We start from the raw sequence: 55177 nt of genomic DNA on the forward strand, positions 1-55177 counted from the left end.
CACGTGAATCACTGCGAGGCGCGGCATCGCGGCGCACGCCATCACAAATTCCAATTCGTTAAGAAGCTCTTAACGGCTGGCCACTCAGCTTCGCAGCTCCGACCTCGAGCCCGGACAGGCTGTGGATCGGTTGTGGATGGGATTGTCCCGGGCTATGTCCGGGGCCCCAAGAGTCAAAACAGAAGACTCTATAAAATTAAAGATTCTCTTAAGGCCGGTCGGTGGACCGCCAGCCGAGGGTAAGCGAGCACGATGACCGACTGCCTTTTCCTGCGCGCACTCTCTGGCGAAAAGACGACGATTCCACCGCTCTGGCTGATGCGCCAGGCCGGACGCTATCTGCCGGAATATCGCGAGGTCAGGAGCAAGGCCGGCGGTTTCCTCGAGCTCTGCTACAATCCTGCCTTCGCGACCGAAGTCACCTTGCAGCCGATCCGGCGCTTCGGCTTCGACGCGGCGATCCTGTTCTCGGACATCCTCGTCGTGCCGCATGCGCTCGGCCAGAAGGTCTGGTTCGCCGAAGGCGAGGGGCCGAAGCTGGAGGCGCTCGCCGACGCTGGCGATCTTGCGAAGCTTGACGAGGAGCTCAATCTGGAGCGGCTCGCGCCGGTGTTCGAGACGGTCGAGCGCGTCCGGGCGGCGCTGCCAGCAGAGACGGCGCTGATCGGCTTCTGCGGCGCGCCCTGGACCGTGGCGAGCTATATGCTCGCCGGCAAGGGTACGCCCGATCAGGCGCCGGCAAGGCTCGTCGCCTATAGCGACCCGGTCTTCCTCGACCGGCTGATCGAGCGGCTGATAGAGGCCTCGATCGTCTATCTCAACCGTCAGATCGATGCCGGCGCCCAGGTCGTGCAGGTCTTCGAGAGCTTCGCCAGCGCCCTGCCGCCGGGGCTGATCGAGAAGCTCTCCTTCACACCGCTGCGCCGGATCGTCGCCGGCGTGAAGGCGAAGCATCCGCAGGCCAAGGTGATCCTGTTCGCGCGCGGAGCCGGACCGCGGCTGGAAGGACTGGCGCAATCGAGCGGCGCCGACGGGATCGGGCTCGACTGGGGCGTCGATCCGCGCTGGGCCGCGGCGACGCTCAATCCGGAGGTGACGCTGCAAGGCAATCTCGACCCGCTGGCGCTGATCGCCGGTGGCGAGGCGCTGCGGCATGATGTTGCGGCGATCCGCGAGGCGATGTCGGAGCGGCCCTTTATCTTCAATCTCGGCCATGGCATCCAGCCGCAGACCCCGGTCGCTCATGTCGAGCAGCTGGTGAAGCTGGTTCGTTCGTAAGGGTTAGCCGCCGTGAGCTATGAGTGGATCAAAGCCTTCCATGTGATCGCGATCATCGCCTGGATGGCGGGCATGCTCTATCTGCCCCGCCTGATGGTCTACCATGCTGAGGCGCAGATCGGCTCGATCCAGTCAGAGACCTTCAAAATCATGGAAAGGCGGTTGCTGAAGGGCATCATCAACCCGTCGATGACGCTGGCCTGGATCCTCGGCCTCTACCTCGCCTGGAGCGGCTTCGCCTTCAAGGGCGGCTGGCTGCACGGCAAGATTCTGCTCGCTCTGGTGATGTCCGGCATCCATGGCTACCTGGTCGGCCGGGTCCGCGCCTTCGCGCAGGACCGCAACGACAAGTCGGCGCGCTTCTACCGGATCCTCAACGAGGTGCCGGCGGTGATCATGGCGGTGATCGTCATCCTGGTGATCGTCAAACCGTTCTGAGGCGGGATTTGCGGTTTCCCGCTTGAGCGACGCTGGGAAAGCAGCTATCAGAAGTTGCGCTTCCTGTTTGCGTCCTTCCTCTCGTCGACGGCTCGTGCCACGACTGCTCCCGCAGGCGACCACGACATCCCGACATGTGGGCCATCCGCCCCATCCCGTCGATCCCCTCCTCTGCCTCCGCCCGAGGCTCCCCGCCCGGGCCGTTAACACCCAGACCCAGGTGCCCCATGCGGGAAATCAAGCTTCACGAACTCAAGGTCAAAACGCCGACCGAATTGCTGGCCTTCGCCGAAGGCATGGAAGTCGAGAATGCGAGCACGATGCGCAAGCAGGAGCTCATGTTCGCGATCCTGAAGCAGCTGGCGGCGAAGGAGACCGAAATTCTCGGCGAAGGCGTCGTCGAGGTGCTGCAGGACGGCTTCGGCTTCCTGCGTTCTTCCGATTCGAACTACCTGCCCGGCCCGGACGACATCTATGTCTCGCCCTCGCAGATCCGGAAATTCGGCCTGCGCACCGGTGACACGGTCGAAGGCCCGATCCGGGGACCCAAGGATGGCGAGCGCTATTTCGCCCTGCTCAAGGTCAACACGATCAATTTCGAAGACCCCGAGAAGATCCGGCACAAGATCCATTTCGACAATCTGACGCCGCTCTATCCGGATGAGCGGCTCAAGCTCGAAGTGCAGGATCCGACCAAGAAGGATTTCTCGCCGCGCGTCATCGACATTGTCGCGCCGATCGGCAAGGGCCAGCGCGCCTTGATCGTGGCGCCGCCGCGCACCGGCAAGACCGTGCTGCTGCAGAACATCGCGCAGTCGATCACCACCAATCATCCCGAGTGCTATCTGATCGTCCTCCTGATCGACGAGCGGCCCGAGGAAGTCACCGACATGCAGCGCTCGGTGAAGGGCGAGGTGGTGTCCTCGACCTTCGACGAGCCGGCGACCCGTCACGTCCAGGTTGCCGAGATGGTGATCGAGAAGGCCAAGCGTCTGGTCGAGCATGGCCGCGACGTCGTCATCCTGCTCGATTCGATCACACGCCTCGGCCGCGCCTACAACACCGTCGTGCCGTCCTCCGGCAAGGTGCTGACCGGCGGTGTCGACGCCAATGCGCTGCAGCGCCCGAAGCGCTTCTTCGGCGCGGCCCGCAATATCGAGGAAGGGGGCTCGCTGACCATCGTCGCGACCGCGCTGATCGATACCGGCAGCCGCATGGACGAAGTCATCTTCGAGGAGTTCAAGGGCACCGGTAACTCGGAAATCGTGCTCGACCGCAAGGTGGCGGACAAGCGCATCTTCCCTGCGATCGACATCCTCAAATCGGGCACCCGCAAGGAAGAGCTCATCACGCCGCGCTCGGACCTGCAGAAGACCTATGTGCTGCGCCGCATCCTCAACCCGATGGGCCCGCAGGACGCGATCGAGTTCCTGATCGACAAGCTGCGCCAGACCAAGCAGAACTCCGAGTTCTTCGACTCGATGAACACCTGAGCGGCGATCATAGCCGCAGCGAAATGCAGAGGCCCCGGCTCGAAGCCGGGGCCTTTTTCGTGAGCGACGTCCGGTCGGAGATCAGTGCGCGCCTGCGACCGCCCCGGCCAATCGATTCGGCTCCGTGACGGGTGGCAGGCAGCTTCCATGCCGACAGATGAAGGCGGCGCCAGCGCCAGCCTGCCTGGCATAGGCCTGGGCGGGATGATCGGCCGGCAGGCCTTCTGGATCGGGGCAGTCGACGAGGATGCTCGTCAGATGCGGTAGTGCCAGGGCCGCCTCGCGGAAGGCTTCGCGATCCGGCCCGGCGAGCACGATCTCGACGCCATTGCGCGCGAGGTCACAGGCGTTCAGCGCCGAGCCATGAGCCATCGGGGCGCGGGCGGCCGCGGCGAGTATGGCCGCGAGAAACCGGTCGGCCTGCTCACGATCGGCTGGCAGACCGGTCTGCGCGGCGCTGCGCAACAGATTGGCGGCGTGCAGGCCATTGGCATTGGGCACGGCATCGTCGTGAGTCGGCCTCGGTATGACCGGTAGTTCCGCAGAGTCAGCCCGAGTCATGCGCAAGAGCCCCGGGCCCGGCTCGCGGTAGTACCGCTCCAGATGCAAGCTCCAGCGTCTGGCGAGAGCGAGGTAGTGCTGATCTCCCGTTGAGTCATGCAGCGCCAGAGCGGCCTCGGCCATCGCGGCATGGTCGAGCGCGAAGCCCGGCGCGATCAGCCGACCGCCCCGGTAGGAGTGGGCGAGGCCATCACCATCCGCCATGGATTCGGCAACGAAACGAAAGGCGCCAACGGCGAGCGGAATCCAGTCCTTCCGCCCGAGGAGTCCGGCGGCGCGGGCGAGGCCCGAAATCATCAGCCCGTTCCAGTCGGCCAGGATCTTGTCATCGCGACCGGGCGGAACACGCTTGCTGCGGGCGGTGAGCAGGCTGGCGCGCAGCTCGGTGAGAACCGCCGCGATGTCCGGGGACGGATCGGGCGTATCCAGCCGGTTCAGGATGGCGTGGCCTTCCCAATTGCCTTCGGCGGTCACGTCATAGTGCTGCGCGAACAGGGCCGCGTCGTCCGCCTCGAACAGCCGTGCGAGCTCCGTTGCCGTCCAGACATAGAACTTGCCCTCCTCGCCTTCCGAATCGGCGTCGAGGCTGGCGGCGAAGGCGCCTTCCGGCAGAAGCATGTCGCGCTCCAGCCAGGCGACGATGCCCTCCGCGGCCTCCAGCATGAGCGGATCGCTCGTTCGCGCCGCCTCGAGTGCATAGAGCGGCAGGAGCTGCGCGTTGTCGTAGAGCATCTTCTCGAAATGCGGCACGAGCCAGCGCTCGTCGACCGCATAGCGGGCAAAGCCGCCGCCGAGATGGTCATGGATGCCGCCGCGCGCCATCTGCTCGAGCGTCCGGCTCACCGCCTGGCGGGAATCATGATCGGCGCTGCGCTGCGCATGGCGCCAGAGCAATTCGATCAGGCCGGGATTGGGGAATTTCGGGGCGCCGGCGAGCCCGCCATGATCGCGGTCGAAGCGCCTGGCGATGCCGCGGGCGATGCCGTCGAGATCGGGCTCCGGCACGGCGTCGTCGAACCTGTCGGCCTCGCGCTGCTGCAGGGCATGCCGGATCGCCTCGGCATTGCGGCGGATGCGTTCGGGATCCTCGCGGTGGATGCCGGCGAGCTGGCGCAGCACGGAGACGAAGCTCGGCCTGCCATAGCGCGCCGTGGGCGGGAAATAGGTGCCGCCCCAGAACGGCGCACCGTCCGAATCGAGGAACATGGTCAGCGGCCAGCCACCCTGCTCGCCGAGACTGTGCAGCGCGTTCATGTAGACATGGTCGAGATCCGGCCGTTCCTCGCGATCGACCTTGATGTTCACGAAGAGCTCGTTCATCACCGCGGCTGTCGCGGGGTCCTCGAAGCTTTCATGCGCCATGACGTGGCACCAGTGACAGGCGGCATAGCCGATCGAGAGCAGGACCGGACGCCGGCTCGCCCTCGCTTCGGCAAAGGCCTCTTCGCTCCATTCCCACCAGTCGACGGGATTGTCGCGATGCTGCAGCAGATAGGGGCTGGCGGCGTGCTTGAGGCGGTTCATGGGCGGGCTTCCAAGACGGAGCCGGCCAGGCTTATGGGATAGGCCGGCGGAGGAGCACGGTATGACTGGAGCAGCCTATCCGACGATCGTGGCGCTGTCCTCTGCCGCCGGCCGGGCCGGCGTCGCCGTGGTGCGGGTCTCCGGCAGCCAGGTCCGATTCGTTCTCGAAACGATTCTGGGAACGGTGCCGAAGCCGCGCCTCGCCAGGCTTTCCGCTTTGCGCGATTGCGACGGCGAGGTGATCGACCAGGGCCTGGCGCTGTATTTTCCGGGCCCGGCGAGCTTCACCGGCGAGGATGTCGCGGAGTTCCAGGTCCATGGCTCGCGGGCAGTGCTGTCGCGGCTGCTGGCGACCCTCACCGCCCTGCCCGGTCTACGGCTCGCGGAGCCCGGCGAATTCACAAGGCGTGCCTTCGAGGCCGGAAAGCTCGATCTCGCCGCCGTCGAGGGCCTGGCCGACCTGATCGATTCGGAGACGGAATGGCAGCGCCGTCAGGCACTGCGCCAGATGGAAGGCGCGCTCGGCATCGCCGCGGCCGAATGGCGTGCCGCGCTGATCAAGGCGATGATGCTGCTCGAGGCGGAGATCGATTTTGCCGATGAGGGCGATGTTTCGGGGCCGCTGATCGCGGAGGCCGTCGGCATTGCGCGGACGGTACTACCGAGCCTTCAATCCGCGCTGGGCAGCTTCAGGGCCGGCGAGCGGGTGCGCGAGGGCTTCGTCGTCGTGCTGGCCGGGCCGCCCAATGCCGGAAAGTCGAGCCTGCTCAATGCGCTGGCGCGCCGCGACGTCGCCATCGTCTCGCCGATCGCCGGCACGACCCGCGATGCGATCGAGGTCCGGCTCGATCTCGACGGCATTCCCGTCCTGCTGGTCGATACGGCCGGCCTGCGTGAGAGCGCCGACGAGATCGAAGCGGAGGGCGTGCGGCGGGCGCTGCAGCGCGTTGCCGATGCCGATCTCACCCTGAACCTTCGGGCAATCGATTCGGACCCGGTATCATTGCCCGCGGGCGCATCGAGCCTGGCGATCGCCACCAAGATCGACCTGCCGGGGCGGCAGGTTCCGGGCGAGGTCGGCGTCTCCGCGCAGAGCGGTGCCGGGCTGGGCGAACTGATCGCCCTGATCGGCGCGCGCTTGCGTGAAATGGCCAGCCCGGAACCGGCACTGCTGACGCGCGAAAGGCAGCGGATCGCCGTCGGTGAAGCGGTTGCCGCGATCCTCCGCGCCGAGGCGCTCGATCAAGGTCAGCCCGAACTGATCGCCGAGGAATTGCGGCTGGCGGCACGAGCCCTGGAGCGGCTGGTCGGGCGGATCGATGTCGAGGACGTGCTCGACAGCCTGTTCTCCGGCTTCTGCATCGGCAAATAGATCGCGCACCATGCGCGATTTCAGATGGCGAGGCCGCGATCACCGGTGTTTTCATTGACCGCGCCGATCGGCTTGGCTAGCGAAGAAGCATGTCTGACAGCATCGGAACGACGCATTACGACGTGATCGTCGTCGGCGGTGGCCATGCCGGGGCGGAAGCCGCCGCCGCGGCCGCTCGGCTCGGCGCGCGCACGGCCCTGCTCACCCACAAGCTCGCCACCATCGGGGTGATGTCCTGCAATCCGGCGATCGGCGGGCTCGGCAAAGGCCATCTCGTCCGCGAGATCGACGCGCTCGACGGCATCATGGCGCGCTGTGCCGACCAGGGCGGCATCCAGTTCCGCATGCTCAACCGGCGCAAGGGCCCGGCGGTGCGCGGGCCGCGGGCCCAGGCCGACCGGAAGCTCTATCGCGAGGCGGTGCAGGCGGCGCTCGCCGGTTGTTCCGGACTCGATCTGATCGAGGGCGAAGCCTTCGATCTCGATGTCGCCGACGGTCAGGTTCGTGGGGTAGTGCTCAGCGACGGGCGTCGATTCGGTTGCGGAACGGTCGTACTGACCACTGGCACCTTCCTGCGCGGCCTTGTCCATATCGGCGAGAAGAAGATCGCAGCGGGGCGGGTCGACGAGGCGCCTTCGGTCGGGCTTTCGCTCACCCTGGAGCGGTACGGCTTCCCGCTCGGCCGCCTGAAGACCGGGACGCCGCCGCGGCTCGATGGCCGCACGATCGACTGGGCGGCGCTGGACATGCAGGCCGGCGATGACCCGCCGGAGCCGTTCTCGGCGCTGACGACGGCGATCACCACGCCGCAGATCGCCTGCGGTATCACCCGCACCACGCTCGCGACCCATGAGCTGATCCGCGCCAATCTGCATCGTGCGCCGATGTTCTCCGGGCAGATCGAAGGCCGCGGCCCGCGCTATTGCCCGTCGATTGAGGATAAGGTCGGCCGCTTCGGCGATCGCGACGGCCATCAGGTCTTCCTCGAGCCGGAGGGATTGGACGATCCGACGGTCTATCCGAACGGGATCTCGACCTCGCTGCCCGAGGACGTCCAGCTCGGACTGCTGAAGACGATCCCGGGGCTCGAGCGCACCAGGATGCTGCGGCCGGGCTATGCGATCGAATATGATTTCGTCGATCCGCGGGCCCTGACGGCCAGTCTCGAGACGCGGGCGATTCGCGGGCTTTTCCTCGCCGGTCAGATCAACGGCACGACAGGTTACGAAGAGGCTGCCGGCCAGGGCCTGGTGGCGGGCCTCAACGCTGCCCGGCGTGCCGGCGGCAGCGAACCGATCGTGCTCGACCGGTCCCAGTCCTATATCGGCGTGATGATCGACGATCTGGTAACGCGCGGCGTTACGGAGCCGTATCGGATGTTCACCTCGCGCGCCGAATTCCGGCTCTCGCTACGGGTCGACAATGCCGATGAACGCCTGACCGGGCTCGGGATCGCGCTCGGTCTGGTCGGTGCGACGCGGCGCGCCAAATTCGAGATGCGCCAGGAGCAGATCGCGGGGCTGACAGGGCAGTTGAAGCAGCGCGTGCTGACGCCGTCCGAGGCAACAGCGGCCGGCCTGCAGGTCAATCGCGATGGGGTCAAGCGCAGCCTTTTCGAGATCCTCTCCTATCCCGGGATCGAATTCGACGCCCTGACCAGGGCCTGGCCCGATCTCGCCGGCTATCCGGAGGATGTGACGATGCGCGTCAGCGCCGACGCGACCTATGCGGTCTATCTCGACCGGCAGTCGGCCGAGATCGATTCCTATCAGCGCGACCAGGCGCTGAGCCTGCCGCAGGATCTCGACCTCGCCGGGATCTCCGGACTTTCCAATGAGTTGCGTGCGAAGCTCGAAGCCGCGCAGCCCGCCAATCTGGCGCAGGCCGGCCGGATCGAAGGCATGACGCCGGCTGCGCTGACCTTGCTGGCGGCGCATGCGCGGCGACGAAAATCCGCAACCGTTACCGCAGCGGAACCATGACTGTGCGTACAGTTGATAACTCGGACCGTCTGCGCGGTTTGAGCTTGACTCCTGTTTCACGTGAAACAGAGGAGCGCCTCGCCATCCTCGTCGCCGAGCTCGAGCGCTGGCAGCGTGCCAAGAATCTGGTTTCGACTGCGACGCTCGACGAGGTCTGGACCCGGCACATCGCCGATTCGCTGCAGCTCTTCGACCATGCGCCCGAGGCCCGGCGCTGGCTCGATCTCGGTTCTGGCGGTGGCTTTCCCGGGCTGGTCCTTGGAATCCGACTGGCGGAAGTTGGCGGACATATCGATCTGGTCGAGAGTAACGCCCGCAAATGCGCCTTTCTGCGCCATGCGGCCAGGCTCACCGGCGCAGCGGTGACGGTTCATGCGGCCCGGATCGAGGATGCGATGCCGCAATTTCTCGGCAAGGTCGATGTGGTGACGGCGCGGGCGCTCGCATCTTTGCCGCTCCTGCTCGACTGGTGCAAAGAGCTGTTGAGAACCGGTGTGATCGGGGTCTTTCCGAAGGGACAACATCTAGATGCCGAATTGACCGAGGCTTCTAAATATTGGAAGATTCAGGCATCAACGTTTCCTTCCGTTACGGATTCGGCGGCGCGTATCCTGGTGATCCGCAACGCTCAGAAGCGGACCGACCCATGAACGACCTAGGCCCTCGGCCAAGCTCCGGCCGGCCTCGTGTCCTGGCCCTCGCCAATCAGAAGGGCGGCGTCGGCAAGACCACGACGGCAATCAATCTCGGCACCGCGCTGGCGGCGATCGGCGAGAAGGTGCTGATCATCGATCTCGACCCGCAGGGCAACGCCTCGACCGGGCTCGGCGTCGATCGCAAGAGCCGGCGCGCCTCGACCTATGACGTGCTGTGCGGCGATATCGGCCTCGGTGCCGCGATGCAGGCGACCGCCGTTCCCAATCTGTTCATTGCGCCCTCGACGCTCGACCTGCTCGGCGTCGAGCTGGAGATCGCCAGCGAGAAGGATCGGGTGCAGCGCCTGAAGAAGGCGGTCGACGAACTCGAGCACGACCAGCGCTGCAATGACCTGACCTATATCCTGATCGACTGCCCGCCCTCGCTCAGCCTGATCACGATCAACGCGATGACGGCGTCGGATGCCGTGCTGGTGCCGTTGCAATGCGAGTTCTTCGCCCTGGAAGGCCTCAGCCAGCTCCTGAAGACGGTCGAGCAGGTCCGTGCCGGCCTCAATCCGCGCCTGATCATCCAGGGCGTGGTGCTGACCATGTACGACCCGCGCAATAATCTCTCCGGCCAGGTCATGGCCGATGTCCGCGACTTCCTTGGCGACAAGGTCTACGAGACGGTGATCCCGCGCAATGTGCGGGTGTCCGAGGCGCCGTCCTATGGCAAGCCCGCGCTTCTCTATGATCTGCGCTGCGCCGGTTCGCAGGCTTATCTCAGGCTGGCCTCCGAAGTCATCAGGCGCGAGCGCAGTCTGCGCGCCGCCGCCTGAATCCGAAAAGACGTAGAAAGTTCAAGAGGTTGACGATGGCTGAGGAACAGGGACGCTCGCGTCTTGGCCGTGGTCTCGCCGCGCTTATCGGCGATGTCGGAGACGAGATCGGCGCAATGGAGCGGGCGCGGGGCCAGCGCAAGGTCCCGGTCGAGTTCCTGCGGCCGAGCGCACGCAATCCGCGTCGCCTCTTCGACGATGCCGAGCTCGACGACCTTACCGCATCGGTGCGGGAGCGCGGCATCCTGCAGCCGATCATCGTGCGGGCCTTCCCGGGCATGCTCGACGCTTACGAGATCATCGCCGGCGAACGGCGCTGGCGGGCGGCCCAGCGCGCCGGGCTTCACGAGGTTCCGGTCATCCAGGTCGAGGCCAATGACCGTGAGGCGCTGGAGATCGCGATCGTCGAGAATGTGCAGCGCGCCGATCTCAACGCGATCGAGGAGGCGGCGGGCTATGAGCGCCTGATCGCCGAATTCGACTATACCCAGAACGATCTCGCCAAGGTGATCGGCAAGAGCCGCAGCCATGTCGCCAATACGCTGCGGCTCAGCAAGCTGCCGGAGCCGGTGCGGCAAATGGTCAGCGAAGGCGCAGTTTCGGCGGGCCATGCCCGCGCCTTGCTCTCTGTTTCGGACCCGGAACAGGTCGCGAAGCGGATTGTCGAACAGGGACTGACGGTGCGCGATATCGAGCGGCTCGGTCAGGAGGAAGCGCGCGGTGAGACCAAGAGCGTCCCGCATGCTGCTGCAGCGCCAAGGCCGGAGAAGGATCCGGATACCCGAGCCGTCGAGAAGGCCCTGGAAGAGGCGCTGGGCCTGAGCGTCGCGATCAAGCACCGCGCCAATGGCGGCGGCGAGATGAAGATCTCCTACAAGACGCTGGAGCAGCTCGATGCGCTGTGTCGGCGGCTGAAGGCCTGATCGGAGCATTTTTACAGCTAAGCGGGCTCGCTTGGTGAGATGTCCTATCTTCTTGATTATGCAGCGGATCTTTCCAAAGAGCGGAATCCGCTTTTCAGCCGGATGCTCTAGCCGCGGCCGGAGGACGCCATGCGCGTCAGCGTCCAGAGCGCCCGCATGGCCACGGGCCGGCTCATCTCGCCATCGCGACGCACCGCGACCATCGCGGCGCCGAGAACAGCGACGGCATCCTTCAGCTTGACGGCGTTCCAGGCGCCGAGGGCCGCCTCGGCCTGTGCGAGGCGGGGATAAGGCAGCCGCATGGCCGCGACCGCGTCGCGGGCGCTGCGGCCGCTGTCGAGCGCGAAGCGGGCCTTCATCAGGGCGAGCGCATGGCGCAGCACCGCTCCGAGCAGCACGCCCATGTCGAGCCCCTCGCCGGTCAGCTTCCCGAGTGCCAGATCGAGCCCGGCAAAGCGGCCGGCGAAGACGGCATCGACAACGCTCGCCTGTTCCCGCTGCGCGGTATCGCCGACCACGGCCTCGACATGGGCGAGGCTGATGCCGGTGTCCTGGCCGGCATAGAGGATCAGCTTGTCGATCTCCTGCCGCGAGGTCTGGCGATCGCCGCCGAGCAGCCCGACCAGCGCCTCGCGCGTCGCCCGATCGATGGTCTTGCCGGCGCCACGCACCATCTCGTCGACGATGCCGCCGAGATCGCGCGCCGCATCGCCATAACAGGGCACGGCGAGGGCGCTCCGGGCTTTCTCGCAAGCGGTTCGTAGCGGGTTGGAACGCTGCAGGTCGCCGGCCTCGACGATGACCACCGCATCCCTGGAGGGTGTCGCCAGCAATGGCTCGACCGCCGCCAGCAGAGGCTTGGATGTCACGGAAACGCGGATGGCGCGCCGGCCGCCGAACAGGCCGATGGTGTTGGCCTCGTCGACCAGTTTGAGCGGATCTGCAGCGATGTCGTCACCGCTCATCCGCACCAGCTGGAAGGCATCCTGCGGATCGTCGACGCTGGTCCGCGCCAGCGCGGCCGCGCGCTCCGAGACGAGCCCGGCATCGGGACCGTAGAACAGGAAGAGCCGCCAGGCCGGATCCGGCCGCGCCAGCGTCCGGTCGGCTTCATGGGCCTTGATCGTCGCCATGGCGGCCGGGCCGCCTTCAGGCGGTCAGGTCGGCGGCGATACGGGCGCGGATCAGCTGGGCCAGATTCTTGGCTGCCCGGATCTGGGCGTCGCGCGCGGCCCGCAGGCTGGCGAAACGTTGGGTCGAGCGTTCATAGGGTGCGCGCACCACGCTCTGCCCGGAGGCGATGACCTCGTTGGAACCGTTGCGGAGCAATTGCCAGTCGGCCGTCGCAACCAGAATCGCCGAATCGGCGCGGCCGTTGGCGTAGTCGACGGTGATGACCTCGAGCGTCTCGCTGGTGGTGGCGACGAGGCGGAACTTCTTCTGCAGATCGGGCGCGCCGCCGCCATCGAGCTCGAAGACGAGTTCGTTGCGCAGATAGTGGCCGACCAGGCCCTTGATCTCGGGCACCTCGATGCTGAGCATGGCATTGCGGACATTGTCGCCGACCTTGCTCACCGTACCGTCGGCATAGAGCGGCCGGAAACAACCGCCGGCGAGTGCCGCCAGGGTGAGAGCGGCGGCCAGCGCGAGCGGCCGGCCGCGACGGCGGGTGGATCCGGCTTCAGACGACGACATTCACGATTCTCCCGGGAACCACGATGATCTTGCGGATCGTCCGGCCTTCCAGCGCCCTGACAACGGCCTCGGAGCCGCGCGCAGCCGCTTCGACCGCCTGCGGATCGGCGTCGGCCGCCACGGTCAGCTCCGCCCGCTTCTTGCCGTTGATCTGCACGGGAAGGATGATGCTGTCATCGCGTAACAAATCCGTTTCCGCTTCCGGCCAGGCTGCTTCGCCGGCGAGGCCCGGCAAGCCCAGCGCCTGCCAGCATTCCTCGGCGAGATGCGGCATCATCGGGGCGACAAGCTGCGTCGCGATCATGGCGGATTCATGCAGGGCGAAGCCGATATCGGCCGGAAGCTCGGCGCTTTCCGCAGCGGCATCGGCGGTCTTGGCGATGGCGTTGGTCAGCGAATAGACCTGCGCGACGCAACGGTTGAAGGCCAGCCGCTCGATATCGGCGCCGACCGCATGCAGGGCCCGGTGGCTCGCCTTGCGCAGCAAGGTGCCGGCATCGCCGAAGCCGGCAGGGCGGCTGACCTGGTTGCCGGTGCGCGCGGCGATCTCGCTGACCAGACGCCAGAGGCGCTGGACGAAGCGGGCGGCACCCTGGACGCCTTCGTCGCTCCAGATCACGTCGCGATCCGGCGGGGAATCGGAGAGCATGAACCAGCGGGCGGTATCGGCGCCGTAGGAGGCGATGATGTCGTCGGGATCGACGACGTTCTTCTTCGACTTCGACATCTTCTCGATCGAGCCGATCTCGATCGGGGCGCCGGTGTCGACATGGAAGCCACGCCGCTCGCTGCCATTGCTCTCGATGCGGACATCGCCCGGCTCTACCCAGGCGCCGTCCTGCGCCCGATAGGTCTCGTGCACGACCATGCCCTGGGTGAACATGCCGTCGAAAGGCTCGTCCACGCCGGCATGGCCGGTCGCCTTCATGGCGCGGGTGAAGAAGCGCGAATAGAGCAGGTGCAGGATCGCGTGCTCGACCCCGCCGATATACTGGTTGATCGGCAGGAAGCGGTCGACCGCGCTACGCTCGGTCGGGCTGGTTTCGAGCCAGGGATTGGTGAAGCGCGCGAAATACCAGGACGAATCGACGAAGGTGTCCATCGTGTCGGTTTCGCGGCGCGCCGGCTTGCCGCATTGCGGGCAGGCGACATGCTTCCAGCTCGGATGATGGTCGAGCGGATTGCCCGGCTTGTCGAAGGAGATGTCGTCCGGCAGCTTCACCGGCAGCTGCTCTTCCGGCACCGGCACCGTGCCGCAATCGGCACAGTGGATGATCGGGATCGGGCAGCCCCAGTAGCGCTGGCGCGAGATGCCCCAGTCGCGCAGGCGGAAATTGACCTTGCGCTGGCCGACCGGACGGTTGCCGCGGGTTTCCGCCTCGAGACGCCGCGCGACCTCCTCTTTCGCCTCCGGAATGGTCATACCGTCGAGGAAGCGCGAATTGATCATCCGGCCATCGTCGGTAAAGGCGGTGTCGGTGATCACGAAGCTCGCGGGGTCGATGCCCTCCGGGCAGACCACCGGGGTATTGCCGAGGTCGTATTTGTTGACGAAGTCGAGGTCGCGCTGGTCATGCGCCGGGCAGCCGAAGATCGCGCCGGTGCCGTATTCCATCAGGATGAAGTTCGCCACATAGATCGGCAAAGTCCAGTTGGAATCAAAGGGATGGATGGCGCGCAGGCCGGTGTCGAAGCCGAGCTTGCCGGCCTTGTCGATCGCCTCCTGGGCGGTGCCGGTGCGCTTGCACTCGGTTATGAAGGCCTGCAGCTCGGGGTTGTCGCGCGCTGCCGCCTTGGCGAGCGGATGGTCCGCTGCGACCGCCATGAACTTCGCGCCGAACAGCGTGTCCGGCCGGGTCGTGTAGATTTCCAGCTCGTCCTGGCCGAGCCCGTTCGATTCGAGCGCGAAACGAATCAGCAGCCCCTCGGAGCGGCCGATCCAGTTCTTCTGCATCAGACGGACCTTGTCCGGCCAGCGCTCCAGCCCGTCGAGCGCGTCATTGAGCTCCTGGGCATAATTGGTGATCTTGAAGAACCACTGGGTCAGCTCGCGCTGCTCGACGACGGCGCCCGAGCGCCAGCCGCGGCCGTCGATGACCTGCTCATTGGCGAGCACGGTCTCGTCGACCGGGTCCCAGTTGACCTTGGCGGTCTTGCGGTCGACCAGCCCGGCCTTGAGGAAATCGAGGAAGAGCTTCTGCTGGTGGCGGTAATAGCCGGGGTCGCAGGTGGCGAGCTCGCGGCTCCAGTCGAGCGACAGGCCCATCGACTGCAGCTGGGTGCGCATCGTCGCGATATTGGCATAGGTCCATTCGCGCGGATGTACCTTGTTGGCCTTGGCCGCGTTCTCCGCCGGCAGGCCGAAGGCGTCCCATCCCATCGGATGGAGCACGGCGAAACCCTTGGCGCGCTTGTAGCGTGCGACAACGTCGCCCATCGCGTAGTTCCGGACATGGCCCATATGAATGCGTCCCGAGGGATAGGGAAACATCTCGAGGACGTAATAGGCCGGGCGCGTATCGTCGTTGCGGGTCTCGAAGAGCTTGCGCTCATCCCAGACCTTGCGCCATTTCGGCTCGGCTTCCTTCGGATTGTAGCGTTCGGCGGCCATGCTGATCGTGTCGTTCTTGCGTGATCGGACTCGCCCGGACTAGGACACCATCGGACGCGCCGGGTCAATGTTTGGAACGGTTTGGCTGCGATGCGGGCAAGGGGCGAGACAATGCAGGATGCACTGACGGGATTGCAGGAGACCAGAGCCGCGATCGCGCGAGCCGCGGATGATTTCGGCCGCAAGCCCGAGGATGTAACGCTGATCGCCGTCTCCAAGACCAAGCCGGTGGACGCGATCTTGCCGGTTCTCCAAGCCGGGCAGATCGATTTCGGCGAGAACTATGTGCAGGAAGCCAAGGCGAAATGGCCGGAGCTGCGCGAGCGCTTCCCGCATGCGCGGCTGCACATGATCGGGCCGCTGCAGTCCAACAAGGCGAAGGAGGCGGTGGCGCTGTTCGATGCGATCCATTCGCTCGACCGCGAGAGCCTCGCCAAGGAATTGTCGCGCGAGATCGCCCGCAGCGGCCGCGCGCCGCGGCTGATCGTCCAGGTCAATACCGGGGCCGAACCGCAGAAGGGTGGCGTGCTGCCGGCCGATGTGGACGCCTTCCTGACGAGCTGCCGGGTGACCTACGGGCTGGAGATCGAGGGGCTGATGTGCATCCCGCCGGCCGACGAGCCGCCTTCGCCGCATTTCGCGCTGCTCGCCAAGATCGCGGCCCGCAACGGGCTCAAGACCCTCTCCATGGGTATGAGCGCCGATTACGAGGCGGCGATCCAGCTCGGCGCCACGCATGTGCGCGTCGGTAGCGCGATCTTCGGCGCGCGCGATTACGGCACTACCGGATAATCAGCTGATATCGCTGACGGTTTTGGGTAGTGCCTGGTAGTGCCGAGGGCTGACCTCAGATCGGCTGGCCGACATCGATGCGATTGCCGTCCGGATCCTCGAAGACGAAGGCGCGCAAGCCGTAATCCTTGTCGCGCAGGCCCTTGACGATGCGCAGGCCGTGCGAACGGCAGAGCTCGTGCAAGGCGTCGACGTCCGCGACCATCATGTGGGCGATGTTGAAGGGCGCGGCCTTGTGATCCTTCTGCAGGGTCAGATGGATCTCGGCCCCGTCCTTCTTCAGGATCATGAAGCCGACCGGCTGGCCGTTCTCGAAGGTTTTCGTGAAACCCAGCACGCCGACGTAGAAGGCGTGGGCGCGCGCCATGTCCCGGACGGGAAACATGGCGGCGACGCGGCCGAAGCCGATCGGGCGAGGAGAGCTGTCGTTCATGGCAAGGTCTCGCTGCGTGGATCAGCGTGCCTGCCTGGGCGGTGCCAAGTCGGGACGCTGCCGCGAATCTGTTCGTCGAGACGGTGCTCCCAGCCAGTATCGATGAGGTGGCGGGCTTTGCAAGCCTCGTAGAAGGCCGAGCTGCGTGGCTGCTAGCGGACCACCAAGGTGCAGGCCCGCGCCAGCCGTGGCAGGACCTTGGCGAAGACATGGCCCTCGACCGCGACGCAGCCGGCGGTCGGCGTGAAGCCGGGCCGGGCCAGGTGCCAGAAGATCGCGCTGCCCCGGCCGCGCCTGACAGGTGCGTCGTTCCAGCCGAGCTCGACGATGATGTCGTAGAGATGGTCGGCGCGGGCGAGCCGCTCCTCGGCCTCGCCCGGCGGGCGGTCGATCAACCGGTTGTAGCGCCGGTCGGCCATGTCGTCGCACCAGGCGTCGCGCGTGCCGATCCGGCGCGCCGGCAGGAGGCTCGCGGGGCGCGGCAGCCGGTCGCCGCGGAAGAACAGGCGGCGCAGCGGCAGTTTCGCCCTGGGGGTGCCGCCATCGCCTTCGCGCTTGTCGACTTTGATGCCGGAGCGGCCGAGCGCGCAGGGAAAGACCGCTGCGCCGGCCTTCAGGAAACCCTTGCGCGGATCGCGCACCGAGCGCACCACGATGATCCGCGTCAACCGGCTCGCGCCGGCACGGTTTTCAGCTTTGCTCACGGCGATCCTTGTCCTGGACGGCTTGCCGGCGCCTTTGTTGGGCCGGTTGCTGCAAGATTCGCGTCGGAGGGTTAGCGGCGGGTGAACGCGAAAGTTCGCTTGCGATCGGCTCTTGCGCGGGCCGGCGCCAGGCCGCGACTGCGCCAAGCGGGACAAATGAGAAAAACGTGATCGCCGGCATAGGCTTGGCGAATGGCCTGCGTGAAAAACCGGTTCCCACTTTTTCCTGCCATGCTCTAGTGTCGGCACGAACGCAATCGAGCTGAATCGGTCTCATGTCAGCCACGCATCATATCCTGCTCGTCGACGACGACCAGAGTCTGCGCGACGCGCTTGCCGAGCAGCTGGCGCTCTATGACGAGTTCCGGGTTTCCTCGACCGAGACGGCGACCGGCAGCGTCAGGATGGTCCAGGCCGAGCGCGTCGACCTCGTCGTGATGGATGTCGGCCTGCCCGACATGGACGGGCGCGAGGCGGTCAAGCTGATGCGCAAGAACGGCTTCAAGAGCCCGGTGATCATGCTGACCGGCCAGGGCTCGGACGCCGACACCGTGCTCGGGCTCGAGGCAGGCGCCAATGATTACGTCGTCAAGCCGTTCAAGTTCGCCGTCCTGCTCGCCCGGATCCGGGCCCATCTGCGGCAATACGAAGCCAGCGAGGACGCGGTCTTTCAGGTCGGGCCCTACACTTTCCATCCGGGCTCGAAGCTCCTAGTCAACGCCAAGGGCTCGAAGACCAAGCTGACCGAGAAGGAAACCGCGATCCTGCGCTTCCTCTACCGTGCCGGGCGCAAGCCGATCGCGCGCGAGGTGCTGCTGCAGGAGGTCTGGGGCTATAATTCGCAGGTCACGACCCATACGCTGGAGACGCATATCTACCGGCTCCGGCAGAAGATCGAGCCCGACCCCGCCAATGCCCGCCTCCTCGTGACCGATGCCGGTGGCTATCGGCTGAACCCCTGAGATCATGGCCCTCAACGACGACATCGCATTCCTGGCCCGGCAACCGCTGCTGAGCCTGATGGATCGCGACGCGCTGCGCCTCGTCGCCTTCGCGGCGGAAAGCCGCAGCTTGCGCGCCGGCGACGTGCTGTTCCGTCGTGGCGAGGGCTCGGACGGCGCTTTTCTCGTCGTCTCCGGCGCGGTCGCGCTCAGCCGCGAGGATGACGGGCGCCCGGCGGAGGAGATTGCCGGGCCGGGCGCGCTGATCGGCGAGCTCGCTCTGTTCGCGGCGCTGGAGCGGCCGGCGACGGCGATCGCGCGCGAGCCGACGCAGGTGATGAAGCTGTCGCGCAGCGTGATGCGGCGGGTGCTCGCCGAATCGCCGGATTCGGCGGCTGCCCTCGCGCATGCGATCGAGGAACGGCTGACGGAGTTCACCGGCGAACTCGCCTCGGTCGGCATGTCGCTCCGGGCGATCGACTGGCGCTGAGCGGCTGCGTCCTCGCGGTTCGCGGCGCCGGTCAGAGCTCCAGCGTCACCGTGACCGGGACGTGGTCGGAAGGGCGCTCCCAGCCGCGTGCCTCGCGCAGGAATTCGAGATCGCGCAGGGTCGGCTTCAGCCCGTCCGAGAGCCAGATATGGTCGAGCCGGCGGCCGCGATTCGAGGCCTGCCAGTCGGCGGCGCGATAGCTCCACCAGCTGTAGAGCTTTTCCGGTTCGGGTTTCAGCGTGCGGGCGGCGTCGGTCCAGCCGAGCTCGCTGCGCAGCTTCTCCAGGGTCTGCGTCTCGATCGGGGTATGGCTGACGACGTCGAGGAGCTGCTTGTGGCTCCAGACATCGTGCTCGTAGGGGGCGATGTTGAGGTCGCCGACCAGGATGCTCGGCCGTCCCGACGGGTTCCTGGCCACGCCCCAGGCGCCGAGCGCGTCGAGGAACTGCAGCTTGTGTGCGAATTTCGGGTTGGCCTCGGGATCGGCGATGTCGCCCCCGGCCGGGATGTAGAAGTTATGGATGGCGATGCCGGCGGCCGCTCCGGCGCCCTTGTCGAGCACGACGCTCATATGGCGGGCATCGTTGCGCTCGCACATCGCCATTGCTTCCGTCTCGGAGAAGGGCAGCTTCGAGACGATGGCGACGCCGTTATAGCCCTTGTTGCCGATGAAGGCCTGGTGGACATAGCCGGCTTCGGCGAAGGCCTTGGCCGGGAACTGCTCGTCCGGCGTCTTGGTCTCCTGCAGGCAGAGGATATCGGGACTGTGCTTCCCGAGAAATTCGGTGACCATGCCGATGCGCAGGCGCACCGAATTGATGTTCCAGGTGGTGACGTCGAGCTTCACGCGCAGGATCCGGACGGCGGGGAGCCGGAAACTGGGTCGCCGCGCGCGGAAATGCAAGCGCCATGGCAGCCGCAGCGTCATTCCGGCGCGGCCTGCCGGCCGGGCCCGAGGGTTGCGGCCGGAACGGCGTCAGATGTGGCTCAGAGCACGCGCTCGTAATTGATCACGAAATTCTTCTGATCGGGCCGGCGCTGGGTGTCGAGATTGTAGAGCGAGACCGAGGTCTCGTAGCCCTGCGGGTCGATCACCACCCATTGCCTGAGCTCGTTGGCGGTCAGGTCGAAATTCAGGGTGATCTTCGAGGTGCCGCCGAGCGTCGAGCGGTCCTCGATCTTGACCGAGAGGATGTCGCCCTTGGTGCTGACGCCGGTCACGGTCGAATCCCGCGCCAGGTCCATATGCTCCTTGAGCAGGAATTTCAGCGGCGTCTGGCCGATCGAATAGAGATCCTGCGTCGCCAGCTTCTTGTCGCGGATCGCGACCGAGGTGCCGTCGGCGATCACTTCCATCGTCACCGGCGGACGGTATTCGAAGCGCATCTTGCCGGGGCGCTGGACATAGATCTTGCCCTCGAAGCGGCGGCCATCGGCGGCGAACTGGATGAAGTCGCCCTGCAGGGTGGCGAAACCGTTGAAATAGGCGTTCAGGCGCTCGACTGCTTCCGGCTTCGACAGCGGGGCGGCTGGCCGCGAGGGCTTGGCGGCGGGCGTCGGGCGCGGCTCGTTGGTTGCGGCGACGACCGCGGCCGGCGCAGGCGCTGCGGCGGCGTCGACCCGCGGCATTCCAAGGCCGGGCGGCCGGGCGGGCGGCAGGGGGATGGCTCGCTGGCTCGTCTTCGGCGCCGGAGGCTGGGCTGCTGGCTTGATGTCGAGCGGCTGCGACATGACAGGCCCCGACGCCAGCGCGAGCGCCAGGGCGGCGGCTGCGAGAGCTGACATGGGGAGCGAGTGCTTCATGAGACGGTACGGTTCCGTTTGACTGCTTGCTAAGGATATCGTGGCGGCGCCGGCTGCCGGCAAGGGCTCAACGTCGCAGTCGCTGGCAAGGTTGCACAATGCTCATGGCATTTTCAGGACCGCTTTCGCGCGAACAAGGTCGGAACATGGCGGAAATGGCCGGTCATGCTCTGCCTTCGCCGCTGCGGGGCTAATCCTCGTCCTCGCGCGCACGCGAAGTCTCCACCAGGATCTCGCGTTTACCTGCGTGGTTTGCGGGGCCGACGATGCCCTCGTTCTCCATGCGCTCCATGATCGAGGCGGCGCGGTTGTAGCCGATCTGCAGGCGGCGCTGGATGTAGGAGGTCGAGGCCTTCTTGTCGCGCAGCACGACGGCGACCGCCTGGTCGTATGGATCCTCGCTCTCGGCCTGGCCCATGCCGGTCTTGTCGAAGACGGCGCCGTCCTCCTCCGCACCGGCACCCTCCTCCTCCTCGGCGAGGACGGCGTCGAGATAGTCCGGCCGGCCTTGCGTCTTCAGATGCGCCACCACCTTCTCGACCTCGGCATCCGAGACGAAGGGGCCGTGCACGCGGGTGATCCGCCCGCCGCCGGCCATGTAGAGCATGTCGCCCTGGCCGAGCAGCTGCTCGGCGCCCATCTCGCCCAAAATGGTGCGGCTATCGATCTTCGAGGTGACCTGGAAGGAGATCCTCGTCGGGAAGTTCGCCTTGATCGTGCCGGTGATGACGTCGACCGAGGGGCGCTGCGTCGCCAGCACGACATGGATGCCGGCCGCGCGCGCCATCTGGGCGAGGCGCTGGATCGTGCCCTCGATCTCCTTGCCGGCGACCATCATCAGATCGGCCATCTCGTCGACGATCACCACGATATAGGGCAAGGGCTCGAGCGCCATCGCCTCTTCCTCGTAGATCGCCTCGCCGGTATGGCGGTCGAAGCCGGTCTGCACCGTGCGGGTGATCACCTCTCCGGCCGCGGCTGCCTCCGCCACGCGGACATTGAAGCCGTCGATGTTGCGCACACCGAGCTTCGACATCTTCTTGTAGCGCTCCTCCATCTCGCGCACCGCCCATTTCAGGGCGACCACCGCCTTCTTCGGGTCGGTGACGACCGGGGTCAGCAGATGCGGGATGCCGTCATAGACCGAGAGCTCGAGCATCTTCGGATCGACCATGATCAGCCGGCACTCCTCCGGCTTCAGCCGGTAGAGGATCGAGAGGATCATGGTGTTGATCGCCACCGACTTGCCCGAGCCGGTGGTGCCGGCGACGAGCAGATGCGGCATGCGGGCAAGGTCGGCGATCACCGGCTCGCCGCCGATGGTCTTGCCGAGGCAGAGCGCCAGCTTGTGCTTGGTCGCCTCGAAGTCCTGGCTCGCCAGCAATTCGCGCAGGAAGACGGTCTCGCGCTTGGTGTTGGGCAGCTCGATGCCGATCGCGTTCTTGCCCTGCACCACCGCGACGCGCGCCGAGATCGCGCTCATCGAACGTGCGATGTCGTCCGCCAGCGAAATCACCCGCGACGACTTGGTCCCCGGTGCAGGCTCCAATTCGTAAAGCGTCACAACAGGGCCGGGGCGGACCTGTGAGATCTCGCCGCGCACGCCGAAATCCTCGAGCACGCCCTCGAGCAAGGTTGCGTTCTGCTCCAGCGCGTCGGTGGAGATGGCGTTGGCCGGGATCTTCTTCGGCTCGGCCAGATAGGTCAGGGGCGGCAGCTCGAAGCTGTCGCGGTCGAGCAGCGAGGGCTGCGCTTCGCGCGACAGGCGCTTGCCGGGCTTGGGCGCGGTCAAAGGCGGGGCGACGCGCGGCGCGTTGAGGTCGCGCAGATCCTGCGCCGCGCCATGGTCGTCATCCATGTCGGCGGCCGGGCCGGCGACACGCGAGCGGCCGGGGCCAGCAAAGGAATCACGTGCCACCACCGGCGGAGCATAGGGGGCTGCGCCCTCGGCGAATTGCGGTTCGCGGCGCACGCGACCGGCAGGAGCCGGGGGCGGGGCGGCGGAGGACGGAGCGCTCGGCGTCGCCGAGGCGCGGGCGAGCGAGGGCGGTTGCGGCAGGCGGCGCAGGATCGCGCCGCGCAGCGCCATGGCGCCATGGGCGAGCCAGCCGACCAGGATGACGCCGAAGCCGGGCTCGTCATCGCGGCGGTCGTCGGCATCGGACCAGGCGGCATCGTCTTCGGCATCGCTCTCGGGGTCTTCGTCGACGACGAAGCCGAAGCCGGCCGCGGCGGTGACGGCGAGGATGGCGATGCCGGCATAGACGAAGGCGACGAGCCCGCCGAGCGCCGTGCCGGAAATCCCGACGAGGTTGCGGGTGCCGTGCAGCAGGGCATCGCCGATGACGCCGCCCATGCCGGTCGGCAGCGGCCAGCGCGGCGTCGCCGGCAGGGCGCTGGCGACCGCGGCGGTGGCGACGATGCCGGCGACCCAGAGGGCGAGCTTGAGGGCGCTGCGGTCGAAGAGATGGACGCGGATCAGGCGCAGGGACCAGAGCAGCGGCGGCAGCAGCATGGCGATGACGCCGAGCCCGATCAGCTGCATGGCGAGGTCGGCAACCATCGCGCCCGGCCGGCCGAGCAGGTTCTGGACCGCGCCGCGGGTGGCATTGTTGAGGCTGGGATCGTCGACCGACCAGGTCGCCAGCGAGATCGCGACGGCGGCGGTCAGGGCGAGCAGCACGAGGCCGACGATCTCGGCCGCCCGGCGCGAGAGGAAGTCGCGTACGGGATCGGGCAAGCGGTCGATCAGCGAGGAGGAGCGTCGGATCGTGCGCATGCGGGCGGGCCGTGATTCCGGATGTCTGGAAAGGCGATGGCCGCCGGGGCCCGCCCTCGAAGCAGCAGGTTAGGAAGGCGAGGTTAAGACCCGCTTAACCTTGCGCGCCGGAACGGGGCGCAAGCTGCGCAGCCGGGGCCGAGGCCGGAAAAAAGCCCCGGCGGTGGCCCGCCGGGGCGATTGTTTCATGTGGAACGCCGGAGCGGCGGCTCACATGTTGTAGGCGCGCTCGCCATGCTCGGCGATGTCCAGGCCCTCGCGCTCCTGGTCGGAGGTGACGCGTAGACCGATGACGGTGTCGACGATCTTGAACAGGACGAAGGAGCCAATGCCGCACCAGATGACGGCGACGAGGACGGCAACCGTCTGCTTCCAGACCTGCGCGCCCATCGCGTAGTCGGCGACGCCGACGCCGCCGAGGGCCGGCGAGACGAAGATGCCGGTGCCGATCGAGCCGATGATGCCCGCGACACCATGGATGCCGAAGACGTCGAGCGAGTCGTCATAGCCGAGCGCGTTCTTGATCGTGGTGCAGAAGAAGAAGCAGACCACGCCGCAGATCGCGCCGAGCACGATGGCGCCCATCGGGCCGACCAGGCCGGCGGCCGGGGTGACAGCGACGAGGCCGGCGATGATGCCCGAGAGCATGCCGAGCAGCGAGGGCTTGCCCTTGATCAGCCACTCGATGAAGAGCCAGCCGAGCGCTGCGCCGGCGGTGGCGGTCAGGGTGTTGATCATGGCGAGCGCCGCGCCGGCCGTCGCCTCGAGATTCGAGCCGGCGTTGAAGCCGAACCAGCCGACCCAGAGCAGCGAGGTGCCGATGAAGGTCATGGTCAGCGAGTGCGGCGACATCAGTTCCTTGCCGTAGCCGATGCGCTTGCCGAGGACGAGCGCGCCGACCAGCGCGGCGATGCCGGCATTGATGTGGACGACGGTGCCGCCGGCGAAATCGAGCGCGCCGAGGGCGAACAGATAGCCCTCGCTGAACCAGACCATATGAGCCATGGGGAAGTAGACGAAGCCGCTCCAGAGCACGACGAAGAGCAGCAGCGCCGAGAACTTCATGCGCTCGACGAGGCCACCGACGATCAGGGCCGGGGTGATGATGGCGAAGGTCATCTGGAAGCAGATGAAGACATATTCGGGGATGACTACGCCCTTGGTGAAGGTATCGGTCGTCGTCTCGGTGCTGACCCCGGCGAGGAAGGCCTTCGAGAAGCCGCCGATGAAGCTGGTCAGCGAGCCGCCACCGGTGAAGGCGAGGCTGTAGCCATAGACCACCCAGATGATGATCATGATCGCGGCGGTGGCGGTGATGTGGCTCATCACCGAAAGCATGTTCTTGCTGCGCGCGAGGCCGCCATAGAACAGCGCCAGGCCCGGCAGGGTCATCATCAGCACGAGCAGGGAGGATACCAGCATCCATGCGGTGTCGCCCTTGTTGGCGACCGCGGCGGCCGGTGCCGCGGCGGGTGTCTGCGCCAGCGCCGCGACGGTGCCGGCCGCGAGCGCCGTCCCGACCATCCCGGCCCGGGTGAGGGTCTTGAAATTCATCGTCAAACTCCTGGGCGAAAGGTCTGGGATCAAAGGGCGTCGCCGTCGGTCTCGCCGGTGCGGATGCGCACGGCCTTCTCGATCGACGAGACGAAGATCTTGCCGTCGCCGATCTGGCCGGTGCGGGCTGCGGCGGTGATCGCCTCGATCACCTGGGGGACGAGCTCGTCGGTGACAGCGACCTCGATCTTGATCTTGGGCAGGAAGCTCACGGCATATTCGGCACCGCGATAGATCTCGGTATGGCCCTTCTGGCGGCCATAGCCCTTCACCTCGGTCACGGTCAGGCCGTGCACGCCGATGGCGGTGAGCCCGTCGCGCACCTCCTCCAGCTTGAACGGCTTGATGACGGCCATCACGATCTTCATGGCTGGGTTACCCCCGGTTGCGCTGCCGGAAGCAAAGCTCCGGCGAGCTCGTTAGCGCCGCGCGGGGCGGAAGAGCTCCGCGCACGTCGCTTTTCGCCAATCAAGCCGCGTGCCAACTGCCGGCCTGCCCTGAAGAGAGGCAATGCCGCGGTTCCGCCATGATTCTCCGGGTCGGATCAGGAGGGTTTGCCCATAGAATGGGCAGCTGCGAGAAAAGCGGGCGCGTCGCGGCCATGCATGGCCGATCGCTCGCCGACCGGGAAAGCCCGCGGGGCTCCCGGCTCGCCGAGTCCGGCCCGAGATGCGCGAAGAAGACGGGCCGAGGATCTAGCCGCGATCCGGCCGGGGCCGGATCAGGCCTTCCTGGGCCACCGAGGCGACGAGCCGGCGCTGTCGATCGAAGATCAGCCCGCGCGAAAAGCCGCGCGCCCCGGAGGTCGAGGGGCTGTCCTGCGCATAGAGCAACCAGTCATCGGCCCGGAACGGGCGATGGAACCAGAGCGCGTGGTCGAGGCTGGCGCCCTGGATGCGGTTGTCGAAGACGCTGGTGCCGTGGGCGACCAGGCTGGAATCGAGCAGCATCAGATCGGAGGCATAGGCGAGCACGCTTTGGTGGATCGCCGGCTCGTCCGGCAACGGCCTCATTGCGCGGATCCAGATGTTGAACCTGGGATCGCGCTTGCCGTCGGAACCGTAGCGGTCGAGCTCGACCGGGCGGACCTCGATCGGCCGCTCGCGCAGATAATAGGCGCGCACCGATTCGGGCATGTGCGGCAGGATGTCCCGCGCCATGCCGTCCCGATCCGGCAGATCCTCCGGCATCGGTACGTCCGGCATCGGCATCTGGTGCTCGTAGCCTTTCTCCTCGACCTGGAATGAGGCCGACATGGCGAAGATCGCCGCGCCGTTCTGCAGGGCGAGCACACGGCGGGTGGTGAAGGAGCGGCCGTCGCGCAGGCGGTCGACCTCGTAGACGATCGGCGTCTCGGGATCGCCCGGCAGCAGGAAATAGGCGTGCAGGGAATGCGGCTGACGGCCCTCGACGGTCTTGCAGGCGGCATAGAGGGCCTGGCCGATGACCTGGCCGCCGAAGACACGCTGCCAGCCGACGCGCGGGCTGCGACCCTGGAACCGGTTGTTTCCGAGATCCTCGAGGTCGAGGATCGAGGTCAGGCTGTCGGGGACGCTGTTCATCGGCGGCGGTTCTTGATCGGGCTGGCTTGCGGCAGGCTTTGCAGGGACGAGGCTTGCAGCCCGGCCGGGCGGCGGGCAAGACACAACGGGCAAGACGATAGCAGCATCAGCAACGAGCCGCCGGTTAGCGTCAAGCGCCGCGGCTCCGGCAGGCGGAGAGCGGGATGGACCGGAACCCGGAAGGCGCGCAGGCGCGTATCGTGATCGCCGGCGGCGGCATCGCCGGGATGACGCTGGCGCTGGCGGTGAAGCAGGCGCTGGGCGAGGCGTTCGACGTCATGCTGGTCGATCCCGCCGTGGCCGCGAGGCCGCGCATCGACAACCGCGCCTATGCCGTCGCCGCCGCAGCGCGCAACATGCTCGACGCGCTCGGCGTCTGGAAGCAGGTCGAGAGCGCCGCTGCGGCGATGACGGAAATGCAGATCACCGACAGCCGCACGCCAGATGTGGTGCGGCCGGTTTTCCTGACCTTCGAGGGCGAGGCCGAGCCCGGCCAGCCCTTCGCCCATATGGTCGAGAACGGCGCGCTGGTCGCGGCGCTGCTGCAGGCGGCGAAGGCGGCCGGGGTCACGCTGCGCGCCGAAGGGGTGCGCTCGGGCGATTGCGGCGATGGCGGGCCGATGCAGGTCGTGCTCACAGGGGGCGAGACGGTGCAGGCCGCGCTCCTGGTCGCGGCCGATGGGGCGCGCTCGAAGCTGCGTGAGAAGGCGGGGATCGGCTGGGTCGGCTGGTCCTATGCCCAGTCCGGCATCGTCGCGACGATCGGCCATGAGCGGCCGCATGGCGGGCTCGCTGTCGAGCATTTCCTGCCGTCCGGCCCCTTCGCCATGCTGCCCTTGCCGGATGGCGGCCGGCTCGGCCACCGTTCCTCGATCGTCTGGACGGAGCGCAGCGAGAATGTCGAGGCGCTGCTCTCGCTCGACGAGGCCGATCTGCTCGCCGAGATCGAGCGGCGCTTCGGCCTGCAGCTCGGCGAGATCGCGCTGGAGAGCCGGGTCAGCGCGCATCCTTTGTCCTTCGGCATGGCGCGCCGCTTCGTCGGCGAGCGGCTGGCGCTGCTCGGCGACGCCGCCCATGTCATCCACCCGATCGCCGGGCAGGGGCTCAATCTCGGCCTCAAGGATGTCGCCGCCCTGGCCGAGACGATCGTCGACGCGGCCCGGCTCGGGCTTGATCCCGGCGCCGAGGACGTGCTCGAGGCCTATGAGAAGGCGAGGCGCTTCGACACGGTGGCGATGGGCGTCGTCACCGACGGGCTGAACCGGCTGTTCTCGAACGATTCGACGCCGCTGCGTCTGGTGCGCGATCTCGGTCTCGGTGTGGTCGAGCGCCTGCCCGGGCTGAAGCGGATGTTCATCCGCGAGGCGGCGGGGCTCTCCGCCGAGGCGCCGCGCCTGCTGCGCGGCGAGATGCTGTAAGTCCGGGAAACGTCATGCCCGGGCTGATCCTGGCATTTCTTCGAGGAGATTCTCGGGTCTGTGCTTCGCTTCGCCCGAGAATGACGCAGGGCACTACCGGCACTACCCTTCGAGCTGGCGCGCCTCTTCCGGCAGCATGATCGGGATGCCGTTGCGGATCGGATAGGCGAGCTTCGCGGCGCGGCTGATCAGCTCCTGTCGGGCCGCATCGTATTCGAGCGTCGTCTTGCTGACCGGGCAGACCAGGATCTCCAGCAGCTTGGGGTCGATACGGGGCGCCGTCGCGGCGACCCCTGACTTGTTTTCGGTGCTCATCAGGATCTCCATCAGGCCGGCCGGCGCGGCAGATCGGCCAGCATGCCGGCGGCTACCATCAGCTTTGGCAAAGACAGGCCCGACATGGCAATGGCCGAAACGGTGGCGCGGGTGCGCTCGGCCTCGGTGCCGCGCAGTTCGAGCCAGGCCTGAAGCGCGTCCGCCCCGCTGGCGCTGGCGGCGATCTCCTGGGTCAGCCCGGCATGAGCATCGGCCAGAGTCTCGACGGCGCGCTGGCGGGCCATGCGCTCGTAATCATCGGTGGCGGGTACACTCGCGGCCGCTGTCGCGAGGCTCGACAGGCCGAAGACCGAATCGGCTGCGAAATGAATCCGCGCGACCTCGGTGACGTCGCCGCCGCTGCGGCTGGCGATGTCGACGATGTCGGTCGCCTGGGCGAGCCAGGGTAGGCTGGCGACGCTGGCGGCGAGCGCCTCGGACACCTGCTCGGCGACCAGGGCCGCGATCGCGGCGTTGCGGGCCTGTGCCGCCGCTTCCGGCAGCAGGCTCGGCAGGGCGGAGCCGAGCGCCGCGACGCCTTTCGCGTAATGCGCGACGATCTGCTCGATGGCGCCCGGCCTGGCGACGCCGCGGCGCAGGAACCAACGCATGCGGTCGACGACCAGGTCCTGGGTCGCTGCATAGAGGCCGAGCTGGGTCTTGCCGGGGATTTTCGCATCGAGGGCGTCGATACCGGCATTGAGGCCCATCACGTCGAAGGCGTCGCGGGCGATGGCGTAGGCCGCCGCGATCTCCGGCGCTTCGGCACGAGTCTGGTCGGCCAGCATGGTGACGATGGCCGGACCGCCGCGGTTGACGATGGCGTTGGCGAGCTGGGTCGCGACGATCTCGCGACGCAGCTTGTGGCTGGCGATTTCGGTCCCGTAATGATCGCGCAGCGGCTGCGGGAAGTAGCGGACGAGTTCGCCGGCGAGATAGGGATCATCCGGCACCGGCGATTCGAGCAGGTCGTCGTGCAGGGCGAGCTTGGCATAGGCGAGCAGCACGGCGAGCTCGGGCCGTGTCAGGCCCTCGCCGCGCTTCTCGCGCTCGATCAGGACGGCGTCCGGCGGCAGGTTCTCGACATTGCGGTCGAGCCGGCCCTCGCGCTCGAGCTGGACCATCAGCCGGCGCAGATGCGGCGTCGCGCCGATGCCCTGGATCTGCGTCAGCGACAGTGCCAGCGACTGCAGATAGTTGTTGCGCAGGACGAGCAGGCTGACCTCGTCGGTCATCTCGGCGAGGAGCTTGTTGCGGTCCGCGTCGGAGAGGCGGCCGCCCGCCACCGCGCCGGCGAGCGCGATCTTGATGTTGACCTCGAGGTCGGAGGTGTTCACCCCGGCGGAATTGTCGATCGCATCGGTATTCAGGCGCACGCCCTGGCGCGCCGCCTCGATGCGGCCGCGCTGGGTCATGCCGAGATTGGCGCCCTCGCCGATCACCCTGGCGCGGACTTCGGCGCCGGCGATGCGGATCGCGTCATTGGCGCGGTCGCCGACCTGGGCGTCGCTTTCCTCGCCGGCACGGACATAGGTGCCGATGCCGCCGAACCAGAGCAGGTCGACCGGCGCCTTCAGGATCGCCGTCATCAGCTCGGCCGGGGTCGCCTGCACCTTCTCGAAGCCGAGCACGGCGCGGATCTCGGGCGAGAGCGCGATGCTCTTGGCCTGGCGCGAGAACACGCCGCCGCCCTTGGAGATCAGGGTCTTGTCATAGTCCTGCCAGGAGGAACGCGGCAGGGCGAACAGCCGTCGGCGCTCGGCCAGGCTGGTGGTGGGGTCCGGATCGGGATCGAGGAAGATGTCGCGATGGTCGAAGGCGGCGACGAGCCTGGTCGCCGGCGAGAGCATCATGCCGTTGCCGAAGACGTCGCCCGACATGTCGCCGACGCCGGCCACCGTGAACGAAGTCGTCTGGATGTCGATGTCGATCTCGCGGAAATGGCGCTTCACCGCCTCCCAGGCGCCGCGCGCCGTGATGCCCATGCCCTTGTGGTCGTAGCCCTGGGAGCCGCCCGAGGCGAAGGCGTCGCCGAGCCAGTGATGTTTCTCGGCCGAGAGCGCGTTGGCGGTGTCGGAGAAGGTCGCGGTGCCCTTGTCGGCGGCGACGACGAGATAGGGATCGTCGCCATCATGCCTGACGGTGTCGGCCGGAGGCACGACCGTCTCGCCGTCGAGATTATCGGTCAGCTCGAGCAGGGTGCGCACGAAGATCCGGTAGCTCTCGGTGCCTTCGGCCAGCCAGGCCTGGCGGTCGGAGGCCGGCGGCAGCAGCTTCGGCACGAAGCCGCCCTTGGCGCCGACCGGGACGATGACGGCGTTCTTGACCTGCTGGGCCTTGACCAGGCCGAGCACCTCGGTGCGGAAATCCTGCGGCCGGTCGGACCAGCGCAGGCCGCCGCGCGCGACCTTGCCGAAGCGCATATGCACGCCTTCGACGCGCGGCGAATAGACGAAGATCTCGTAGAGCGGGCGCGGCAGCGGCATGCCCTCGACCTCAGCCGAGGCGAATTTGAAGGAGATCGTGCCGCGCGGATGGCCATCGGCGCCGACCTGGAAGAAATTGGTGCGCAGGATCGCGTCGATCAGGTTGACGAGACGGCGCAGGATGCGGTCCTCGTCGAGGCTGGTGACGTCGGAAAGGGCCGCCTCGATGCGTTGGCGCTCGGCGGTCATGCCGCTCTGACGGGCCGCTTCGCCGAGCCGTGGATCGAACTTGGCGGCGAAGAGCTTGACCAGCATCGCCGCGATGCCGGCGTGGCGGGCGAGCGCGTCGGCAATGTAGTCCTGCGCATAGGGCGCGCCGACCTGGCGCAGATAGCGCCCGAGTGCGCGCAGCAACGCCGCCTCGCGCCAGGCGAGGCCGGCGGCGAGCACGAGCTGGTCGAAGCGGTCGGATTCGCTGAAGCCGCGGAACTGGGCCATCAGCGCCGCCTCGATCGTCGGATCGAGGCGCTCGATGTCGATGGCGCTGCCATCGGCGCGCTCCAGCGTCATGTCGTGCAGCCAGACGCGGGCCTCGGCGCCGTTCTCGCCGGCCTGCGGCTTGATGTTGAAGGTGCGCTCGTTGACGACGCGGAAGCCCATATTTTCGAGCATCGGCACGCGCTCGGAGAGGGTGATCGCGGCGTCGCGGGAGAAGATCTTGAGATTGGCGCGGGTCGCGCCGTCGCCCTCGCGGCGGTAGAGATTGACCGCCCGCGGCCGCGCGGCCGAGAGCTTCTGCAGCATGTCGATGTCGATCAGCGCATCGGTGGGTTCGTAGCGCTCGCGATAGGCGGCGCCGAAGGCCTCGGCATAACGCTCGACCAGAGCGCGGGCCTTCGGGCCGGCCTTCCGGGCGTCGAGCGCGTCGCGCAGCCCGTCGGCCCAGGTGCGTACGATAGCGCTGATCCCGGCCTCGAGCGTGGCGCGGTCGATCTTCGGGGTTTTGCCCTCGTCGCGGCCGATGATGTAGTGGGTGCGGGCGAGCGGGCCCTCCGGATAGGCCGGATAGGCGGCCGAGATGCGGCCCTGATAGATCCGGGCGAGGAACTCGCCGACACGGCGGCGCACCGTGGTGTCGTAGCGGTCCTTCGGAATGAAGACGAGCACCGAGACGAAGCGGTCGAATTCGTCGGCGCGGGCGAGCGCACGGATACGCGGCCGCTCGGTCAGCTGCATGATGTCGAGGGCGAAGCGCTCCAGCGTCTCGACGTCGATCTGGAAGAGCTCGTCGCGCGGAAAGGCGTCGAGAACATTGTAGAGCGCGCGGCCGGAATAGCTCGACGGGTCGAAACCGGTGCTCTTGAGCACGCGCGCAACTTTGAGACGCAGATAGGGAATGGTCCGGGCACTGCCGGTATAGGCGTTGGAGGTGAGCAGCCCGACGATCCGCAATTCGCCGTCGAGACGGCCATCGGCCGTGAAGAGCTTCACCCCGACATAATCGAGATGGACGCGGCGATGGACGCGGCTCTTGACGTTGGCCTTGGTGATGATCAGTGCCTGCGGCTTGGACAGGAAGGCGCGGATCTCCGGCGTCATCACCACGAGCTCGCGGTTCTTGCGCAGCACCCGGACATCGGGATCGCGCAGGATGCCGAGGCCGGAGGAATCGATCGGGTCGGCGGCGGTGTCGCCGCCGGCGAAGCGGTAGGCGCGCACGCCAAGCAGGGTGAAGTTGTCGCTGGCGATCCATTCGAGGAAGTTCAGCGCCTCGGCGACCTCATCCTCCGGCAAGGGCGGCGGGTTGGCACGGTAGGACTGGATCACCTCGGTGATCCGGCCGCGCATCGCAGCCCAGTCATCGACGGCGAGGCCGACATCGACATAGACGCGGGCGAGCCCGACGCTGAGCCTCTCGCGGGCTTCCGGGCTGTCGATCCGGTCGAGATGCAAATGGATCAGGCTTTCGCGGCGCGTACCTTCCTGGGTGCGCGCCACCGCTTCGCCGGCGAGCGACTGGAAGCTGCCATCGGCCGAGCGCGCGACGGCGAGGATCGGATGGGCGACGAGGCGCGGCTCGTAGCCCTGCTCGGCGAGCTCGGCCAGGGTCGAATCGAGCAGGAACGGCTTGTTGTCGTTGACGACCTCCAGGGTCGTGATCTGGCGCTCGCGCCCGGCCTCGTCGACGGTTTCGTCACGGAAGCGCAGATTCGGCTCGCCGGGGCTGCGCCGGCCGTTCAGATGGGCGTAGGCGGCTTCGGCGGCGCGGGCGAGCAGCGCAGGCGAAAGGGCGGTGAGATCCTCGGCCACGGTGCGGCCGTAGAGCAGCTTGGGAAATTCCGGCGGCATCGCCGAGCCGAGCTCGCGGGCAGCGGCCTCGATTGCGCTGACGGCCGCAGCCGTGGCATTCGCTTCGCGCTTGGCCATAATCGCCTTCCCCCTGCTATTTTGCCGCAGCGATGACATAGCTGACCTGCCGCTGCAACTTTCGTCGCATGGCAGCAGCCAGATTGCACCAATGTGGCGCAGGAGCGGCAAATCGTGCCTGATCCGCGCGGAAATCAGCGCAAGGAGTGCAGAGATGACGAAGAAGCATGACAAGCCGATGGTGGGCGAGATTCCGGCGAAGCAGGATGCGCCGCCCGCCGTGATGGCGCTGGCGCTGCCACAGGCCGAGCTGTCGCAGGAGATGCAGGCCTTTTTCGCCAAATGCGAGGAGAAGCTCGGCTATGTCCCGAACGTGCTGCTCGCCTACGCCCATGACGACGCCAAGCTCGCGGCCTTCGCGACGCTCTACAACGATCTGATGCTGGCGCCGTCCGGCCTGTCGAAGCTGGAGCGCGAGATGATCGCGGTCGCCGTTTCGAGCGTGAATCGCTGCTATTACTGCCTGACGGCCCATGGCGCGGCCGTGCGCCAGCTTTCTGGCGATCCGGTGCTCGGCGAGATGCTGGTGATGAACTATCGCGCCGCCGCGCTCTCGCCGCGCCATCGCGTCATGCTGGATTTCGCCGAGAAGCTGACCGAAGTCCCGCATCTGGTCGAGGAGGAGGACCGGCAGTCGCTGCGGGATGCCGGCTTTACCGAGCGCGACATCTGGGACATCGGCGCCGTCGCGGCCTTCTTCAACATGTCGAACCGGATGGCCTCGGCCGTCGATATGCGCCCCAATGCCGAGTATCACGGGTCGGTGCGGTAGCAGGACGGTCTCTCGCAGCGCCGGCAGACAAGAAAAACGGCCGGCGTCACCGCCAGCCGTGAGTTGGCCTCGACTCGTTGGCCCAGCCTGCCGCAGCGCCGGAGGGGCTGGGGGGCTGACGTGTCCGGTACCGTACAGGCCGGGCCGCCGAGGCAACGAGGAGAGTTGAGACGCCCAACAGGGCAGCCGCTTGGCGCAAGCGCGGCAAAATCGTGGCGGCGGCGATGAAGATGATCACGGTCTCGAGCCGGCGTGCGATCGCGCTTGTCAGAGCCGGAAGGGCGGGCCATCATCCCCCTAGATCGAAGTCGATGGTTCGGCCATCGTCAGGCAGGAGTCGCGATGAGCGAGAGCGAAACTCCGCCAGCGCAGCGAGCGGGCGCGGTGGTCGCCTTCCCAGGGGCGGCCGCCCCGCCCTCCGTCACCTTCGACCGGCGCGAGCTCAACGAGCTGCTCAATCTCTACGGCCGCATGGTCGCGGCCGGGGAATGGCGCGACTACGCCATCGATTTCCTGCGCGACAAGGCCCAGTTCTCGGTGTTCCGGCGTTCGAGCGAGGTGCCGCTCTACCGCATCGTCAAGGATCCCTCGCTGGCGCGGCGCCAGGGCGCCTATTCCGTGGTCAGCGCGACGGGGCTGATCCTGAAGCGCGGCGCCGAACTCGGCCGCGTGCTGCGGGTGCTCGACAAGCGCCTGAGCGTGGTGAGCTGACCGGCTGTTCCAGCGGCTCTTCTGCATCAACATCCGGAGGGCGGCCGGGCTCCTGGCCGATCCCCGCGGCTATGGCTAGGCGCCGCGCGTCCGTTCGGACGCGGTTGCCGTGATCTATCTTTTTGTTATCGCATCGGACCGAAAAGTGGATTCCACTTTTCGGTCCGATGCTCTAGGCGCCGCGGATGACGAGAGCGGCGAGAAACATGGCGTCACCAGTGGTGCGCGCACCGGCAAAAGAAAAGCCCCGGCCTTGCAGCCGGGGCTCGATATCCGCGCGCCTGGGCGCTTGATGCTTACTCGCGGTTGCCGAGCAGCGAGAGCAGCATCTGGAACATGTTGATGAAGTTCAGGTAGAGCGACAGAGCGCCGTTCACCGAGAGCTTCGCAGCCGATTCCGAGTCCAGGTTCGAGTAGAGATACATCTCCTTCAGGCGCTGGGTATCCCAGGCGGTCAGGCCGGCGAAGACCAGCACGCCGATCACCGAGATGCCGAAGGACAGGGCGCTCGAAGCCAGGAACAGGTTCACGACCGAGGCGATCACCAGGCCGATCAGGCCCATGATCAGGAAGGAGCCCATGCCCGACAGCGACTTCTGCGTCGTGTAGCCGAACAGGCTGAGGCCGGCGAAGGCCGCCGCGGTGATGAAGAACACCTTGGCGATAGATTCACCCGTGAAGACCACGAAGATCGACGACATCGACACGCCCATCACCGCCGCGAAGGCGAAGAACATGGCGCGCGCGGTCGAGGAGCTCATGCTCTCGGCCTTGAACGAGAAGAACAGGATGAAGGCCAGCGGGGCCAGCATCACGACCCATTTCAGCGGGCTGAGATAGAGCGCCTGGCCGAGCGGCGTCAGCGCCGCGACCTTGCCCGTCGGCGTATAGCCGGCGATGGCGAGCATCGAGATGCCGATCGCGAACAGGCCGGTGATGGCCAGGCCGATCGTCATGTTGTTGTAGACGCCGAGCATGAACGAGCGCAGGCCCTGATCCATCTCGACGGCGCTGGTCTGCTGTGCGCGGCCCGCACCCCAGACCGGAGCATTGCGGTCGAAGTTGCTCATGCAGAAAGTTCCCCTGAAACCGTTGGCAAAGGCGGACATCGCCCTTGCGAAGGCCCACCATCGTCCACCTTCGTGGCGACAGTGCGGAATATGAGGGGGAATGCGCCGCCTTACAAGGGGCGGCCATGGTTAATCGGGCCGGCGCGATAGAACTGCGCCGGCGTTTCGATGCAACATTACCCTTTGTTCATGTTTACGACGCGCCGCGGACGTAACGAACTCATAAATTGCGTAGATGAGAAGCGGGCGCTTTCGAAAGTATCTGCAACGTCCCGATCAATCCGAACATGACGGTGACGGCGACCGCGGCAGTCGCAGCAAGAACAGCGCCGGTCGGGTCTGGAACAAACTCGATCTTCATCACTTGCGTGACGACCCCCCAGCCGGCCGCCGCGCCGGCGACGAGCCCGAAAAGGGCGGAAACGACGCCGATCCCTGCGTATTCGAGGGCGTACGACGAAAGTATGAAGCGGCGGGTGGCGCCCAATGTCTTCAGGATCATTGCGTCGTAGAGCCGCGCCCGCTGCCCGGCCGCCAGCGCCCCGGCCAGAACCAGCAGGCTCGCCACGATGGCGAGGCTGGAGGCACCGCGAATCGCGTTGGCAAGCTGGGCGACGATGACGTTTACCGCTTCCAGCGCGTCCTTGACCCGCACCGCCGTCACCGCCGGGAAGGCGATGGCGAGCTGGCGCATCAGCGCGGCGTCGCCGGACGGCGAAGCTGCGTCGGTCAAGGTGACGGTGGCGAGGTTGGTGTGCGGGGCGCCGGCGAAGGTGTTGGGCGAGAACACCATGACGAAATTGATGCCGAGCGAGCGCCACTCGATGTTGCGGAAATTGCTGACCCGCGCCGTGATGTTGCGGCCGAGCACATTGACGGTGAGCGTGTCGCCGAGCTTGAGGCCGAGACCCTCGATCGCGCGGGCGTCGAAGGAGACCAGCGGCTCACCCTTGTAGTCGGCCGGCCACCATTCGCCGGAGGCGAGGCGCGAGCCTTCCGGCATGCTGGCCGCATAGGTGATGCCGCGATCGCCCTCCAGTACCCAGGCCATCTGCTCGCTCGCCTTGACCTGCTCGGCCGGCACGCCGTTCAGGCTGGTGATGCGGCCGCGCATCATCGGTACGCGCTCGACCGCGGCGCCGGGGCGCTGCTTGGCGAGGAATTCGTCGAAGGCACCGGCCTGGGCGTTGGGGATGTCGAGGAAGAAGAAGCTCGGCGCCGTCTTCGGCAGCGACTGGGTGAGCTGGCGCGAAAGGCTGACATCGATGAAGGCGAGCGCCGAGAGCAGGGCGACGCCGAGGCCGAGCGAGAGCACCAGCGAGGGCGTCAGCGCGCCCGGCCGATAGATATTGGCGAGCGCCATGCGCAAAGACGGGCGGCGCGGCCGCGGCGTGCGCCGTGCCAGCGCCATCAGCCCCCAGGCGATCAGGCGCAGCAGCAGGAAGACCGCGCCGGCGACGCCGATATAGATCAGGGCGATGCGCCGCTCATAGGCGAAGGCGAGCGCGACGCCGACAAGGCCGGCGAGCGCGGCGCCGAAAATGGCGAGGTAGATCCAGCGCGGGCGGCGCCGGTCGGGCTCGATCTGGTCGCGGAACAGCGCCGAGACCGGGACGTCATGGGCGCGGCCGAGCGGGATGATGGCGAAGACGAGCGCGGTCAGGAGCCCGTAGAGCGCGGCGATGGCGAGCTCGCCCGGCGCCAGCGTCGCCTCGAAGGGCAGCGGCAGGCTGTCGGCGAGCGCATAGGCCAGGGCGAAGGGCGCGGCGGCGCCGAGCGCGAGGCCGATGGCGATGCCGAAGGCGGCGACCAGCATGACCTCGGCGAGATGGATGGTGACGACCCGGCCGCCGGTGGCGCCGAGCGCCTTCAGCGTGGCGAAGTCGAGCTTCTTGGCCTCGACGAAGCGGCGCACCGCATTGGCGACGCCGACGCCGCCGACGAGCAGGGCGGTCAGGCCGACCAGCGTCAGGAACTGGGTGAAGCGCTCGATATTGCGCTGGAAGTTCGGGGCGGCGTTGGAGCGCGAGCGGATCTCCCAGCCGGCCTGGGGCTGCTCGCGGGCAGCGTCGGCCAGCAGCCGGTCGAGGGCGGCATCGGAGGAGGCGTTCTCGGGGAGCGTCACCCGGGCGGTCCAGCGCACCAGGCTGCCGGGCTGCAGCAGGCCGGAGGCGCGTAGGGCGTCCTGCGAGAGCAAAAGCCGCGGGCCGAAGCCGACGCCGGCGGCGATCTTGTCCGGCTCAGAGACGAGGCTGGCGCGCAACTGCACGCGGGCCGAGCCGATCTGGACGATGTCGCCGGGCTTGAGGTCGAGCCGGCCGAAGAGGACGGGATCGGCGATGCCGCCGAAGACGCCGTCGCGGGCCGCGAGCAATTCCGTGGCCGAGCCGGCCGGGTCGCTGCGCAACTCGCCGATGGTCGGATAGCTGCCGTCGACCGCCTTGATCTCGACCAGCGCCGCGCCCTTCTCGCCGGCATTGGCCATGCCGCGCAGGGTCGCGATGGTCGAGACCGTGCCCCGACCTTCGAGGAAGGCACGCTCCTCCGGTGTCGGCTCGCGATGGATCAGGCTGAAGGCGGCGTCGCCGCCGAGGATCCGCCTGCCCTCGCGGCCGAGCCCCTCGCTGAGGCCGCGCGAGGCCGAGGAGACGGCGGCGATCGCCATGACGCCGAGCGCGAGGCAGGCGATGAAGACGCCGAAGCCGCGCAGGCCGCCGCGCAGATCGCGCCAGGCGAGGCGCAAAGCGAGCTTCAGTCCGGTGCCGCGCGGCGTCGGGACGGGGTCGGTTGCGGCCGGCTTGACGGGAGCATGCATGGTCAGGCCACCGGCGCAGTCTGCGGGGCCTCGGCCGGGGTCTCGATCCGGCCGGCGCGCAGCCTGACGGTGCGGTCGCAGGCGGCGGCGAGCGAAAGGTCGTGGGTGACGAGCACCAATGTGCCGCCGCGCTCGCGCCGCAGCCCGAAGATCAGATCGACGATCGAGCGGCCGGTCGCCTCGTCGAGATTGCCGGTCGGCTCGTCGGCGACGAGGATCGCCGGATCGGTCGCGACGGCGCGGGCGATGGCGACGCGCTGCTGCTCGCCGCCCGAGAGCTGGGCCGGGTAATGGTCCATGCGGTCGCCGAGGCCGACATTGCGCAGCTCGGCGGCGGCGCGCTCGAAGGCGTCGGCCGCACCGGCGAGCTCCAGCGGGAGGGCGACGTTCTCGCGCGCCGTCATGGTCGGCACCAGATGGAAGGACTGGAAGACGATGCCGATGCGGCGGCCGCGGAACAGGGCGAGCTCGTCCTCGCCGAGGGCGCCGAGATCCTGGCCGGCCACCCTGACGAGGCCGGAATCGGGCCGTTCCAGCCCGGCCATGGTCATCAGAAGTGTCGACTTGCCGGAGCCGGACGGGCCGGTGAGGCCGGTGGCCTGCCCCTCGGCGATGGCCAGCGAGACGCCCTTCAGGATATGGACGCGGGCGGCGCCTCGCCCCAGACTGAGTTCGACGTCCCGCAATTCGATCGCCGAGGGGCCCTGCTCGCTCACCGCCATGTTTCCGCTCTCATCCCGTCCGATGCCGCTCCTACGCGCCGCTTCCGGAGCCGAAGGAGAAAGACCCGCCATGACCGCTGCCTGCAAGGCCGGCGCCGCCAACCGATATGGGCGCTCCGGCGCCCGAATCCAGCCATTGCGCGGATTTTGGGCCGCGACCCTGCTGATTGCCTTCGTTTTGGGTTTCCATGCCATGACCACGCCGCTCCAGGCCCAGACGCCGCCGCTCAAGCTCGTCGCGCTCGGCGACAGCCTGACCGCCGGCTACAATCTGCCCGGCAGCGCCGCCTTCCCGGCCGTGCTGGAGAAGCTGCTGCGCGAGAAGGGAATTCCCGCCGAGATCGCCAATGCCGGCGTCTCCGGCGACACCTCGCAGGGCGGGCTCGAGCGGCTCGACTGGTCGGTGCCGGACGGGACGGACGGGGTCATCCTCGAACTCGGCGCCAATGACGCCTTGCGCGGGATCGATCCCGGGCTGACCGAGAAGGCGCTTGACGCGATCGTGACCAGGCTCAAGGCGCGCGGCATCCCGGTGCTGCTCGCCGGCATGTATGCACCGCGCAATCTCGGCGCCGATTATGCGGCGCGCTTCGACGGCCTCTATCCCCGCCTCGCCGAAAAGCATGGGCTCATCCTCTATCCGTTCTTCCTGGACGGCATCGCCGGTGACCGGGTATTGAACCAGCCCGATCTGCTGCATCCGACGGCGGAAGGGGTGCGCGTCATCGCGACGCGCATCCTGCCGACGGTGGAGCGCTTTCTCGCCACCCTGCGCCCGCGCTCCTGAGCGCTGGCCTTTCCCACTTCCTTTCAACCTGTCCGCGGCGCGCCCGGTGCGCCCGCCTCCGGAGCCTTGCGTCATGGAATACCGTCAACTCGGCCGCACCGATCTCGAGGTCTCGGCGATCTGCCTGGGCACCATGACCTGGGGCCAGCAGAACACCGAGGCCGAAGGCCATGAGCAGATGGATTATGCGCTCGACCAGGGCGTGAACTTCTTCGACACGGCCGAACTCTACTCGATTCCGCCGAAGCCGGAGACGCAAGGCTCGACCGAGCGGATCATCGGCAACTGGTTCAAGGCGCGCGGCAACCGCGACAAGGTGATCCTCGCTTCCAAGGTGATCGGCCGCTCGGCCAATGACTGGTTCCGCGACGACAAGGGGCCGACCCGGGTCGACCGCCGGCAGATCGGGGAAGCCGTCGACAAGAGCCTGAAGCGGCTGCAGACCGACTATATCGACCTCTACCAGATCCATTTCCCCGATCGGCCGATGGCCTGGGGTTCGAACCCGACCCGCTTCGGCAAGGCCGCCTTCGAGCCGGCGGCGGACGAGACGCCGATCGCCGAGCAGCTCGACGCCTTCGCCGATCTCGTCAAGGCCGGGAAGATCCGCCATATCGGCCTCTCCAATGAGAGCGGCTGGGGCACGATGCGCTTCCTCGCCGAGGCTCAGACGGGCGGGCGCCCGCGGGTGCAGTCGATCCAGAACGCCTACAATCTCCTGAACCGCACCTTCGAGACGGCGCTGGCCGAGATCGCGCTGCGCGAGCAGGTCGGCCTGCTCGCCTATTCGCCGCTGGCACAGGGCTATCTCACCGGGAAATACCTCGACGGCGCCCGCCCTGCCGGGGCGCGCACCACCCTGTTCGCCCGAGGCCAGCGCTACGAGACTGCCGGCGCCGAGGAGGCGATCCGGGCCTATGTCGGTCTGGCGCGCGAAGCCGGGCTCGATCCGGCGCAGATGGCGCTCGCCTTCGTCACCTCGCGCTGCTTCGTCACTTCGAACATCATCGGCGCGACCAGCATGGCGCAGCTGAAGATCGCGATCGGCTCGGCCGCTGTGACGATTCCGGCTGAGCTCGAAGCCAAGATCGACGCGATCCACCAGCGCTTCGGCAATCCCTGCCCGTAAGGGCGTCAAAGCCCATCGTCATCCCGGCCGGCCGGGATGGCGATGTCGTGAGGGAGGGCAAGAGGGGCCTGTTCGGAGCCGGCTTGCCGTGTCGGGCTGGCAATGCGAGGCTTCGTCTCGCCAGAGTCACAAACGCTTGGCACTGATAGAGCTATGCCGCGGCTGTTCACTGCCCTGGAGATTCCCGCCGAGGTCGCCTCGGCCCTGACGCTGCATCGCGGTGGGCTGATCGGTGCGCGCTGGATCGAGCCAGCCGATTACCACATCACCCTGCGCTTCCTCGGCGATATCGACCGGCGCATGGCCCATGACGTCGACAGCTTCCTGCACGATGTCCGGGCGCCGCCGCTGACGATCACGCTCGACCAGCTCGGCAGCTTCGGCGGCGACCGGCCACGGGCCGTGTTCGCGCGGGTCCAGCCGACACCGCAGCTCAGCGAGCTCCAGGCAGATATCGAGCGACTTATGCGCCGTCTCGGGCTGCCGGCCGAAGGCCGCAAGTTCATGCCGCATGTCACTTTGGCGCGCCTGCGCGACGCCTCGCCGCTCGAGGTGGCGCATTATCTCGCGACCCATCCGATCGTACGACCGATCAGCTTCACGGCGCGTCGCGTCGCGCTGTTCTCCTCGCGCGAATCGATCGGCGGCGGTCCCTATGTGCTGGAGGCGGCCTATCCGCTTGGCCCGGCCTATCCGAACCGGCCGAGCCGCATGGCTTCCGAGCGGAGATGAGAGGATGAACGATCGGCCCAAGCGCCTCAGCCCCGAGGCGAGGCAGGAAGCGCTGGCGGTCCTGGCCGGCTGGAAACTGGTCGAAGGCCGCGAGGCGATCACCAGGCGTTTCGTCTTCCGCGACTTCAGCGAGGCCTTCGGCTGGATGAGCCGGGTGGCGCTGCTCGCCGAGAAGATGGACCACCATCCGGAATGGTCGAATGTCTACAAGAGCGTCGAGGTGACGCTGGCCACCCACGACGCGGGCGGGCTGACCGAGCTCGACATCAGGATGGCGCGCGCCATGGATGCGATGGCGAGCTGAGGCCGCCGCGGCCTGATCGTGGCCGGCTGGTCAACCGGATCGCCGGGTGACTTTGAGCCAGCGGCGGACCCAGGCTGCAGGCAGGCGCTTCGCCATGGTCTTCAGGGTCGGGCGCAAGCGCGGCAGCGCCAAGGCGCAGACGAGGCGGCCGCGCCGGCTCAGCGGTATGGCGAGATCGTAGACCGCGACCGAGCCGTCGGCGTGCTCGCGCTTGTAGGGATCGGCCGGCGCGAGCAGGTCGAAGACGGCGCTGCCGCGCGCCCTGGCTTCGGCGAAGGCGCGATGGATCAGAATCCGGCCGATGCCCTCGCGCTCGAAATCGGGGTCGCTGGCGATGACATGGCCGAAGCTGCGGCCAAGGCAGTCGAACGAGATGTCGATGCCGATCGGCCGGCCGGCACAGGTGACGAGCGACAGGCGCAGGCCGGCCTCGTCGGCCGCGTCGCCGGCGAGTGCGGCGAAGAGCTTCTGGAAGCGGGGATCGGCGACCGTCGGCGCGAGGATGCCGTGCCGGGCGAGGGCGCGGCGCTTCATCGTCACGGCTGTCGCTGCAAGTTCGCGCGCCTCGGCGCCTGGCGTCAGCGCGCCGAAGCCGAGCTCGCCGCGCTCGGCCAGGCGACGCAGGCGGCGGCGATAGTTCGAGCGCTCGCGGGCCGGATAGGCCAGGCTCGGGCCTTCAGCCGAAACACGACGCTCCAGCTCGGCAAAGGGGGCGTCCTGCCGCTGCACTAGCAGCGCCGCCTCCGGGCGGGAAAGGGCCGCGTCGGCGCGCAGCTGGCGGATCTCGAAGAGATCGGCACCGAGCCGGTCGAGTGCCTTCCAGCCTGCATCGAGCCAGGCCTGCCGGTGCGGGCCGGGCTCGACCAGGACGTCGCCGAACTGGGCGACCGGTGCTCCCATGAACTGCAGGATGTCGAGGCCGAGGCTGCGCCGGCGCAGCAATGGCCAGAGCATCACAAGCCTGCCGGAGCTGCGTCCGCCGAGGATGCAGATGCGGCTCCCTGCATCAAGGTAATGGTCGCACCAGTGCCGCAGGAAGGCATGGCGCAGGAAGAGCTGCTGCGGCATGCCGGCGCGGACGAAGAGGCCGTCCCATTCCGGCTTCAGCGCCTCGAAGGCGGCACGGTCGGTCAGGAGGTCGAGCGCGAGCGGCGCCATCGCGGCGTCGTCGCTGGGAGGCCGGCTTCCCGCCTCCGCCATCGCAGCCCGCGCGGGCACGGCTCAGGCCTGGCCGCGCAGATGCTGGATCAGGCGCCTGGCTCCGGTCAGTCTGAAATGGGCGAGATAGGGCAGCAGCAGCAGCGGGTGGCGCACCGCGAAGGGCGCGTCGTGCTCGACGAGATGGCGGATGGCGAGCACCGGCAAGGGCGAGCGGAGGGGCCTGAAATCGGGGTTCCACAGGCCGGGCGCATCCGATTCCGCATGCATCAGGCCGATCATCCTGCGGCGGCTGAGCGAATGGAACTTGTTCCGCTTCTGCACCCGCTGGAGCATGGCGAGGCCGGCCGCGCCGCCGCAGCGCGGAAAGCCGATGATGATCGTCCGGAAATGCTCCATGCCGGGCTTGCAGGAGATCGCGTCGAGCGCGGCGAAGCTGCCGCGGACCAGGGTGAAGGCGCGCTCCTCCTCCTCCGGTCCGGCCTCGCAGATCGCGAGCCGCGCCGTGTCGATGCGGGCCGCCTGGCGGGTGAAGGGGCAGACCGCGCCGGTGCGGCCGAGCTGCGGATGCTCGCGCATCAGATAGCTCTCGACCCAGTCGGCGAGCGTCGCCAGCGCGGCATTGGCTTCCGGCCGGGCCGTGATCTCGGCGCGTGCCTGCGCGAAGCTCAGAAGCGCGCTGCGCGTCTCGGCCGTCCTCGCCACCTGCTCCAGCATGATTCCGCGCTCCGCGCCTTCTGCAACCAGCGATAGCAGCCGCGGCTTAGGGAATGGTTGACCGAACCATCGGGCAAGGCCGGTTCGCCGTTAGGGTTTAGGAAAGGTTTCGCCCGGTGCCCAGCCGCAGGCGGAGAGCGCGGCATGCAGATGCGGCGGCGGCGGCGCCTCGACCCGGATCGGAGCGCGCTTCGGATAGAGCGGCAAGGTCAGGTCGTGGGCATGCAGATGCAGGCCGGGGCCGCCGCTGCGCGGTGCGGTGCCGTAGATCTCGTCGCCGCGGATCGGCCAGCCGCTGGCGGCGCAATGCACCCGCAGCTGGTGGGTACGGCCGGTCAGCGGCTCCAGCGCCAGCCAGGCGAGCGGCGCCCCGTCGAGCCGGCCACGGCCGAGCACGCGATAGCGCGTCTGCGAGGGCAGGCCGGCCGGGTCGGGCTTCATCCACCAGCCGCGATCTGGCGAGAGCTTTGCCAGGGCAAGGTCGATCAAGCCTTCTTCCGCGGTCGGCTCGCCTTCGACCACGGCCCAATAGGTCTTGCCGATGCGGCCATCGCGGAACATCTGGTTGAGCTGCGCCATGGCGCGCGGATGGCGGCCGAGGACGAGGCAGCCGGAGGTGTCCTTGTCGAGCCGGTGCGCGGCTTCCGGGCGACGCGGCAGGCCGAAGCGCAGCGCGTCGAGATGGTCGGTCAGCACCGGGATGACACGGCCCTTCGCCTGCGGGCCGCGATGCACCGGCAGACCGGCCGGCTTGTCGATGACGAGCATCATCGCGTCGCGGTAGAGCAGGGGAACGGGCGGCTCGGAGGGCTGCTCCCCTGGCGCGGCTTCTGGCGAAAAGACTGGTCGGTCCGGCTGGCTCATGGCATTGCGCTAACGAAGGCCGCAGGGCCATGCAACCGGAAGTGTCGCCGCATGTGGCGTCAGGACGAGTGATGAGCGAGACCGAACCGAAAAAGCGCGGCTTCTTCTCGAAGCTGTTCGGGCTGGACGAGAAGCAAAGGCCGCAGGAGCCGGCGGCTCCGGTGGTCGAGACCGCGCCGGCCCCGGAGCCGGTCGTCGAACCCGTGGCGGAGCCGGAATCGGAACGCCCGGTCGATGTCGTCCCGGAGCTTCCAGCCGAGCCGGAGCCCCAGCCCGAAGCCGAGGCGCTGCTCGCCCCGGAGGTGCTTTTCGGCGAGGAGGCGCCGCTGCCGATCGTCGCAGCCGAGCCGGTGCAGCCGAAGCGAAGCTGGTGGCGGCGGCTGGCCGATGGCCTGTCGCGGACCTCCTCGGCGCTGACCACCGGCATCGCCGACCTCTTCACCAAGCGCAAGCTCGACGCCGCGACGCTCGAGGACCTCGAAGACATCCTGATCCAGGCCGATCTCGGCCTCGCCACCGCCGCGCGTGTCGCCAAGGCGGTCGGCGAGGGGCGCTATGACAAGCAGATCGAGCCGGACGAGGTGAAGGCGATCCTGGCGCGCGAGGTCGAGGCCATCTTGACCCCTGTCGCCAGGCCGCTGGTGATCGACGCCACGAAAAAGCCGTTCGTGATCCTGATGGTCGGGGTCAACGGCTCGGGCAAGACGACGACGATCGGCAAGCTCGCGGCAAAATTCCGGGCCGAGGGCAAGTCGGTGATGCTGGCGGCGGGCGACACCTTCCGCGCCGCGGCGATCGAGCAGCTCAAGGTCTGGGGCGCCCGGACGGGAACCGAGGTGGTCGCCGGCAACCAGGGCGCCGATGCCGCGGGGCTCGCCTTCGAGGCGCTGCAGAAGGCGAAAGCTGCGGGAACCGACGTGCTCTTGATCGACACCGCCGGCCGGCTGCAGAACAAGACCGGGCTGATGGCCGAGCTCGCCAAGGTGGTGCGCGTGATCCAGAAGCTCGATGCGCAGGCGCCGCATGCGGCGCTGCTCGTGCTCGACGCCACGGTCGGCCAGAATGCGGTCAGCCAGGTCGAGGCCTTCCGCGAGACGGCCGGGGTCACCGGGCTGGTGATGACCAAGCTCGACGGCACGGCGCGCGGCGGCATCCTGGTCGCCCTGGCGGCGCAGTTCGGGCTGCCCGTGCATTTCATCGGGGTCGGCGAGAGCGTCGACGATCTGGAGCCGTTCCAGGCGCGCGATTTCGCGCGGGCCGTGGCGGGATTGGGAGAACTGGCATGAGCGAAACGGCGGCGAGCGCGACGGAGGCGGGCAAGGCGAAGCCGATCAACCCGCTGCTCAAGCTGGCGCTCGAATTCGGCCCGCTCGCCGTGTTCTTCTTCGCCAATTCCTATGGCGACCGGCTGTTCGGGATCGAGTCGGACCGGCGCATCTTCGTCGCCACCGGCATCTTCATCGCCGCCTCGCTCCTGGCGCTGGCGCTGTCGAAGATCCTGATGAACCATCTGCCGCGCATGGCGATCGTCAACGCGGTGGTGGTCACGGTGTTCGGCGGCCTGACCATCGCGCTCGACGATGCCTTCTTCATCAAGGTCAAGCCGACGATCGTGAACACGCTGTTCGGCTGCGTGCTGCTCGGCGGGCTCTGGTTCGGCCGCTCGCTGCTGGCGCTGGTGCTCGACAGCGTGCTGCAGCTCGACGATGCCGGCTGGCGCAAGCTGACGCTGCGCTGGGGCCTGTTCTTCTTCGTGCTGGCGGCGCTGAACGAACTGGTCTGGCGGACCCAGAGCCAGGATTTCTGGGTCGCCTTCAAGGTCTGGGGCGTGATGCCGCTGACCATGATCTTCGCCCTGGCGCAGACGCCGCTGATCCTGAAGCACGAGATCAAGCGCGAGGGTGCGGCGGAGTAAAGCTTCTGCACAGTCATTCCGGGGCCTCGCAAAGCGAGGAGCCCGGAATGACAAGCGGGGAGTGGCCTACTTCGGCGCGAGGCGGATCGCGCCGTCGAGGCGGATCGCGGTGCCGTTCAGCATGTCGTTCTCGACGATGCTCTTGACCAGCGCAGCATATTCGGCCGGCCGGCCGAGGCGCGAGGGATGCGGCACCGAGACGGCGAGCGAGGCGCGGGCATCGTCGGGCAGGCCGGCGAACATCGGCGTCTCGAACAGGCCGGGCATGATCGTGACGATGCGGATGCCGACCCCGGCGAGGTCGCGGGCGACCGGCAGGGTCAGGCCGACGACGCCGGCCTTGGAAGCGGCATAGGCGGCCTGGCCGATCTGGCCGTCCTCGGCGGCGACCGAGGCGGTGCAGACGAAGACGCCGCGGCCGCCATCCGGGGTGACCGGTTCGAGCGCCGCCAGCGCCACCGCCGATTTGGCGATCAGGCGGAAGGTGCCGGTCAGATTGATCGCGACCGCCTTCTCGAACGTGGCGAGGTCATGGGCGATCAATTCGCCGGTCTCGCGCTTCTTCGAGACGACGCGGCGGCCGGGCGCGATGCCGGCGCAGTTGACGACGATGCGGGCGACGCCATGGGCGGCGCGGGATTTTTGCAAGGCGGCGTCGACGGACGCCTCGTCGGTGACGTCGCAGGTGACGAACAGCCCGCCGATCTCCTTGGCGATCGCTTCGCCGCGCTCGGCATTGAGATCGAACAGCGCGACCTTGACGCCATGGCTGGCGAGCATGCGCGCGGTGCCTTCGCCGAGACCGGAGGCGCCGCCGGTGACGATGGCGGCAAGGGACGAATCGAGCTGCATGGCGCGTTCCTCAAGCTTTTGACATTGCTGCAAGGGGTTTAGAGGCGCGATGCTCCGGCTCCAAGAGGGTTCGACGTGCGATTCTGAGTCGATCCCTTGTGCAGCCCTTCATGCGGGGCCACATTTTCGCGTCGACGGCGGGCTAGTGTTGGCGCGCCAAGGGAGAGAGGAATGAGCGACAGCTTCAGCCAGCGCTTTACCGCCGAGGAGATGGCGGCGATCCGCCGGAGCCTGCGCGACGAGGAACGCTTCGGCTCGGAGTTCATGGCTCTGCTCCGGCGCGTGGCCAAGCGCATCCCCTTCGCCGAGGACGGGCTCGCCGCCTGGTTCTGCGCCCGCGATCCGGCGACGCCGCGGCGCGTGCGCTACACGCTGCTCGGCGCGCTCGGCTATTTCGTGCTGCCGGTCGACGCGCTGCCCGACATCATGCCCTTCCTCGGCTTCACCGACGATGCGGCCGTGCTGGCGGCGGCGATCGCGGCCGTGGCGGGCTCGATCACGGTCGAGCACCGCGCCAGGGCGAAGAAGGTCCTCGCCGAGCTCTAGAGCCGGATCCGATCGGATTGGATGAATCTGATCGGTAAAACGGGCTCCAGTGCCTCAGGGCGTCAGCACCACCTTGCCCCGGGCCTTGCGCTCCGCGATCAGCGCGAGGGCCTCGGCGGCGTGCTCGAGCGGGAAGGCGGCGTGGACATGGGCGCGGATCCTGCCCTCCGCCGCCCAGCCGAGCAGGCGCTCCATATTGGCGCGGTGGGCGGCGGGCTCGCGCCGGACGAAATCGCCCCAGAACACGCCGCGCAGATCGCAGCCCTTGAGCAGCAGGAGGTTGAGCGGCGGCCTCGGAATGGCGCCGCCGGCGAAGCCGACGACGAGATAGCGCCCGCCCCAGCCCATCGCGCGCAAGGCCGGCTCGGCGAGATCGCCGCCGACCGTGTCGTAGAGCACGTCGACCCCGTCCGGGGCGAGACGGCGCAGTCCGGCCCGCAGATCGTCCGCCGCATAGTCGAGCCCCTCCTGCGCGCCATGCTCGCGCGCCAAGGCGAGCTTTTCCGGCGAGGAGGCGCAGGCGATGACGCGCGCGCCGAGAAGGGCGCCGATCTCGACAGCCGCGAGCCCCGCCCCGCCGGCGGCGCCAAGCACCGCCAGCGTCTCGCCGGCTTTCAGTTCGCCGCGCTGGATCAGCCCATGCATGGCGGTGCCATAGGTGACGAACAGCCCGGCGGCCTGCCGATCGCTCAGCTTCTCGGGAATCCGGATCGCCGCTTCGGTCGGAACCACGACGATCTCGCGGGCCGCGCCATGGCCGAGCCAGGCGGCGACCCGCTCGCCGAGGCGCCATTGGGTCACCCCCTCGCCGAGCGCGCTGACGATGCCGGCGCATTCGGCCGAGGGCGAGAAGGGAAGTGCCGGCTTGACCTGATAGCGCCCCTGGATGACCAGCGTGTCGAAGAAATTCAGCGCCGCGGCGCTGACCCTGATCGCGATCTCGCCCGGCCCCGGCTCCGGTTCGGGCAGATCGCGGATGACGAGGGTTTCGGCCGGGCCATGAGCCTCGCAGAGCAGCGCCTTCATCTTGTGTCGGTTCCTTCTGGGGCTTCGTTCGGTCGGCAGCCTCGCTCAGCGTCAAGCTGGCACGGCGCGGCCGCGGGGGAAACCGCGCGGGAAGCCCGGCGTATTATTCGCATTTTCGCCAGGATCGTGACATTCTATGCGTCGTGGCGCGCTGTCCGGATCGCCGATCTCGCATGGCCTCCATCTGGCGTTAAGATTTCTGATGATTAGTGGCGATCCATGATTCGCAAGCCGGCTCCCTTCTCCGCCCGCCGCCCGCTCACGGCGGCTGCCCTTCTCAGCCTGACCGCGCTGGCGCTGCTGTCGCCCGGCGCGGCCCAGGCGCAGCGCGCCTCCAGCGGCCAGGGCCAGGCGCTCCTGCTCGAGACCGCCGGCAAATGGCAGGCCTTCTCCTCGCAGCAGGGCCGCTCGAAGATCTGCTATGCGCTCTCCAAGGCCGAGAGCCGCTCGCCCGCCAATCTCAAGGACGTCGATGGGCTGCTGTTCATCTCGACCCGTCCGACCGAGGGCGTGCGCAACGAGATCAGCCTGGTGATGAATTTCGACCTCAAGGAAGATGTCGAGCATCAGGCGATCATCGGCAATGAGCGCTTCGTGCTCGTCGCCAAGGGCCAGAACATCTGGCTGAAGAACCCGGCCGAGGAAGGCCGCATGCTCGACGCGCTGCGCAAGGGCTCGGCGCTCGAGATCAAGGGCACCTCGAAGCGCGGCAACCCGACCAGCGACAAATATTCGCTCGCCGGCATCTCGCAGATCGTCAAGCGGGCCGAGGACGCCTGCAAGTAGCGCCTGCTCTGCTCGGAGAGGCTGCCACTTCCATAGAAATGGCCGCCTCGTCGCGGCCTTTCCGCTTCCTGCCGATCGCCTCCGTGCCCGAGGGTCGGACGCATATGCATGCCCGGCCGCTCGCTCGTGATTTCACGATACCGGGTTTTCATGCTATGAGCCGCGGAAATTCAGGGCCCGGTGGCCCATTTCCAACCGAGTTCCGATGACCGTTACCGCCCCTTCTTCCACCGCTCCGGCGGTCGAACCTGCTTTGCGGCGCCCTTCGCTGGTCGGCCGCACGCGCGCCGGCATGGCCGAGGCGCTGGCCGAGATCGGCGTTCCCGAGAAGGAGCGGCGCATGCGCGTCGGCCAGCTCTGGAACTGGGTCTATCATTACGGCGTCCGTGATTTTTCGGCGATGACGACGATCGGCAAGGGCCTGCGCAGCGCGCTCGCCGAGCGCTTCACGCTCGATTTGCCGGAGGTGACCGCCGAGCAGGTCTCGAGCGATGGCACCCGCAAATGGCTGCTGCGGATGGCGCCGACCGGCCCGCGCGACCGCGGCGCCGAGATCGAATGCGTCTATATCCCCGAGGTCGACCGCGGCACGCTCTGCGTTTCCAGCCAGGTCGGCTGCACGCTGACCTGCACCTTCTGCCATACCGGCACGCAGCGCCTGGTGCGCAACCTCACCACCGAGGAGATCGTCGCCCAGCTGATGGTGGCGCGCGAGCGCCTCGGCGATTTCCCGAACCGCAGCGCGCCGGACGGCGCCTTCGTGCCAAATGATGGTGGGCGCTTCGTCTCCAACATCGTCTTCATGGGCATGGGCGAGCCGCTCTACAATTTCGACGGCGTGCGCGACGCGATCGACGTGATCGCCGACAATGAGGGGCTCTCGCTCGGTCGCCGCCGCATCACCGTCTCGACCTCCGGCGTCGTGCCGCAGATCGGCCCGCTCGGCGACGATATGGGCACGATGCTGGCGATCTCGCTGCATGCGGTGCGCGACGAGCTGCGCAACGAGCTGGTGCCGCTCAACAAGAAGTACCCGATTAGGGAGTTGCTCGAGGCTTGCCGCAACTATCCCGGCCTGTCGAACGCCAAGCGCATCACCTTCGAATATGTGATGCTGAAGGGCGTGAACGACAGCGACGCGGATGCGCGCGAGCTGGTCCGGCTGCTCAAGGGTATTCCGGCCAAGATCAACCTGATCCCGTTCAATCCCTGGCCCGGCACGAAATATGAATGTTCGGATTGGGAGCGGATCGAGCGCTTTTCCGAGATCGTCTTCCGCGCCGGCTATGCCTCGCCGGTGCGGACCCCGCGCGGGCGCGACATTCTCGCCGCCTGCGGCCAGCTCAAGAGCGAGACCGAGAAGCTCTCGGCGAGGGCGAGGCTGATGCTGGAGCAAGGCGAGGCCGAGCAGCCGGCGGCGCTCGCGGGCTGACATCATGCTGCGCTGGCTGTTGTTGATCCCGTTCGCGCTGCTCTTTGCGGTCGGGGCCGGGATGTTCGCTTTGCTGATCGCGGGCGTCGTCTCGCCGGATCTCGGCCTTTTGATCGGCGGTGGCTTCGAGCGGCTGATCGCGGCCCTTTTCGACATGGCGGCGCAAGGCTTCGATCCCGGCCCCGCGGCGGATGCGGCGTTCTCGCTGCTCGGCCGACTCGGCTTCGCGATCCTGGTGGCGCCGGTCCTGCTCGTCGCCATCGGCTCCGAGCTCTTCCGCCTGCGCAGCGGGCTGATCCAGAGCGGGCTGACCGGCGTGCTCGCCGCGCTGTTGCCGCTCGCCATGCTCGGACTCGCGCGCGCGCCGAGTGCCGCTGAACTGCAGATCATCTCCGCCCTGTTCCTGGTGGGGGCGGCGACGGGCTTCGTCTACTGGCTGATCGCCGGGCGCGGCGCCGGCGGCGAGCGGGCGGATCCAGCCTGATTCTGAAAAGGGCTCGGGCTGCGCCCGTCGGCTCTGCGCATCGTCATCCGGGCAAGCGGCCTAGCCGCGTCGCTCCGGCGCTCTATCGCTGCGCACTGGCGCCGCCTGATGGCTTCCGGCGTTCCGCGACCTTTATCCCTGTGCCGGCTAAAGGCCGGGCCTGAGGGCCCCAGACGGAATGGCGCTGAACGCAAACCGCAAGCTACTCCACAGTGCGGCTTCGTCTCTTGTTCGCTGATCTCCAGATGTCCTGATCATTACAGAACATTAATGGAACGGTTCAGATTTGGTTCATTCCTGACGGCTAAATTCTACCTATCGAATAACGGAGTTTAGTCATGTTCAAGCGCACTATTATTCTCGCTTCTAGCTTTGTCGTTATTACTTCTTCTGTTGCCGTTGCTCAGCCGCGCTACCATGGGCCGAGCTCAAATTCCTATTACGTCGAGAAAAGAGTGATTCATGCTCCGGCTCGCGGTCATGTCCGCCAGAAGGAAATCCGCCACCATCGCTGGGCGAAGGGTCAGCGCATGAACGACTGGCGCCGGCACGGCCAGGTGCGGGACTACCACCGCCATGGCCTGCGCACGCCGGGCCGCGGCCAGACCTGGGTCAAGGTCGACAATAACTACCTGTTGCTGAGCATGGCGACGGGCCTGGTCGCGGCGGTGACCGCGGCGCGTTGAAGCCGGTGAACAGGCGATCGGGGATCAGTCCCCGATCGCCACGCCCTCGCGCCTGCCGTCGGCGCCGCCGAGATAGCCCGCCGGCGTCTTGACGATGGCCTGGATGCCCGAGGTCATGTCGAGCAGGCGGACCTCGTGGCCCCTGGCTTCCAGCGCCGCCTTCCAGGCTTCGGCCTCGGTGCCTTTTTCAAGCTCGGTCGGACCGTTGCGGCTGCCGAAATTGCCGAGATCCACCGCCTGTTGCGGGTCCATTTTCCAGTCGAGCAGGGCGATCAGGGTTTTTGCGACATAGCCGATGATCTGGCTGCCGCCGGGCGAGCCGGTGACGGCATAGAGCCGGCCGAAAGCGTCGAAGACGATGGTCGGCGCCATCGAGGAGCGCGGCCGTTTGCCGGGCTCGACGCGGTTGGCGACCGGCTTGCCGTCCTCGATCGGCGCGAAGCTGAAATCGGTCAGCTCATTGTTGAGCAGGAAGCCGCCCTTGGTCATCAGCCGGGCGCCGAAACCGTCCTCGATCGTCGTGGTCATCGAGACGGCGTTGCCGGCGGCGTCGATCACCGAGATATGGCTGGTGCCGTTCTCGATCCCGTCGGAGGGGGCGAGCAATTGCGCGCGCTTGTGCGGGGGATCGCCGGCGGTCGCCTTGCCCATCGATTTGTCGGGCTTCACCAGCCCGGCGCGGCCGCGCAGATAGCCCTCGTCGATCAGGCCGGAAGTGGGGACGCTGAGGAAAGCCGGGTCGGCGAGATAGAGCGCTCGGTCGGCGAAGGCTAGGCGGCCGGCCTCGGCGAACCAGTGGGCGGCCTCCGGGCCGGGGCCGAGCCGGGCCATGTCCGCGCGCTCGACGATGCCGAGGATCTGCTGCACGGCGATGGCGCCGGAGCTCGGCGGGCCCATGCCGCAGAGCGTGTAGACGCGATAGCGGCCGCAGACAGGAGCGCGTTCCTCGACCGTGTAGCCAGAAAGATCCTCGAGCGTGATGTCGCCCGGATTGTTCTTGTGGCCGGTGACGGCGGCGACGATGTCCTGGGCGATTTCGCCCTCATAGAAGGCGTCGGCGCCGCGGCCGGCGATGGCGCGCAGCGTCGCGGCGAAGGCCGGATTCTTGAGGATGGTTCCAGCCGGCTTGGGCCGGCCATCGGCCTCGTAGAAATAGGCGGCGGCGCGCGGATCCTTGACCAGGTTCTTTTCCAGCGCCAGCAGGCCGGCGAGGCGGGGCGAGATCGCAAAGCCCTGCTCGGCCAGCTTGATCGCCGGCGCGAACAGCTCGGACCAGGGCAGCTTGCCCCAGCGCTCATGCGCCTCCTCGAGCAGCCTGACCGTTCCGGGCACGCCGACGGAGCGGCCACCGACCACGGCATCGGTGAACTTCATCGGCTTGCCATCGGGGTCGAGGAAGCGCTCGGGTCTTGCCGCCTTCGGCGCAGTCTCGCGCCCGTCCAGCGTGGTCAGGCGCTTTCCCGCCTCGTCCCAGTGGACGAAGAAGGCGCCGCCGCCGATGCCGGAGCTCTGCGGCTCGACCAGGTTGAGCACCAGCTGGATCGCGATCGCCGCGTCGGTGGCGCTGCCGCCGGCGCGCAGGATCTCGCGTCCTGCCGCAGCGGCGAGCGGGTTGGCGGCGGCCGCCATGTAGCGTTGTGCCGTGCCCATCTCCCGGGCGGTGCGGCCGGTCGCGGCCTCCGGAGCTGGGGCGAGGCCTTGCTGCGCCGCGGCGGGGGCGCCCAGTGCGAGCCAGAGCCCGGCCGCGGGCAGCGAGAATCGAGCGATGAAGGGCAGGGTACGCAGCATGGGGCATTCCTCTCGCCTTGCCGGCGAAGACTAGTCCCAATCGCCCCTGTCGCGCCATGCTCGGCGTGTCTTTGATCTGACTCGCGGCGCAGCTATGCTCGGCCACCGGGTTCTTCCGTTCCAGCCAAGGTTTCCGCCCATGGATCTCGTCGCGCGCCTGCCGGCTTTCCGCCGCCTCTTCGCCCTGCTGCTGGTCGGCCTGCTCGGCCTTACGCTCGCCGGCTGCGGCTACAACAACGTGCCGACGCTCGAGGAGAAGGCGAAGGCGGCCTGGGGCGAGGTGCAGAACCAGTATCAGCGCCGCGCCGACCTGATCCCCAACCTGGTCGAGACGGTGAAGGGCTATGCTCAGCAGGAGCGCGAGGTGCTGACGCAGGTGATCGAGGCCCGCGCCAAGGCGACGCAGGTCAAGGTCGACGCCTCGACCATCACCGACCCCGCCAAGTTCAAGGAGTATCAGGACGCGCAGAATCAGCTTTCCGGTGCGCTCGGGCGCCTGATGGTCACGGTCGAGCGCTATCCCGAGCTCAAGTCGAACCAGAACTTCCTCGCTTTGCAATCGCAGCTGGAAGGCACCGAGAACCGGGTGACGGTTGCGCGCCGCGACTACATCCAGGCGGTGCAGGCCTTCAACACCGAGATCAGGACCTTTCCAGGCGTAATCTGGGCGCGGCTGTTCTGGGGCGCCAAGCCGATGGAGAGCTTCTCGGCGACGGCCGGGGCGGAGCGGCCGCCGGCGGTGAAGTTCTGAGCGCGTGATCTCGCGTGAACTTGGGCGCCGGAGCCACTGACATGCCGTCATTCTCGGGCGGAGCGAAGCGCAGACCCGAGAATCGCGATCAGGAGATGCCCGGGGCAAGCCCGGGCATGATGCTTGTCCGTC

50 protein-coding genes (1 of these 50 only partly in view) are annotated in these 55177 nt (G+C 67.7%); 27 read left to right on the forward strand and 23 right to left on the reverse strand.

The genetic code is table 11. The features are described from left to right. Window positions 1-252 precede the first annotated feature (252 nt). From hemE to rho, 3 genes are all read left to right on the forward strand, one after another. Window positions 253-1278, forward strand: a complete 1026-nt coding sequence (hemE, locus tag AC3RCC_RS01870; RefSeq protein ID WP_492257424.1) for a uroporphyrinogen decarboxylase — start codon at window positions 253-255, stop codon at window positions 1276-1278. Window positions 1279-1341: 63 nt separating this feature from the next. Further along, window positions 1342-1716, forward strand: coding sequence for a CopD family protein (locus tag AC3RCC_RS01875; protein WP_492258730.1), 375 nt, complete (start codon window positions 1342-1344; stop codon window positions 1714-1716). 227 nt (window positions 1717-1943) lie between these two features. Beyond that, the gene (rho, locus tag AC3RCC_RS01880) at window positions 1944-3209 is read left to right on the forward strand and encodes a transcription termination factor Rho (protein WP_291637484.1); all 1266 of its coding nucleotides are present in this window, start codon (window positions 1944-1946) and stop codon (window positions 3207-3209) included. 81 nt (window positions 3210-3290) lie between these two features. On the opposite strand, the gene AC3RCC_RS01885 is transcribed toward rho, so the two are convergent. Further along, entirely contained in the window at window positions 3291-5294 is a 2004-nt protein-coding gene (locus tag AC3RCC_RS01885; RefSeq protein ID WP_492257425.1) for a thioredoxin domain-containing protein, read from the reverse strand. A gap of 61 nt (window positions 5295-5355) precedes the next feature. Between AC3RCC_RS01885 and mnmE the strand changes: the two genes are divergently transcribed. The 5 genes from mnmE to AC3RCC_RS01910 all read left to right on the forward strand — a co-directional run bounded on the left by mnmE (window position 5356) and on the right by AC3RCC_RS01910 (window position 11048). After that, entirely contained in the window at window positions 5356-6666 is a 1311-nt protein-coding gene (gene mnmE / locus AC3RCC_RS01890; protein WP_492257426.1) for a tRNA uridine-5-carboxymethylaminomethyl(34) synthesis GTPase MnmE, read from the forward strand. Between the two features lie 89 nt (window positions 6667-6755). Further along, complete coding sequence (mnmG, locus tag AC3RCC_RS01895) at window positions 6756-8648, forward strand: tRNA uridine-5-carboxymethylaminomethyl(34) synthesis enzyme MnmG (protein ID WP_492257427.1); 1893 nt, start codon at window positions 6756-6758, stop codon at window positions 8646-8648. Beyond that, window positions 8645-9298 (forward strand): 16S rRNA (guanine(527)-N(7))-methyltransferase RsmG, encoded by a 654-nt coding sequence (rsmG, locus tag AC3RCC_RS01900; protein WP_291637475.1) that lies wholly within the window; start codon window positions 8645-8647, stop codon window positions 9296-9298. Before mnmG ends, rsmG begins: the two co-directional genes overlap by 4 nt. Beyond that, window positions 9295-10125, forward strand: coding sequence for a ParA family protein (locus tag AC3RCC_RS01905; protein WP_452119759.1), 831 nt, complete (start codon window positions 9295-9297; stop codon window positions 10123-10125). The genes rsmG and AC3RCC_RS01905 overlap by 4 nt, the downstream gene beginning before the upstream one ends. A gap of 35 nt (window positions 10126-10160) precedes the next feature. Continuing rightward, window positions 10161-11048, forward strand: coding sequence for a ParB/RepB/Spo0J family partition protein (locus tag AC3RCC_RS01910; protein ID WP_452119760.1), 888 nt, complete (start codon window positions 10161-10163; stop codon window positions 11046-11048). 107 nt (window positions 11049-11155) lie between these two features. On the opposite strand, the gene holA is transcribed toward AC3RCC_RS01910, so the two are convergent. Genes holA through leuS form a run of 3 tightly spaced genes read right to left on the reverse strand, consistent with a single transcriptional unit; the run spans window position 11156 to window position 15354 of the window. Continuing rightward, on the reverse strand, window positions 11156-12181 hold the full coding sequence (gene holA / locus AC3RCC_RS01915; RefSeq protein ID WP_492257428.1) for a DNA polymerase III subunit delta: 1026 nt from the start codon (window positions 12179-12181) through the stop codon (window positions 11156-11158). 16 nt (window positions 12182-12197) lie between these two features. Next, the gene (locus AC3RCC_RS01920; RefSeq protein ID WP_291637467.1) at window positions 12198-12743 is read right to left on the reverse strand and encodes an LPS assembly lipoprotein LptE; all 546 of its coding nucleotides are present in this window, start codon (window positions 12741-12743) and stop codon (window positions 12198-12200) included. Continuing rightward, complete coding sequence (gene leuS, locus AC3RCC_RS01925) at window positions 12730-15354, reverse strand: leucine--tRNA ligase (RefSeq protein WP_492257429.1); 2625 nt, start codon at window positions 15352-15354, stop codon at window positions 12730-12732. The genes AC3RCC_RS01920 and leuS overlap by 14 nt, the downstream gene beginning before the upstream one ends. Window positions 15355-15465: 111 nt before the next feature. Here leuS and AC3RCC_RS01930 point away from each other — a divergent pair, with 111 nt between their 5' ends. Next, entirely contained in the window at window positions 15466-16146 is a 681-nt protein-coding gene (locus AC3RCC_RS01930) for a YggS family pyridoxal phosphate-dependent enzyme (RefSeq protein ID WP_492257430.1), read from the forward strand. 55 nt (window positions 16147-16201) lie between these two features. Here AC3RCC_RS01930 and AC3RCC_RS01935 read toward each other — a convergent pair whose 3' ends face one another. Both AC3RCC_RS01935 and AC3RCC_RS01940 read right to left on the reverse strand, forming a co-directional pair. Further along, the gene (locus tag AC3RCC_RS01935; protein WP_291637461.1) at window positions 16202-16579 is read right to left on the reverse strand and encodes a glyoxalase superfamily protein; all 378 of its coding nucleotides are present in this window, start codon (window positions 16577-16579) and stop codon (window positions 16202-16204) included. 152 nt (window positions 16580-16731) lie between these two features. Further along, window positions 16732-17283 carry a L,D-transpeptidase family protein gene (locus tag AC3RCC_RS01940; protein ID WP_492257431.1) on the reverse strand — a complete coding sequence of 184 codons (552 nt, stop codon included), beginning with the start codon at window positions 17281-17283 and terminating at the stop codon, window positions 16732-16734. Between the two features lie 275 nt (window positions 17284-17558). On the opposite strand from AC3RCC_RS01940, the gene AC3RCC_RS01945 reads away from it, so the two are divergent. Further along, the gene (locus AC3RCC_RS01945) at window positions 17559-18245 is read left to right on the forward strand and encodes a response regulator transcription factor (protein ID WP_291637456.1); all 687 of its coding nucleotides are present in this window, start codon (window positions 17559-17561) and stop codon (window positions 18243-18245) included. 4 nt (window positions 18246-18249) lie between these two features. Continuing rightward, window positions 18250-18714 (forward strand): cyclic nucleotide-binding domain-containing protein, encoded by a 465-nt coding sequence (locus tag AC3RCC_RS01950; RefSeq protein WP_291650330.1) that lies wholly within the window; start codon window positions 18250-18252, stop codon window positions 18712-18714. Window positions 18715-18745: 31 nt separating this feature from the next. Here AC3RCC_RS01950 and xth read toward each other — a convergent pair whose 3' ends face one another. The 6 genes from xth to AC3RCC_RS01980 all read right to left on the reverse strand — a co-directional run bounded on the left by xth (window position 18746) and on the right by AC3RCC_RS01980 (window position 26412). Further along, the gene (gene xth / locus AC3RCC_RS01955; protein ID WP_291637453.1) at window positions 18746-19561 is read right to left on the reverse strand and encodes an exodeoxyribonuclease III; all 816 of its coding nucleotides are present in this window, start codon (window positions 19559-19561) and stop codon (window positions 18746-18748) included. Window positions 19562-19701: 140 nt separating this feature from the next. Then, window positions 19702-20499, reverse strand: coding sequence for an outer membrane lipoprotein carrier protein LolA (locus AC3RCC_RS01960; RefSeq protein ID WP_492257432.1), 798 nt, complete (start codon window positions 20497-20499; stop codon window positions 19702-19704). Window positions 20500-20707: 208 nt separating this feature from the next. Further along, window positions 20708-23296, reverse strand: coding sequence for a DNA translocase FtsK (locus tag AC3RCC_RS01965; protein ID WP_492257433.1), 2589 nt, complete (start codon window positions 23294-23296; stop codon window positions 20708-20710). Between the two features lie 210 nt (window positions 23297-23506). Then, window positions 23507-24850 carry an ammonium transporter gene (locus AC3RCC_RS01970; protein WP_452119669.1) on the reverse strand — a complete coding sequence of 448 codons (1344 nt, stop codon included), beginning with the start codon at window positions 24848-24850 and terminating at the stop codon, window positions 23507-23509. Window positions 24851-24879: 29 nt separating this feature from the next. Further along, a complete protein-coding gene (locus AC3RCC_RS01975) occupies window positions 24880-25218 on the reverse strand; it encodes a P-II family nitrogen regulator (RefSeq protein WP_291642581.1) in 339 nt (112 codons plus the stop codon). Window positions 25219-25545: 327 nt separating this feature from the next. Beyond that, on the reverse strand, window positions 25546-26412 hold the full coding sequence (locus AC3RCC_RS01980; protein WP_492257434.1) for an acyl-CoA thioesterase: 867 nt from the start codon (window positions 26410-26412) through the stop codon (window positions 25546-25548). A 164-nt stretch (window positions 26413-26576) separates the two neighbouring features. Here AC3RCC_RS01980 and AC3RCC_RS01985 point away from each other — a divergent pair, with 164 nt between their 5' ends. Continuing rightward, a complete protein-coding gene (locus AC3RCC_RS01985) occupies window positions 26577-27830 on the forward strand; it encodes a ubiquinone biosynthesis hydroxylase (RefSeq protein WP_492257435.1) in 1254 nt (417 codons plus the stop codon). A 102-nt stretch (window positions 27831-27932) separates the two neighbouring features. On the opposite strand, the gene AC3RCC_RS01990 is transcribed toward AC3RCC_RS01985, so the two are convergent. Both AC3RCC_RS01990 and AC3RCC_RS01995 read right to left on the reverse strand, forming a co-directional pair. After that, window positions 27933-28145 carry a Trm112 family protein gene (locus tag AC3RCC_RS01990; RefSeq protein ID WP_452119673.1) on the reverse strand — a complete coding sequence of 71 codons (213 nt, stop codon included), beginning with the start codon at window positions 28143-28145 and terminating at the stop codon, window positions 27933-27935. 11 nt (window positions 28146-28156) lie between these two features. Then, window positions 28157-32998 carry an NAD-glutamate dehydrogenase gene (locus AC3RCC_RS01995; RefSeq protein WP_492257436.1) on the reverse strand — a complete coding sequence of 1614 codons (4842 nt, stop codon included), beginning with the start codon at window positions 32996-32998 and terminating at the stop codon, window positions 28157-28159. Window positions 32999-33152: 154 nt separating this feature from the next. Between AC3RCC_RS01995 and AC3RCC_RS02000 the strand changes: the two genes are divergently transcribed. Together AC3RCC_RS02000 and AC3RCC_RS02005 are read left to right on the forward strand one after the other, a co-directional pair. Then, a complete protein-coding gene (locus AC3RCC_RS02000) occupies window positions 33153-33770 on the forward strand; it encodes a peroxidase-related enzyme (RefSeq protein ID WP_492257437.1) in 618 nt (205 codons plus the stop codon). Between the two features lie 342 nt (window positions 33771-34112). Continuing rightward, a complete protein-coding gene (locus AC3RCC_RS02005) occupies window positions 34113-34481 on the forward strand; it encodes a DUF2794 domain-containing protein (protein ID WP_291642568.1) in 369 nt (122 codons plus the stop codon). A 296-nt stretch (window positions 34482-34777) separates the two neighbouring features. Here AC3RCC_RS02005 and AC3RCC_RS02010 read toward each other — a convergent pair whose 3' ends face one another. The 3 genes from AC3RCC_RS02010 to AC3RCC_RS02020 all read right to left on the reverse strand — a co-directional run bounded on the left by AC3RCC_RS02010 (window position 34778) and on the right by AC3RCC_RS02020 (window position 39088). After that, on the reverse strand, window positions 34778-35551 hold the full coding sequence (locus AC3RCC_RS02010; RefSeq protein ID WP_291639020.1) for a Bax inhibitor-1/YccA family protein: 774 nt from the start codon (window positions 35549-35551) through the stop codon (window positions 34778-34780). Between the two features lie 220 nt (window positions 35552-35771). Further along, window positions 35772-38366 (reverse strand): ABC transporter permease, encoded by a 2595-nt coding sequence (locus tag AC3RCC_RS02015; RefSeq protein ID WP_492257438.1) that lies wholly within the window; start codon window positions 38364-38366, stop codon window positions 35772-35774. Window positions 38367-38368: 2 nt separating this feature from the next. Next, complete coding sequence (locus tag AC3RCC_RS02020) at window positions 38369-39088, reverse strand: ABC transporter ATP-binding protein (protein WP_492257439.1); 720 nt, start codon at window positions 39086-39088, stop codon at window positions 38369-38371. A gap of 193 nt (window positions 39089-39281) precedes the next feature. On the opposite strand from AC3RCC_RS02020, the gene AC3RCC_RS02025 reads away from it, so the two are divergent. The 4 genes from AC3RCC_RS02025 to AC3RCC_RS02040 all read left to right on the forward strand — a co-directional run bounded on the left by AC3RCC_RS02025 (window position 39282) and on the right by AC3RCC_RS02040 (window position 42040). Next, window positions 39282-39875 (forward strand): arylesterase, encoded by a 594-nt coding sequence (locus AC3RCC_RS02025; RefSeq protein ID WP_291639065.1) that lies wholly within the window; start codon window positions 39282-39284, stop codon window positions 39873-39875. Window positions 39876-39948: 73 nt separating this feature from the next. Beyond that, window positions 39949-41004: an aldo/keto reductase gene (locus AC3RCC_RS02030; protein ID WP_291649692.1), complete on the forward strand. Its 1056-nt coding sequence runs from the start codon at window positions 39949-39951 to the stop codon at window positions 41002-41004. A gap of 153 nt (window positions 41005-41157) precedes the next feature. Next, on the forward strand, window positions 41158-41736 hold the full coding sequence (thpR, locus tag AC3RCC_RS02035) for an RNA 2',3'-cyclic phosphodiesterase (RefSeq protein ID WP_291639024.1): 579 nt from the start codon (window positions 41158-41160) through the stop codon (window positions 41734-41736). A gap of 4 nt (window positions 41737-41740) precedes the next feature. Beyond that, complete coding sequence (locus AC3RCC_RS02040; RefSeq protein WP_291639025.1) at window positions 41741-42040, forward strand: 4a-hydroxytetrahydrobiopterin dehydratase; 300 nt, start codon at window positions 41741-41743, stop codon at window positions 42038-42040. A gap of 30 nt (window positions 42041-42070) precedes the next feature. On the opposite strand, the gene AC3RCC_RS02045 is transcribed toward AC3RCC_RS02040, so the two are convergent. The 3 genes from AC3RCC_RS02045 to AC3RCC_RS02055 all read right to left on the reverse strand — a co-directional run bounded on the left by AC3RCC_RS02045 (window position 42071) and on the right by AC3RCC_RS02055 (window position 44686). Next, a complete protein-coding gene (locus tag AC3RCC_RS02045) occupies window positions 42071-43198 on the reverse strand; it encodes a GNAT family N-acetyltransferase (protein WP_492257440.1) in 1128 nt (375 codons plus the stop codon). A 63-nt stretch (window positions 43199-43261) separates the two neighbouring features. Further along, window positions 43262-43915: a DUF6875 domain-containing protein gene (locus AC3RCC_RS02050; RefSeq protein ID WP_291639027.1), complete on the reverse strand. Its 654-nt coding sequence runs from the start codon at window positions 43913-43915 to the stop codon at window positions 43262-43264. 90 nt (window positions 43916-44005) lie between these two features. Beyond that, window positions 44006-44686, reverse strand: a complete 681-nt coding sequence (locus tag AC3RCC_RS02055) for an RluA family pseudouridine synthase (RefSeq protein ID WP_492258731.1) — start codon at window positions 44684-44686, stop codon at window positions 44006-44008. 164 nt (window positions 44687-44850) lie between these two features. Here AC3RCC_RS02055 and ftsY point away from each other — a divergent pair, with 164 nt between their 5' ends. Both ftsY and AC3RCC_RS02065 read left to right on the forward strand, forming a co-directional pair. Then, a complete protein-coding gene (ftsY, locus tag AC3RCC_RS02060; RefSeq protein ID WP_492257441.1) occupies window positions 44851-46065 on the forward strand; it encodes a signal recognition particle-docking protein FtsY in 1215 nt (404 codons plus the stop codon). Continuing rightward, window positions 46062-46694 (forward strand): septation protein A, encoded by a 633-nt coding sequence (locus AC3RCC_RS02065; protein ID WP_291639029.1) that lies wholly within the window; start codon window positions 46062-46064, stop codon window positions 46692-46694. The genes ftsY and AC3RCC_RS02065 overlap by 4 nt, the downstream gene beginning before the upstream one ends. Window positions 46695-46760: 66 nt before the next feature. Here AC3RCC_RS02065 and AC3RCC_RS02070 read toward each other — a convergent pair whose 3' ends face one another. After that, window positions 46761-47546, reverse strand: a complete 786-nt coding sequence (locus tag AC3RCC_RS02070; RefSeq protein WP_492257442.1) for an SDR family NAD(P)-dependent oxidoreductase — start codon at window positions 47544-47546, stop codon at window positions 46761-46763. A 171-nt stretch (window positions 47547-47717) separates the two neighbouring features. Here AC3RCC_RS02070 and AC3RCC_RS02075 point away from each other — a divergent pair, with 171 nt between their 5' ends. Then, a complete protein-coding gene (locus AC3RCC_RS02075) occupies window positions 47718-48092 on the forward strand; it encodes a YkvA family protein (RefSeq protein ID WP_291639031.1) in 375 nt (124 codons plus the stop codon). Window positions 48093-48146: 54 nt separating this feature from the next. Here AC3RCC_RS02075 and AC3RCC_RS02080 read toward each other — a convergent pair whose 3' ends face one another. Next, on the reverse strand, window positions 48147-49118 hold the full coding sequence (locus AC3RCC_RS02080) for an NADPH:quinone oxidoreductase family protein (protein ID WP_492257443.1): 972 nt from the start codon (window positions 49116-49118) through the stop codon (window positions 48147-48149). Window positions 49119-49337: 219 nt separating this feature from the next. On the opposite strand from AC3RCC_RS02080, the gene AC3RCC_RS02085 reads away from it, so the two are divergent. From AC3RCC_RS02085 to AC3RCC_RS02100, 4 genes are all read left to right on the forward strand, one after another. Beyond that, window positions 49338-49904 (forward strand): hypothetical protein, encoded by a 567-nt coding sequence (locus AC3RCC_RS02085; RefSeq protein WP_291649702.1) that lies wholly within the window; start codon window positions 49338-49340, stop codon window positions 49902-49904. 205 nt (window positions 49905-50109) lie between these two features. Beyond that, window positions 50110-51336 carry a dual-specificity RNA methyltransferase RlmN gene (gene rlmN / locus AC3RCC_RS02090; protein WP_492257444.1) on the forward strand — a complete coding sequence of 409 codons (1227 nt, stop codon included), beginning with the start codon at window positions 50110-50112 and terminating at the stop codon, window positions 51334-51336. A gap of 4 nt (window positions 51337-51340) precedes the next feature. After that, window positions 51341-51820, forward strand: coding sequence for a hypothetical protein (locus tag AC3RCC_RS02095; RefSeq protein ID WP_291639035.1), 480 nt, complete (start codon window positions 51341-51343; stop codon window positions 51818-51820). Window positions 51821-52158: 338 nt separating this feature from the next. Beyond that, window positions 52159-52506 carry an RcnB family protein gene (locus AC3RCC_RS02100; protein ID WP_492257445.1) on the forward strand — a complete coding sequence of 116 codons (348 nt, stop codon included), beginning with the start codon at window positions 52159-52161 and terminating at the stop codon, window positions 52504-52506. A gap of 24 nt (window positions 52507-52530) precedes the next feature. Here AC3RCC_RS02100 and ggt read toward each other — a convergent pair whose 3' ends face one another. After that, on the reverse strand, window positions 52531-54294 hold the full coding sequence (gene ggt / locus AC3RCC_RS02105; RefSeq protein ID WP_492257446.1) for a gamma-glutamyltransferase: 1764 nt from the start codon (window positions 54292-54294) through the stop codon (window positions 52531-52533). A 139-nt stretch (window positions 54295-54433) separates the two neighbouring features. On the opposite strand from ggt, the gene AC3RCC_RS02110 reads away from it, so the two are divergent. Beyond that, on the forward strand, window positions 54434-55045 hold the full coding sequence (locus AC3RCC_RS02110) for a LemA family protein (RefSeq protein WP_492257447.1): 612 nt from the start codon (window positions 54434-54436) through the stop codon (window positions 55043-55045). A 116-nt stretch (window positions 55046-55161) separates the two neighbouring features. After that, window positions 55162-55177: the 5' portion of a TPM domain-containing protein gene (locus AC3RCC_RS02115; protein WP_465247524.1), read on the forward strand. It continues 779 nt past the right edge of the window; the window shows 16 of its 795 coding nt (coding positions 1-16); it begins with the start codon at window positions 55162-55164; its stop codon lies off the right edge, out of view.

Source organism: Allobosea sp. GW823-FHT01F03, assembly GCF_058798075.1.

Excerpts from the sequence above, each read along its gene's own strand:
- AC3RCC_RS02055 (WP_492258731.1), bottom strand. The coding sequence starts at position 44,686 with ATGATGCTCGTCATCGACAAGCCGGCCGGTCTGCCGGTGCATCGCGGC.
- hemE (WP_492257424.1), top strand. The coding sequence starts at position 253 with ATGACCGACTGCCTTTTCCTGCGCGCACTCTCTGGCGAAAAGACGACG.
- AC3RCC_RS02015 (WP_492257438.1), bottom strand. The coding sequence starts at position 38,366 with ATGCATGCTCCCGTCAAGCCGGCCGCAACCGACCCCGTCCCGACGCCG.
- AC3RCC_RS01980 (WP_492257434.1), bottom strand. The coding sequence starts at position 26,412 with ATGAACAGCGTCCCCGACAGCCTGACCTCGATCCTCGACCTCGAGGAT.
- AC3RCC_RS02040 (WP_291639025.1), top strand. The coding sequence starts at position 41,741 with ATGAACGATCGGCCCAAGCGCCTCAGCCCCGAGGCGAGGCAGGAAGCG.
- AC3RCC_RS01965 (WP_492257433.1), bottom strand. The coding sequence starts at position 23,296 with ATGCGCACGATCCGACGCTCCTCCTCGCTGATCGACCGCTTGCCCGAT.
- AC3RCC_RS02075 (WP_291639031.1), top strand. The coding sequence starts at position 47,718 with ATGAGCGACAGCTTCAGCCAGCGCTTTACCGCCGAGGAGATGGCGGCG.
- rlmN (WP_492257444.1), top strand. The coding sequence starts at position 50,110 with ATGACCGTTACCGCCCCTTCTTCCACCGCTCCGGCGGTCGAACCTGCT.
- ggt (WP_492257446.1), bottom strand. The coding sequence starts at position 54,294 with ATGCTGCGTACCCTGCCCTTCATCGCTCGATTCTCGCTGCCCGCGGCC.
- AC3RCC_RS01935 (WP_291637461.1), bottom strand. The coding sequence starts at position 16,579 with ATGAACGACAGCTCTCCTCGCCCGATCGGCTTCGGCCGCGTCGCCGCC.
- AC3RCC_RS01970 (WP_452119669.1), bottom strand. The coding sequence starts at position 24,850 with ATGAATTTCAAGACCCTCACCCGGGCCGGGATGGTCGGGACGGCGCTC.
- AC3RCC_RS01930 (WP_492257430.1), top strand. The coding sequence starts at position 15,466 with ATGCAGGATGCACTGACGGGATTGCAGGAGACCAGAGCCGCGATCGCG.
- AC3RCC_RS01990 (WP_452119673.1), bottom strand. The coding sequence starts at position 28,145 with ATGAGCACCGAAAACAAGTCAGGGGTCGCCGCGACGGCGCCCCGTATC.
- AC3RCC_RS01985 (WP_492257435.1), top strand. The coding sequence starts at position 26,577 with ATGGACCGGAACCCGGAAGGCGCGCAGGCGCGTATCGTGATCGCCGGC.
- leuS (WP_492257429.1), bottom strand. The coding sequence starts at position 15,354 with ATGGCCGCCGAACGCTACAATCCGAAGGAAGCCGAGCCGAAATGGCGC.
- AC3RCC_RS02110 (WP_492257447.1), top strand. The coding sequence starts at position 54,434 with ATGGATCTCGTCGCGCGCCTGCCGGCTTTCCGCCGCCTCTTCGCCCTG.
- rsmG (WP_291637475.1), top strand. The coding sequence starts at position 8,645 with ATGACTGTGCGTACAGTTGATAACTCGGACCGTCTGCGCGGTTTGAGC.
- AC3RCC_RS01950 (WP_291650330.1), top strand. The coding sequence starts at position 18,250 with ATGGCCCTCAACGACGACATCGCATTCCTGGCCCGGCAACCGCTGCTG.
- AC3RCC_RS01885 (WP_492257425.1), bottom strand. The coding sequence starts at position 5,294 with ATGAACCGCCTCAAGCACGCCGCCAGCCCCTATCTGCTGCAGCATCGC.
- AC3RCC_RS01910 (WP_452119760.1), top strand. The coding sequence starts at position 10,161 with ATGGCTGAGGAACAGGGACGCTCGCGTCTTGGCCGTGGTCTCGCCGCG.
- AC3RCC_RS01875 (WP_492258730.1), top strand. The coding sequence starts at position 1,342 with ATGGCGGGCATGCTCTATCTGCCCCGCCTGATGGTCTACCATGCTGAG.
- AC3RCC_RS02025 (WP_291639065.1), top strand. The coding sequence starts at position 39,282 with ATGACCACGCCGCTCCAGGCCCAGACGCCGCCGCTCAAGCTCGTCGCG.
- AC3RCC_RS02000 (WP_492257437.1), top strand. The coding sequence starts at position 33,153 with ATGACGAAGAAGCATGACAAGCCGATGGTGGGCGAGATTCCGGCGAAG.
- thpR (WP_291639024.1), top strand. The coding sequence starts at position 41,158 with ATGCCGCGGCTGTTCACTGCCCTGGAGATTCCCGCCGAGGTCGCCTCG.
- AC3RCC_RS02045 (WP_492257440.1), bottom strand. The coding sequence starts at position 43,198 with ATGGCGCCGCTCGCGCTCGACCTCCTGACCGACCGTGCCGCCTTCGAG.
- AC3RCC_RS02020 (WP_492257439.1), bottom strand. The coding sequence starts at position 39,088 with ATGGCGGTGAGCGAGCAGGGCCCCTCGGCGATCGAATTGCGGGACGTC.
- AC3RCC_RS02095 (WP_291639035.1), top strand. The coding sequence starts at position 51,341 with ATGCTGCGCTGGCTGTTGTTGATCCCGTTCGCGCTGCTCTTTGCGGTC.
- AC3RCC_RS02100 (WP_492257445.1), top strand. The coding sequence starts at position 52,159 with ATGTTCAAGCGCACTATTATTCTCGCTTCTAGCTTTGTCGTTATTACT.
- AC3RCC_RS02085 (WP_291649702.1), top strand. The coding sequence starts at position 49,338 with ATGATTCGCAAGCCGGCTCCCTTCTCCGCCCGCCGCCCGCTCACGGCG.
- AC3RCC_RS02070 (WP_492257442.1), bottom strand. The coding sequence starts at position 47,546 with ATGCAGCTCGATTCGTCCCTTGCCGCCATCGTCACCGGCGGCGCCTCC.
- AC3RCC_RS02005 (WP_291642568.1), top strand. The coding sequence starts at position 34,113 with ATGAGCGAGAGCGAAACTCCGCCAGCGCAGCGAGCGGGCGCGGTGGTC.
- mnmE (WP_492257426.1), top strand. The coding sequence starts at position 5,356 with ATGACTGGAGCAGCCTATCCGACGATCGTGGCGCTGTCCTCTGCCGCC.
- holA (WP_492257428.1), bottom strand. The coding sequence starts at position 12,181 with ATGGCGACGATCAAGGCCCATGAAGCCGACCGGACGCTGGCGCGGCCG.
- ftsY (WP_492257441.1), top strand. The coding sequence starts at position 44,851 with ATGAGCGAGACCGAACCGAAAAAGCGCGGCTTCTTCTCGAAGCTGTTC.
- AC3RCC_RS01995 (WP_492257436.1), bottom strand. The coding sequence starts at position 32,998 with ATGGCCAAGCGCGAAGCGAATGCCACGGCTGCGGCCGTCAGCGCAATC.
- AC3RCC_RS01975 (WP_291642581.1), bottom strand. The coding sequence starts at position 25,218 with ATGAAGATCGTGATGGCCGTCATCAAGCCGTTCAAGCTGGAGGAGGTG.
- rho (WP_291637484.1), top strand. The coding sequence starts at position 1,944 with ATGCGGGAAATCAAGCTTCACGAACTCAAGGTCAAAACGCCGACCGAA.
- AC3RCC_RS02010 (WP_291639020.1), bottom strand. The coding sequence starts at position 35,551 with ATGAGCAACTTCGACCGCAATGCTCCGGTCTGGGGTGCGGGCCGCGCA.
- AC3RCC_RS01905 (WP_452119759.1), top strand. The coding sequence starts at position 9,295 with ATGAACGACCTAGGCCCTCGGCCAAGCTCCGGCCGGCCTCGTGTCCTG.
- AC3RCC_RS01920 (WP_291637467.1), bottom strand. The coding sequence starts at position 12,743 with ATGTCGTCGTCTGAAGCCGGATCCACCCGCCGTCGCGGCCGGCCGCTC.
- AC3RCC_RS02050 (WP_291639027.1), bottom strand. The coding sequence starts at position 43,915 with ATGCTGGAGCAGGTGGCGAGGACGGCCGAGACGCGCAGCGCGCTTCTG.
- AC3RCC_RS02065 (WP_291639029.1), top strand. The coding sequence starts at position 46,062 with ATGAGCGAAACGGCGGCGAGCGCGACGGAGGCGGGCAAGGCGAAGCCG.
- AC3RCC_RS02030 (WP_291649692.1), top strand. The coding sequence starts at position 39,949 with ATGGAATACCGTCAACTCGGCCGCACCGATCTCGAGGTCTCGGCGATC.
- AC3RCC_RS02080 (WP_492257443.1), bottom strand. The coding sequence starts at position 49,118 with ATGAAGGCGCTGCTCTGCGAGGCTCATGGCCCGGCCGAAACCCTCGTC.
- AC3RCC_RS01945 (WP_291637456.1), top strand. The coding sequence starts at position 17,559 with ATGTCAGCCACGCATCATATCCTGCTCGTCGACGACGACCAGAGTCTG.
- AC3RCC_RS01960 (WP_492257432.1), bottom strand. The coding sequence starts at position 20,499 with ATGTCAGCTCTCGCAGCCGCCGCCCTGGCGCTCGCGCTGGCGTCGGGG.
- mnmG (WP_492257427.1), top strand. The coding sequence starts at position 6,756 with ATGTCTGACAGCATCGGAACGACGCATTACGACGTGATCGTCGTCGGC.